At 69.3% G+C, this 57,671-nt stretch carries 35 protein-coding genes (2 of these 35 cut by a window edge); 15 read left to right on the top strand and 20 right to left on the bottom strand.

The window, feature by feature from the left end; translation table 11 throughout:
• Nucleotides 1-335, top strand: partial view of a hypothetical protein gene (locus tag Strain318_RS12845; RefSeq protein WP_367886096.1) — the 3' portion only. Its footprint begins 193 nt before the window's first position; the window shows 335 of its 528 coding nt (coding positions 194-528); the start codon falls outside the window, past its left edge; it ends in the stop codon at nucleotides 333-335.
• Here Strain318_RS12845 and Strain318_RS12840 read toward each other — a convergent pair.
• Nucleotides 250-2,403 carry a DEAD/DEAH box helicase family protein gene (locus Strain318_RS12840; protein WP_367887957.1) on the bottom strand — a complete coding sequence of 718 codons (2,154 nt, stop codon included), beginning with the start codon at nucleotides 2,401-2,403 and terminating at the stop codon, nucleotides 250-252. The two genes, Strain318_RS12845 and Strain318_RS12840, sit on opposite strands and share 86 nt — an antisense overlap.
• 14 nt (nucleotides 2,404-2,417) lie before the next feature.
• Nucleotides 2,418-5,573 carry an Eco57I restriction-modification methylase domain-containing protein gene (locus Strain318_RS12835; protein ID WP_367886094.1) on the bottom strand — a complete coding sequence of 1,052 codons (3,156 nt, stop codon included), beginning with the start codon at nucleotides 5,571-5,573 and terminating at the stop codon, nucleotides 2,418-2,420.
• A 95-nt stretch (nucleotides 5,574-5,668) separates the two neighbouring features.
• Here Strain318_RS12835 and Strain318_RS12830 point away from each other — a divergent pair, with 95 nt between their 5' ends.
• Nucleotides 5,669-6,232 carry a hypothetical protein gene (locus Strain318_RS12830; RefSeq protein WP_367886093.1) on the top strand — a complete coding sequence of 188 codons (564 nt, stop codon included), beginning with the start codon at nucleotides 5,669-5,671 and terminating at the stop codon, nucleotides 6,230-6,232.
• Here Strain318_RS12830 and Strain318_RS12825 read toward each other — a convergent pair.
• From Strain318_RS12825 to Strain318_RS12815, 3 genes are read right to left on the bottom strand one after another with little or no spacing between them, the layout of a single operon-like run.
• Nucleotides 6,222-6,881, bottom strand: coding sequence for an HAD family hydrolase (locus tag Strain318_RS12825; protein ID WP_367886092.1), 660 nt, complete (start codon nucleotides 6,879-6,881; stop codon nucleotides 6,222-6,224). The two genes, Strain318_RS12830 and Strain318_RS12825, sit on opposite strands and share 11 nt — an antisense overlap.
• Nucleotides 6,878-8,050 (bottom strand): glycosyltransferase, encoded by a 1,173-nt coding sequence (locus Strain318_RS12820; protein ID WP_367886091.1) that lies wholly within the window; start codon nucleotides 8,048-8,050, stop codon nucleotides 6,878-6,880. Before Strain318_RS12820 ends, Strain318_RS12825 begins: the two co-directional genes overlap by 4 nt.
• A gap of 7 nt (nucleotides 8,051-8,057) precedes the next feature.
• Entirely contained in the window at nucleotides 8,058-9,317 is a 1,260-nt protein-coding gene (locus Strain318_RS12815) for a dicarboxylate/amino acid:cation symporter (RefSeq protein WP_367886090.1), read from the bottom strand.
• Between the two features lie 51 nt (nucleotides 9,318-9,368).
• Between Strain318_RS12815 and Strain318_RS12810 the strand changes: the two genes are divergently transcribed.
• From Strain318_RS12810 to Strain318_RS12800, 3 genes are read left to right on the top strand one after another with little or no spacing between them, the layout of a single operon-like run.
• A complete protein-coding gene (locus Strain318_RS12810) occupies nucleotides 9,369-9,731 on the top strand; it encodes a rhodanese-like domain-containing protein (protein ID WP_367886089.1) in 363 nt (120 codons plus the stop codon).
• A complete protein-coding gene (locus tag Strain318_RS12805) occupies nucleotides 9,694-10,326 on the top strand; it encodes an NUDIX hydrolase (RefSeq protein WP_367886088.1) in 633 nt (210 codons plus the stop codon). Before Strain318_RS12810 ends, Strain318_RS12805 begins: the two co-directional genes overlap by 38 nt.
• Entirely contained in the window at nucleotides 10,323-10,946 is a 624-nt protein-coding gene (locus Strain318_RS12800; RefSeq protein ID WP_367886087.1) for a phosphatase PAP2 family protein, read from the top strand. Before Strain318_RS12805 ends, Strain318_RS12800 begins: the two co-directional genes overlap by 4 nt.
• Here the strand turns inward: Strain318_RS12800 and Strain318_RS12795 are convergent.
• The 3 genes from Strain318_RS12795 to Strain318_RS12785 are packed head-to-tail and all read right to left on the bottom strand — an operon-like array spanning nucleotide 10,912 to nucleotide 12,878.
• The gene (locus Strain318_RS12795; protein ID WP_367886086.1) at nucleotides 10,912-11,256 is read right to left on the bottom strand and encodes a DUF4377 domain-containing protein; all 345 of its coding nucleotides are present in this window, start codon (nucleotides 11,254-11,256) and stop codon (nucleotides 10,912-10,914) included. The two genes, Strain318_RS12800 and Strain318_RS12795, sit on opposite strands and share 35 nt — an antisense overlap.
• A gap of 48 nt (nucleotides 11,257-11,304) precedes the next feature.
• Nucleotides 11,305-12,009 (bottom strand): site-2 protease family protein, encoded by a 705-nt coding sequence (locus tag Strain318_RS12790; protein WP_367886085.1) that lies wholly within the window; start codon nucleotides 12,007-12,009, stop codon nucleotides 11,305-11,307.
• Nucleotides 12,006-12,878: an acyl-CoA thioesterase gene (locus tag Strain318_RS12785; RefSeq protein ID WP_367886084.1), complete on the bottom strand. Its 873-nt coding sequence runs from the start codon at nucleotides 12,876-12,878 to the stop codon at nucleotides 12,006-12,008. The genes Strain318_RS12790 and Strain318_RS12785 overlap by 4 nt, the downstream gene beginning before the upstream one ends.
• Nucleotides 12,879-12,981: 103 nt before the next feature.
• Here Strain318_RS12785 and Strain318_RS12780 point away from each other — a divergent pair, with 103 nt between their 5' ends.
• Together Strain318_RS12780 and Strain318_RS12775 are read left to right on the top strand one after the other, a co-directional pair.
• Nucleotides 12,982-13,446, top strand: a complete 465-nt coding sequence (locus Strain318_RS12780; protein WP_367886083.1) for a hypothetical protein — start codon at nucleotides 12,982-12,984, stop codon at nucleotides 13,444-13,446.
• Between the two features lie 90 nt (nucleotides 13,447-13,536).
• Entirely contained in the window at nucleotides 13,537-14,418 is an 882-nt protein-coding gene (locus Strain318_RS12775; protein ID WP_367886082.1) for a hypothetical protein, read from the top strand.
• A gap of 24 nt (nucleotides 14,419-14,442) precedes the next feature.
• On the opposite strand, the gene Strain318_RS12770 is transcribed toward Strain318_RS12775, so the two are convergent.
• The 3 genes from Strain318_RS12770 to Strain318_RS12760 all read right to left on the bottom strand — a co-directional run bounded on the left by Strain318_RS12770 (nucleotide 14,443) and on the right by Strain318_RS12760 (nucleotide 17,151).
• The gene (locus tag Strain318_RS12770; RefSeq protein ID WP_367886081.1) at nucleotides 14,443-14,802 is read right to left on the bottom strand and encodes a type II toxin-antitoxin system VapC family toxin; all 360 of its coding nucleotides are present in this window, start codon (nucleotides 14,800-14,802) and stop codon (nucleotides 14,443-14,445) included.
• Nucleotide 14,803: 1 nt separating this feature from the next.
• On the bottom strand, nucleotides 14,804-15,016 hold the full coding sequence (locus tag Strain318_RS12765; protein ID WP_367886080.1) for a type II toxin-antitoxin system VapB family antitoxin: 213 nt from the start codon (nucleotides 15,014-15,016) through the stop codon (nucleotides 14,804-14,806).
• A 77-nt stretch (nucleotides 15,017-15,093) separates the two neighbouring features.
• Nucleotides 15,094-17,151: a TonB-dependent receptor gene (locus tag Strain318_RS12760; protein WP_367886079.1), complete on the bottom strand. Its 2,058-nt coding sequence runs from the start codon at nucleotides 17,149-17,151 to the stop codon at nucleotides 15,094-15,096.
• Between the two features lie 55 nt (nucleotides 17,152-17,206).
• Between Strain318_RS12760 and Strain318_RS12755 the strand changes: the two genes are divergently transcribed.
• The 7 genes from Strain318_RS12755 to Strain318_RS12725 all read left to right on the top strand — a co-directional run bounded on the left by Strain318_RS12755 (nucleotide 17,207) and on the right by Strain318_RS12725 (nucleotide 23,822).
• Nucleotides 17,207-17,650, top strand: coding sequence for a metal-dependent transcriptional regulator (locus tag Strain318_RS12755; protein WP_367886078.1), 444 nt, complete (start codon nucleotides 17,207-17,209; stop codon nucleotides 17,648-17,650).
• Between the two features lie 142 nt (nucleotides 17,651-17,792).
• The gene (locus tag Strain318_RS12750; RefSeq protein WP_367886077.1) at nucleotides 17,793-18,368 is read left to right on the top strand and encodes a YceI family protein; all 576 of its coding nucleotides are present in this window, start codon (nucleotides 17,793-17,795) and stop codon (nucleotides 18,366-18,368) included.
• Between the two features lie 4 nt (nucleotides 18,369-18,372).
• Complete coding sequence (locus Strain318_RS12745) at nucleotides 18,373-19,212, top strand: ABC transporter permease (protein ID WP_367886076.1); 840 nt, start codon at nucleotides 18,373-18,375, stop codon at nucleotides 19,210-19,212.
• A complete protein-coding gene (locus Strain318_RS12740; protein ID WP_367886075.1) occupies nucleotides 19,212-20,399 on the top strand; it encodes an ABC transporter permease in 1,188 nt (395 codons plus the stop codon). Before Strain318_RS12745 ends, Strain318_RS12740 begins: the two co-directional genes overlap by 1 nt.
• Nucleotides 20,399-21,082, top strand: coding sequence for an ABC transporter ATP-binding protein (locus Strain318_RS12735; protein WP_367886074.1), 684 nt, complete (start codon nucleotides 20,399-20,401; stop codon nucleotides 21,080-21,082). Before Strain318_RS12740 ends, Strain318_RS12735 begins: the two co-directional genes overlap by 1 nt.
• Nucleotides 21,079-22,557 (top strand): hypothetical protein, encoded by a 1,479-nt coding sequence (locus tag Strain318_RS12730; RefSeq protein WP_367886073.1) that lies wholly within the window; start codon nucleotides 21,079-21,081, stop codon nucleotides 22,555-22,557. The genes Strain318_RS12735 and Strain318_RS12730 overlap by 4 nt, the downstream gene beginning before the upstream one ends.
• Before the next feature lie 83 nt (nucleotides 22,558-22,640).
• Nucleotides 22,641-23,822 (top strand): cytochrome-c peroxidase, encoded by a 1,182-nt coding sequence (locus Strain318_RS12725; RefSeq protein ID WP_367886072.1) that lies wholly within the window; start codon nucleotides 22,641-22,643, stop codon nucleotides 23,820-23,822.
• A gap of 29 nt (nucleotides 23,823-23,851) precedes the next feature.
• On the opposite strand, the gene Strain318_RS12720 is transcribed toward Strain318_RS12725, so the two are convergent.
• From Strain318_RS12720 to Strain318_RS12705, 4 genes are read right to left on the bottom strand one after another with little or no spacing between them, the layout of a single operon-like run.
• Entirely contained in the window at nucleotides 23,852-24,382 is a 531-nt protein-coding gene (locus Strain318_RS12720; protein ID WP_367886071.1) for a DUF1648 domain-containing protein, read from the bottom strand.
• Nucleotides 24,383-25,831, bottom strand: a complete 1,449-nt coding sequence (locus tag Strain318_RS12715; RefSeq protein WP_367886070.1) for a serine hydrolase domain-containing protein — start codon at nucleotides 25,829-25,831, stop codon at nucleotides 24,383-24,385. It lies immediately after the preceding gene.
• Nucleotides 25,821-26,018 carry a type II toxin-antitoxin system antitoxin gene (locus tag Strain318_RS12710; RefSeq protein WP_367886069.1) on the bottom strand — a complete coding sequence of 66 codons (198 nt, stop codon included), beginning with the start codon at nucleotides 26,016-26,018 and terminating at the stop codon, nucleotides 25,821-25,823. Before Strain318_RS12710 ends, Strain318_RS12715 begins: the two co-directional genes overlap by 11 nt.
• Nucleotides 26,019-26,025: 7 nt before the next feature.
• Nucleotides 26,026-26,895 carry an SPFH domain-containing protein gene (locus Strain318_RS12705; RefSeq protein WP_367886068.1) on the bottom strand — a complete coding sequence of 290 codons (870 nt, stop codon included), beginning with the start codon at nucleotides 26,893-26,895 and terminating at the stop codon, nucleotides 26,026-26,028.
• A gap of 101 nt (nucleotides 26,896-26,996) precedes the next feature.
• On the opposite strand from Strain318_RS12705, the gene Strain318_RS12700 reads away from it, so the two are divergent.
• Nucleotides 26,997-27,800 carry a DUF72 domain-containing protein gene (locus Strain318_RS12700; RefSeq protein ID WP_367886067.1) on the top strand — a complete coding sequence of 268 codons (804 nt, stop codon included), beginning with the start codon at nucleotides 26,997-26,999 and terminating at the stop codon, nucleotides 27,798-27,800.
• Between the two features lie 9 nt (nucleotides 27,801-27,809).
• Here Strain318_RS12700 and Strain318_RS12695 read toward each other — a convergent pair whose 3' ends face one another.
• From Strain318_RS12695 to Strain318_RS12675, 5 genes are all read right to left on the bottom strand, one after another.
• Entirely contained in the window at nucleotides 27,810-47,381 is a 19,572-nt protein-coding gene (locus Strain318_RS12695; RefSeq protein ID WP_367886066.1) for an Ig-like domain-containing protein, read from the bottom strand.
• A gap of 122 nt (nucleotides 47,382-47,503) precedes the next feature.
• A complete protein-coding gene (locus tag Strain318_RS12690; RefSeq protein WP_367886065.1) occupies nucleotides 47,504-48,025 on the bottom strand; it encodes a hypothetical protein in 522 nt (173 codons plus the stop codon).
• Between the two features lie 8 nt (nucleotides 48,026-48,033).
• Nucleotides 48,034-54,594, bottom strand: coding sequence for an Ig-like domain-containing protein (locus Strain318_RS12685; protein ID WP_367886064.1), 6,561 nt, complete (start codon nucleotides 54,592-54,594; stop codon nucleotides 48,034-48,036).
• A gap of 158 nt (nucleotides 54,595-54,752) precedes the next feature.
• Nucleotides 54,753-55,292, bottom strand: a complete 540-nt coding sequence (locus Strain318_RS12680) for a hypothetical protein (protein ID WP_367886063.1) — start codon at nucleotides 55,290-55,292, stop codon at nucleotides 54,753-54,755.
• A gap of 11 nt (nucleotides 55,293-55,303) precedes the next feature.
• Nucleotides 55,304-57,671, bottom strand: partial view of an Ig-like domain-containing protein gene (locus Strain318_RS12675; RefSeq protein ID WP_367886062.1) — the 3' end only. 2,978 nt of this gene lie beyond the right edge of the window; 2,368 of the gene's 5,346 nt are visible here — the last part of the coding sequence; its start codon lies beyond the right edge, outside the window; its stop codon occupies nucleotides 55,304-55,306.

Raw genomic sequence — 57,671 nt, 5'->3', positions numbered from 1 at the left:
CGGCGGGTCAGACCGCGCCGCCGTCCGTCGTCCAGGTGAGCCCCGATATCCCGCCCGAGGTCGTGCCGATCATCGGGATCGTGTTCGGGAGCGTCGCGCTGATGGTCATCGTGACGCCGATCGTGCGGGGCATCATGCGCATGATCGAGCGCCGGCAGGACAAGGCGCTGGTGCACGGGCCGGCGGTGGCGCAGCAGTTGGCACAGCTGCAGCAGAGCATCGACACGCTGGCCATCGAGGTGGAGCGGATCAGCGAGTCGCAGCGCTTTCAATCGAAGGTGCTGGCGGAGCGGGAGCGGCCGGCAATCGGCGGCGGAGAATCAGCAGGGCGCTGATGCGCTCGGTGGCGGGGCGTGCGAGAACCGGGCGCTCCTCGATGAGCTGCTCGAGTCGGTCGAGGCACTCGTCGACGCGCGTTTGCCGCAATGCTGAGCGCACATCGGCCTCGGCTCCCGCTCCCCTGGCCGAGGACAGCCCGGCCTGAAGTCGGCGAGCGCGTGCGACTGCGGCGCTGCGTTGTGCCAGCGGTGCCGCCTGAATCCACCGGTCGAGCCGCTGCGCGACCCGCCGCAGAAGCGGGGTGGGGAGCGTGTCGACGTCACGCACCACCTGCCGGGAGGCGACTTGGCGCCGCCACGCGGACACCACTTGGCGCGCGACGCGCAGATCCTGGCCCCGCAGCTGCAGCGGATGCCCGCAACCGACCACGAGCCGGTGTGCGGTTGCCGCGCGAGGACTCACCTGCCATCGGCCCTCGCGGTGCACGGCAGCGAGGAGACGGCTTGGCTGTGCTGATCCAGCGCTAAGCACGATGAGCATCCCGTCGTGCTGTCCTTCCGCTGCGGCGACCACTGGCCCTGCTGGGGATTCCACGTCCTCGGGGTCGGCATGCCAGCGCTCCACGGCGTCGCGCAGCGCGGTCGTTGCCGTCGTGTGCGCCAATGAGCGCCGTCGGGCCTCCCGTTTGCGGCGCAGGCGTTCGGTGAGGTCGAGCAGCGCCGCGGCTCCCGCCGGCATGGCGAACCGCAGCACGTGGACGGTGTCGCGCTGACCGTCACGCGCGACGCGGCCGACGCGCTGTTCGAACCGCGCTGGCGTCCACGCGGGGTCGCCGTGGATGAGCGTCGCGCAGCCCTGGAGCTCGACACCCTCGGCGAGGATATCGGTCGCGAGCAGGAGCCGGATGCCGCGCGGGTCGTCGGGGCGCCATGGCGGCTGGCGCGGGCCAAGCGCGCGGAGCACTTCGTCGCGCGTCCAGCGGCCGGCGGCAGCATGCACGCGTGTCCCGATGATGGCGACGACACCGGGGAGATTCCGCAGCTGCGCGTAGAGCGCCCGGACTGTTTCGGCATGCCGTGCCAGCAGCACCACGCGACGGGGGGCCTCGCAATCCAGCAGCCGGCGAATCGCGTCCGCGCGCGCGGCAGCGTCCGATTCGAGCATCGGCGCGACGCAGGCACGCATCGCGTGTACCGCGTCGAGGTGCCGCGCGAGCGTCGCCGCGGCCTCGGGCGGCGGGGTGCGGGGGAGCTCCGAAGGGTCCAGGAGCAGCGCGAGTTGCGTCGCGTCGTCGCCGATGATCCAGTCACGCAGTGCGTCGCGCGTGGGCCAACGCCCCTCGCGCAGCGTATCGGCCATTGCCATGCCACGTTGGATCCGGCGCCGAAGCGCTGCATCCAGGGCTGCGAGGCTGGAGCTCCACGCCATCGCCAACGTGATGCGCACGAGCGCGACAGCGCTGCTGCCATCGGCCACCGGCAATGGCGGCGGGAGACAGGCCAGACGCTCAGTGAGGCCCGGGACATCGGCATCGCCGAGCAGTGAAGGAAGCTCGCGCACGGCGACGGACGCCTCGGGCCGTCCGGCGCGACGCAGGATCACGCGCTCGAGGAGCTGCGGCGTGCGCGGTCGCGAGCCGAGGAAGAGCGAGAGCAGCGCATCGCGATCGGCGGGGCGATTGACCACGGGCGTCGCCGAGAGCAGCAGGAGATGGCGGCCGCGAGCCAATCGCGCGAGCGCCGCGTAGCGCACGCTGCGCGGGTTGCGGAAGTGATGCGCTTCGTCGACGATGATCAGCGGCGCCGCTTGCACGCGGCGACTCCGACTCAGGGTCTCGTGGCTTTCAAGTCGAACGGCAACACCCGCATCGCGGGCCGCGCGCCGCCACTGCTCGCGCACGGCGGCCGGCGTAAGCACCAGCACCTCGTCGTAGCCTGCGGCAACGGCGAGGGCGAGGACGGTCTTGCCGCTGCCGGCCGCGTCTGCCACGAGCGCCCCTGCGTGCCCGCGCAACGCATGGCGGATCGCCGTCACGCTCTCTTGCTGCGCAGGGCGCAAGGTGAAGCGGCCGAGCGCGGGTGCCGCGGGGGTGGCGAGCACCGCGGCGGCGATGCGCGCGCGCACCGCGTCAAGCGCCGTCAGAGTTGATGCCACGAGAGCAGCGCCGCGACGGCGCTGTGTTCCACCGCATAGGCCTCGAGTACCCGCTCCGTCATCGTCCACACATCGGGCACCATGCCCTCCGACGCCTCGCGCCCGAGGGGTGCGAGCAGGCGCACGGCGCGCGTCCAGTCGCGGGGGATGGGAAGGCGCGCACAGGTCCAGCCGAGGAACCGTCGGTATCCGCCGCGCGCGGGCTCTGCGAGTGCCGAGAGCCACGCGGTGCCCACGGACGAGTTGAGCAGCACCGCCAGCGTGTGTGCGTCGTCATCGGACGGCGCGCGGACCACGTAGCAGGTGTTGAGCGGCACCGTCATATCACCGCGCGGCAGCACGAGGGCGCGGGGACTGCGCCCGATATCGCCCCACACCACGCGCGCACGGTCCGTGCGTGCCGCGTCGGTCCGGAACAGCGCCCACCACGGGCCGCCGCGCCCATCGCTGCGTTGCTCCAGCTGACGCCGCCAGCGCGAGAGCCGCCGATGCGCCTCGGCCGGCAGATCGCTCAACGGCTTGCCGCGCGCGTCGTGCGTCCACAGGATCGCCGCATCGCGCGCACTCGCCGCGGGACGCCACGGTGCGAGATGCTCGCCACGCAGCAGCGGGCGGACGAGATGCGGTTCGACGTCCTTCACCGAACCGTCACCGCGATCGAGCACGAACGCTTCGTTGCAGCCGCACTTCACGCCGAGCTGCGGGCGCGCGAGTGGCGAGCGCGCCAACGGGATGCCCGCCGCGCCGAGCGCGTCGAAGGCGTCCCGCACGTCCGGAGGCAGCAGCAGCCATGGCGCACCCGGCGTGTCGTCGAGCGCCAAGCGTTCGCGATGCATGGTCCACGGCAGCGGCAAGTCGCGCCGATGCGCGACGACTCGCAGCTGAGGCGGCACATCGCTCGGCGACTGCCGCCGCGCCACGAACGCGGAGGGATACACGACGGCGTCGAAGCCCGCGGAGGAATCCTGCCACTCCTCGAGCAGCAACGGTGGGGCCTGCATCTGTAGCAACGCACGGAGTCCACCACCCGCGAGCGATCCCCAGAGCTTCGCGGGAAGCAGCAGGGCGATCGCCCCCTCCCGCTGCGTCAGGCGAACGGCCCGCTCAGTGAACAGCGCCGCGAGGTCCACTTGTGACGCGAATCCCTTGCCGGCTGCCGCGTCCGCCGCACCCGCGTCCCACGCCGCACTCCGGAACACCGCGAACCGCTCCCGCAGCGAGGCGCGTTGCTCCGCCGCGATGCCGTGCGTGCGTACCCACGGGGGATTCCCCAGCGTCAGCGAGAAGCCGCCAGCGGCCGCGACGTCGGGAAAGTACGTGACGAAGCTGAACGGCAAGGCCGCACCGCCGCGCAGGGACTCGACGTTCCGCCGCGACCGCCGGATGGCCGTGCGGAGTTCGTCGAGCCGCTGCTGCGTGGCGCGCTCGACGCCGCGCCGCGCGCGGAACAGGTCGGGGGCGCGGGCGGCAAGCAGCAGCTCGCGGCGGATGCCCTGCAGCCGTGCGCCGCGCGCCACCTCGGCGGCGATGGCCCGCTCCCGCTCTGCACGCTGCAGCGCCTGGCCCAGGGTGCGCTTGCGGATGCCGACGGCACGGGTGTAACGCAGTCGCTGCGCCGTGAGCCCCGGAGACGCCGGAAGGAACGCGTCATCGAATCCGTTCCCCGCCAGCGCGTCGCCCTCGCGGATGTTCTGGTCGAGGTTCGGAAGCGGTGGCAGGCGCAGCGGGTCGTCCTCCGGTTCCTCGACGACCACCGACAGCCAGAGTCGCAGCTGACAGAGCCAGACGGCGGTCGGATCGATATCGACGCCGAAGATGCTGCGCGTGAGCACGTCGCGTCGGCGGGTACCGAGGGGGAGCGCGTCGGCGCAGCGCTGATGCAGTCCCGCAAGCTCCTCGAGTGCATAGACCAGGAACGCGCCCGACCCGCAGGCGGGATCGAGGACGGTGAATCCCGCGAGGGCTTGCTGCAGGCGCAGCTGTGCCTTGCGCGTGGGGCGCGCGCCGTCCCAGAGGCTCCAGAGCTGCTCGGCCGGAACCCCGCGCGCCTCGAATGCAGCCGCGAGGCCTTCGCGGGTGAGTTGCGTGATCAGCGCCGGTGGTGTGTAGAACGCGCCACGGGTGCGGCGCAGGGCGCCCTGCATGAGCGACTCGAAGGCGCGCCCGAGCATCTCGGGGTCGACGGCGGCCTCGCTCCACGTGTCGCGGGATTCCCGCGGGGTGAGTCGATACCGCGACAGCAAGCCACCGATGACTGCATCGAGCGACTCGTCGGTGAAACGCAGGTCGGCGTGGCGCCGCTCGATCGCGCTGCGCGTGAACAGTCCGCCATTGAGGAACGGGACGCGCCCGAACGCCCGCGCCGCCGCCGCGCGATTGCGCCACGGCGTGTTCAGCGTGCCGAACCAGAGTGGGTCGAGGAAGCGCCGATGCGCGGAGGTGCCGCCGCGCGCGCGTTCGGCGAAATGCCGCCGCAGGAACTCGCGGTCACCGTCGAGCCAACCGCGCGCCTCAAGGAACGCGACGAACAGCAGCCGCGACGCGTGTAGCAGGGCGATGGTCCGCCGCGCGTCGGCATTGGCGTTGCCCTGCGCGTGACGGGCCATCGTCGTGACCTGCTGCTCGAGTTCGAGATAGAACCGTCGGGTGAGCGCGGCGCGGCCGAGCGTCTCGCGCCAGCGCAGGTGGACGAGGAGGTCTGGACCCTCGCGACTGCCCACGAGGGCCGCCAACGTCTCGGCGTCGCTCTCGCGCGGCGCGTGCGGGTCGATGACGCAGAGCGGGACTGCCTCGCGCGGCTCCGGTGGTGCGGCGGCGATGACGATCTCGGACGTCGCTTCGAAGCACGCGAGCACCAGCCAGCAACGTTCGGGTGCCTCGCGCGTGATTGCCCGACAGTAGGCGCTCGTGCGCGCTGCCGCGTCGCCGCCCTGCCGAACCCGAACCAGCAACGCCCGCAGGCCGTCTTCTCGCGGCGCGACCCACGCCCGGGGCGCGTCCTCACCGAGCGAGAGGCGTGCCAAGGTCCGGCGGTCAATCGGAATCGGAGCGCCGAAGCCCAGGAGCTGGCTCAGCTGGGCCAGCGCACGCGGATCGGCAAGCGCGCTGAGCGCGGCGGTAGCATCGCGGGTTGAGAACACGTCCGGAGATTCGCCCGCCTCGCGCGTGTCACCGGAATCAAATCCTTGCCGACCTCACGACTGCATCGCATACTGGTGGCCCGGAGGCCATACCAATGAAGCGATTCGCCCTCGCACTCGTCGTTTCCGTCTCGGCCGCCGCCTGCGGCGGCGGCGCACCGCCAGCCACCACGCCGAGCACCGCCGGCACCGCCGCCGTGCAGTCGTCGGACCAGGACTGGGAGCCCTGTCCCGTTCCCGTCCCGCCGAACACCGGCGACTGGAAGCTCGTCGAGATCACCAACATCACGTTCTGCGTGCCCAGCGGCTGGCAGGTCTCGGCGACGCAGGCCCGCGCCACCGGCAATCGCCTCAGCTGGGGTTCCACGACGCAGCGCGTGCAGGTCGTCGTCTCCGGGATGCCACCCGGCCAGATGTCCGGGTCGTCCATCGCGAATGCGGGTGCGAGCTCAGCCGGCACCACCATGGCCCGTCGCATCACCGAGAACGTGATGGTCGGCGGGCAGATGGGTGCGATGTGGTACGAGGAAGGGACGGGCCGCGTCGCCACCGGCATCTCCTTCACGCGGCCGACCTTTTCGATGGCTGGCGAGGCGTCCGGCAAGGCCAACGTCGAGCTGCAGCTCGCGATCTACCGCACCATCCGCTTCATCGACTAGCCAAGCGCGTGACGAGCGGCATCAGCTCGTCGAAGCTCGCGATGAACGCATCGGGGGTCGTGGGCTCGAGCTGGGCTCGGGTGTACGGCCCCCACAGCGCGGCCACCGTGTAGACGCCGGCGGCACGCCCCGCATGCATGTCGTGCGTACTGTCGCCCACGAACATCGCCCGCTCGCGCGGCATCTGCAGACGCTCCAGCGCATGCCACACGGGCTCGGGTTCCGGCTTGTGCTTGGCCGTGTGATCGATGCCCACCACCGCCGCGAAGCACTCCTCGATCTGCGCGAACTTGAGCGCGCGCCTCGCTCCGACCTCGAGCTTGCTCGTCACCACCGCTAGCGGATGGCCCGCCGCGTGCAGCGCCCGCACCGTCTCCACCATGCCGGGATACAGCTTGAGCATCTCGTCGTGCTTGGCCAGTTGATGCTCGCGGTAGCGCGCCCGCAGCGCTTCCACGTCCGCCGGCCCTTCGGCCCAGCGCGCCAGCATCGCGTCCAGCGGCGTCCCGATCAGCGGCAGCCACTCCGCCACGCTCGGCCGTCGCTCGCGCCCCTCGAACGAGTACTCCATACTCGCCACGAGCAACTCGATCGAATCCACCAACGTGCCGTCCAAGTCGAACAGCACCGCCACCCGCCTTTCGCTCACGTCGCCCTCCGCGACACATAGCCCCGTCCCTTCCACTCCACCTTGCTGCCGCGCCACGCCGCCTCGGCGCAGATCCAACTGAACGTCACGGCGGCCAGTGGATACAACAGCGCCCACAGCGGATTCAACCGCGAGAATCCGTACACCCCCGCATAGAAGAGCAGCGTGGCCGGCGCGGCGATCGCGCCGAAGACCAGCGCGCCCGGGCCCCATACGCCGGCGAGGCCGAGCGTGAGGCACAGCAGCGGCAGCACCGGCATCAGCGCCGGCAACGGGAAGATCCACGGGAAGATCCGTCCGGTCACGGCATTCAGCGGCATGGTATCACGCCCGGCTGCATAGACGTTCTTGCCCCAGCCGCGTCGGATCTCGGCCAGCGAGGTGTACATGCGTGTCTGCAGCTCGTCGCGGGCGAGCAGCATGTGGGCCTGCAGTCCGCGCGCCGTCGCCAACTGCGCCAGCCGCAGGTCCTCGGCCACGTGGTCCTTCACCGCGTCGTGGCCGCCGATGGCGTCGTATGCGCCGCGCGACATCAGGATGAACTGGCCGTTGGCGATCTTGTCCAGCGGCTTGCTGGAGCGGCTCATCGCCTCGAGCCCGCCGTAGCGCGAGAGCAGGATGCTGAACACGAACGGCTGGATGACCTTCTCCCAGAACGTCAGCGCCTGCTGATGGCCCGCCACGGTGAACAGGTCGGCGCCGCGCTGACGCATCGCGCCGACGCTCAAGCTGAGCAGCCGCGGGGCGTGCCGCGTGTCGGCATCGGTGAAGCAGAGCAGCGTGCCCGACGCGGCGCGCGCGCCGGTGTGGCAGGCCCATTGCTTGCCGAACCATCCGGCGGGCAGGTCGGGCGCCGCCACTACGCGCAGGCGCGTATCCTCGGCGGCGAGGCGCCGCGCGATCTCACCCGTGCCGTCGGTGGAGTGGTCGTCGACGACGATGACCTCGAGGCGCGGATAGTCGCTGGTGAGCACGCTGCGCACGCAGGCCTCGATGTTCCGCGATTCGTTCCGCGCCGGGATCACCACCGAGAGCGGTGGCGCATCACCGCGCGAGACCGGGGTGTACGCCGAGAGTCGTTTGCTGTCGAGGAAGCGCAGCACGACGGTCACCAGGAGCGTGACCCAGAGCGCGCCCAGCGTCGCCGCGAGCCAATGGTCGGCGATCACGGTCCCGTCAGGCTGCGGTGGCGCCGACGGCGCGGTCGCCGCCGCCTTCGCCGCGCGCGAGCACCGTCGCCGCCGCCATGTGGCCGGTCACGTTCGTCGTCGTGCGGAACATGTCGGGGATCGTATCCACGCCGAGCAGGATCCCGATGCCTTCGATGGGAATCCCCGCCGACATGAGCACGGGAATCATCACGAGGATGCTGCCACCCGGCACGCCGGGCACGGAGAACGACGTGATGACGCTGGTGACGGCGATCGTCGCGAGCTGCGCCGTCCCGAGATCCACGCCGTACAGCTTGGCGATGAACAGCACGCCGACGGTCTGGCCGATGCCGGCGCCGGCGCGGAACATCGATGCCGCCAGGGGAATGAAGAAGCTGCCGATGGTCGGCGGCAGCTTCAACGTGTCACGCACGCTGTCGAGCATCGCCGGCAGCGCGGCCAGCGACGAGCGCGAGCTGAAGGCGATGCCCTGTGCCGGGAGTGCCGCCTCGGCGAAGCGCCGCAGCGGCACCTTGCCGAGCAGCACGGCCGCCGGGTAAAGCACGAAGGCCATGAAGCCGAGGCAGATGCTGCTCACCACGCTGATGTAGACCACGAGCGCACCGGCGGCCGCGAGCCCGAGCTTGGCGGCCAACGGCACGGCCAACGCGAACACGCCGATCGGCGCCAGCGCGAGGATCGCGCGCACGAGGACCAGCGACGCGTCCTGGATTCCTTCGAACACCCGCAGCACCGCCGCGCGGCGCTCCTCGCGCACACGGGTCAGCGCGGCGGCGAAGCAGACGCTGAACAGGATCAACGGCAGCATTGCGCCGTCGGCTGCGGCCTTGATGGGATTCACCGGCACCAAGCCGACGATCCACTCGCCAAGCGTCGGCACGCTGGCACCGCCCGCGACGTCGCTCGAGGCGGTGGCGCGCATCGCCTCGACCGTCGCGGCGTCGAAGGAGAAGGCCCCGAGCAGCCACGAGCCGAACACCACGCCCACCGCACTCGCGGCGGCGAGCACGACCACGAAGGTCACCAGCGACCGCGCGCCGAGCCGGCCCACCGCCTGCGGGCTCGGGGCCGACCCCACGCCGACGATCAGCGTCGCCGTCACCAGCGGGATGACCGTCATGCGGATCGCGTTGATGAACAGCGTACCGATGGGCCCAAGCGTGGACAGCACCGTCGCGGCGGAGGCCGAGTCGGAGCCGGAGAGTCCCAGGCCGAGTCCGAGGCCGGCGAGCAGGGCGAGCAGCACCTGGAGCGTGAGCGACATGCGGGAAAGATACGCCTGACCGCGTCCCCGGCGATTCGGTAGATTCCCCGCATGGCCTACAAGACCGCTACCGACCTCATCAACGAGGCGAAGTCCCGCATCCGTGAAGTCACGGCTGCCGACGTCGCCAAGACGCTGGGCCAGCCCGGCGCCCCGGTGCTCCTCGACGTGCGCGAGCCCAACGAGACGAACCTCGGCCGGATTCCCGGCGCGATCGTCATCCCGCGCGGCACGATGGAGAGCAAGATCGAGCCGCTGATCCCGCGGGACGCGAACCTCGTGATATACTGCGCGGGCGGCAACCGCTCCGCGCTCGCCGCCGACACCCTGCAGCAGATGGGCTACAGCAACGTCGCCTCGATGGCGGGTGGCTGGGGTGCCTGGGTCGCCGCCGGCGGACCTGTCGAAGGCTGAGATGATGGGCGCGGAGCTCGCGCCGCAGTTCGCGCGGCTGCAGCGTGCCCTCGCGGCGCGCCCGGCCGCGCTCGCCGAGCGCGACGAGCCGTTCAAGGAAGCGGCCGTCGCGCTCGTGTTGCGTCCGGCCGCGGACGAACTCGAGTTGCTCTTGATGCGTCGCGCGGCGCGTGAAGGCGACCCGTGGAGCGGGCAGATCGGACTGCCGGGCGGCCGCTGGGATGCGACGGATCCGTCGCTCGAGCATACGGCGCTGCGCGAGACCTTCGAGGAGGTCGGCATCGACCTGCGCGTGCACGGGCAGGTGCTCGGCCAGCTCGACGAGCTGCGTCCGCGCACGCCGGTGCTGCCGCCGATCATCGTGCGGCCGTTCGTGTGCGCGCTGCATGCCGACGTGCGCATCGTGCCGAATCACGAAGTGGCGGAGCTGCGCTGGGTGCGCTTGGGCGAGCTGTTCCACCCCGAGACGCGCGTGCGCACCAGCGTGCGGGTGCGCGACCTGCAGATGAAGGTCGAGGCGTATCAGCTCGGGGACTTCACGGTGTGGGGGATGACGGAGCGCATCCTTGCGACGTTCGAGGGGATCTGGCGATGAAGGGCGCTGCGTGGCGTGCGCTGGCCGTCACGATTGCCGCGACGGCCGTGGCGATGCTCGTGGACCGCACGGTGTTCGAGTTGTTCAATGCGCCGAAGGTCTACGACAAGGATCTCGGTCGGCTCTTGCGCATCATCGGATTCGCCGGGACTTGGCTGGCCCTCGCGCTCGCCGTGGGATTCCAGCACGACGGCAGTGCCGTGGCGCGCGTCGTCGCCAGGCGCCGCGGCTGGTTGCTGTTCTGGAGTCCGATGCTCGCCGGCGCGTTGGCGGAGCTGCTGAAGATCGTGGTGCGCCGAGAGCGTCCGGCGTTGAACGACGGCGGCTATGGATTCCGGCCCTGGGACGAGCGGACCTGGAGTGGCGCCGGCCTCGCGTTCCCGAGCTCGCATGCGGCGGTCGCGTTCGGCGGCGCGTTCATGCTGGCGCGCCTGTTTCCGCGGGCGAAGTGGGTGGGCATCGTGCTGGCGGTGGGCTGCGGGATCACGCGCATCGTGGCGCGGGCGCATTTCGTCAGCGATGTGGTCTTCGCCGCCGGACTCGGGTGGCTCGTCAGTTGGTTCCTGTGGCGCCGCTGGGCGCCGGTTACGGAACCGGCGACGCCACCATCCGCGCAATAACCTCGATCAGCCGGTAGCGGTAGCTCGAGCCGTCCTGCGGCGGGTTCTGGATGCGGATGCGCTCCACGCGGATCAACTGGCGCACACCGGGCTTGAACTCGAAGCCTTCGATCTCATCGTAGAACAACCGCTCGCTCTCCTCGCCGCGCATGCGCACCAGGAGGCAGGTCTCGGGTTGGTCGAAGATGCCGGTACAGGCGACGCGCGCTTCCATGACCGTGAACTCGACGATGTCCTTGACGCCAAGGAGGTCGGCGCAGGCGGAGAGGGTCAGGGCCGAGACGGCCACGAGCAGTCGGAGGGGGCGCATCGCAGCATAACGTACCTCCGAAACACGCGCGCTGTCACGCGCCCCGCATCAGCCGTACGTGACGCCCGGATAGATCAGGTTGATCGCGATGCGGAACACCGGCCCGAACACCGGCGGAAACAGCTGCCAGGCCGCGAAGATGCCCACGAAGCCGAGGATGGGCGTGCCCCAGACCCACATCTGATAGCGCGTCGTCATGCGGCGCGTCATGAGCAGCGTGATCGCCGCGCTGCCGTCGAGGGGCGGGAAGGGCAGCAGGTTGAACACGAAGAGCAGCAGGTTCAGCGAGAAGCCGATGCTCAGGAAATGGCCGATCGTGCTCCAGGTCTGGCCGGCGTTCGTGGCCGTGAGCTGGCCGAAGTTCACGCTCTCGGGCGGAAAGAACGTGCCCGACGCGGCGAGTCCGCGCATGGCGGCGAAGCAGAGCAACACGATCAGGAGGTTCGCGGCGGGCCCAGCCAGCGCCATCAGCGCGGCGCGCCTCGGGTAACGCAGCGCCCAGCGCGGATCGTAGGGAGCGCTCGCGTAGCCCATCGGCCAGCCCATCGTCACCGAGGTGAGCAGCGGCAGGATCACCATCCCGAAGGGCTCACGGCGCATGTGCGGGATGGGATCCAGCGAGACTTGCCCACCGTGATAGGCGGTCGGATCGCCACCGCGCAGCGCCGCCCACGCGTGGGCGGCTTCGTGCAGCGTCGTCGAGAACAGGAAGACCGCGAAGAACGCGAGCCCCGTGGCGATGTCCGGACTCACTTCGCCTCGCGGAGGCGGATCAACCCTTCCTGCGCCGCACTCGCCACCAATTGGCCGTCGCGCGTGAACACCTGGCCACGCACGAAGCCGCGCGCGCCGAAGGCGGTCGGTGAATCGTTCACGTAGAGCAGCCACTCGTCGGCGCGGAACGGACGGTGCAGCCAGAGCGTGTGGTCCAGCGAGGCGATGATCAACCGCGGGTCGCGCCAGCTCACGCCATGCGGCTGCAGCGAGGTCGGCAGGAAGCCGTAGTCGCTGGCGTAGGCCAGCGTGGCTTGATGTAGGATCGGCGCGTCGGGGATGCGCTCGCGCAGCTTGAACCACACCAGACGCTTCGCGCCCGCCGCATCCGTGGTCTCGCGCTCGAAGAGCTTGCGCGGGTGCACGCGGCGGAACTCCAGCGGTCGGTCCTGCGTGACGATGTCGCGCAGCGCGGCGGGGTACTTGTCCGCATTCGCGCGGATGACGTCGAGCTCGTCTTCGAGGTCCTCCGGCGCCGGCACGTCAGGCATCGGCACCTGGTGGTCCATGCCCGGCTCGTGCAGGTGGAAGGACGCCGAGAGGTGGAAGATCGCCTCGCCGTGCTGGATCGCCGTCACGCGGCGCGACGTGAACGAGCGGCCATCGCGCGGGCGGTCCACGAAATACACGATCGGCGCGCGCGTGTCGCCCTCGCGCAGGAAGTAGCCGTGCACGGAGTGCGCCTCGCGCCCGTCTTCGACCGTCTTCTTGGCCGCCGCCAGCGCCTGCGCGAACACCTGGCCGCCGAACACGCGGCCGGTGCCGATGTCGCGGTTCTCGCCGCGGTAGATGTTGTGCTCGATGGGTTCGAGCTCGAGGAGGCGGATCAGGTCTTGGACGACGGTCATTGCGAGGGCCGGGAGGATTCTCCTAATCTATCCGCGAGGGCCGTGTCGGGTCCCCGGCCGTCGCTGCGTATCTCCTGATACACGTACCACACCAGGAGCCGATATGCGCCGCATCCCCTTGCTCGCCCTTGCCTCCCTCGTCGTTGCCTGCGACGTCTCGACCGAACCCGCCGCCGAGCGTCTGTTGCCGCCCTTGGCCTCGCAGGAATGGTCAGCAGTGACGGCCGACGGCCAGCCGCTGCCCATCACGGTCGCTCACCGCCGCCTCGACGGCGACGTGCACGAGGCGGACGTGCTCCAGGGCTTCACCGTCCACATCGACTCCGCCGGAGCCTGGGAGCAGCGCGCGGTTGTGCGCCGCTACCGGGACGGTGCGTTGCACGAGGAGTTTGTCGTAACCGCGAAGGGCAGCTGGGCGGCCGAGCCGAGTGGGTACATCTTCGTCACGGACCGGGCGGAACTCGCATTCCTCGTCCCGGAGGCGTTCACGGAGTCCTTCACGACCGCCGTGTGGGTCGAGGGCGTGACGCAGGGTGTGACGGTGACGCTTACGAAGGCGACACCGTAGGAGGGGCCGCAGAAACCGCGCTGCACCGGCCGTCGTAGTCACCACTACGACCGCAACGCTTCTGCCACCTCCGGTGTCTCAGCCTTACATATGTTGCCGCTCCGCTTCTCGCCAATCATCGTCGCGCTGTCCATCGCTGCCTGCAGCGAGGCGACCGCCCCCGTCGCCATCCCGACGCCGCTGCCCGCCCTCCAGGACCAGGTGTGGCACGTCCATGTCTCCGATGGGCAGCCGCTACCTGCGCTGCTCGGCCACCGAACGGTGGCCGGCGGCATCCTTGAGCAGGACTTCCTCGATTCCGCACGTGTCGAGATTGCCGCCAATGGCACGTGGGAGCACAAGGGCTGGTATCAGCGCTACCGCAGCGGCCAGCACCATGCGTGGACGAGCACGCTCGATTGGGGGACTTGGACCGCGAGGCCGACCGCGTACGAGTTCCGACGCAACACTGGCGAGCTGCTCTACAGCGTGGCGGGCCCGATCGGCACCGAACTCCAGATGAACCTGCGCTACGGCGGACAAGCCGGCGTCGCGGTGTCGCAGCTGCGCAGGACGCGTCCGGCGCTCGATATCCACGGTCGCTGGCGCGCGAACGCACTGCGCGACCAACCGCTGCCGTCCGCGTATATCGTCGAGAACGGTGATTTCGGCGACGGGCCGGTCAGCCGGCACATCGTGATCGACTCGGCGGTCGTCTGGCTGCACCCGACGGGGCAGTACCTCCAGCGCATCTTCCACAGCGAGTGGGAGGGTGCGGTCGACGGACCCGCCGAACGCAAGCTGCGCGAACTCGTCGAGGCGGACTATGGCGTCTGGAACCGCAATGGTCTGCAGTTGAGCCTGTGGAGCAACTGGCTGCAGAACAAGACGATGCTTGGCGAGGCGTCGGCGACTGCGGGCGGCCCGCTGCGATTGCAGCATGGCATCACGCACGGCGACGAGCCGGCGGCGTTCCGCTACGTGCGCTGGTAATCGATGCGGCGCTGACCGGCTCGGTCAGCGCCGCGTCTGCGAAACCGAGGTCCAGGCCCGCTGCAATGCCGCGTCATGCGTGTACAGCTGGGCGTCGCTGAGTCGCGCGGCCGCGAGCAGATGTGCGTCGATCCAGCCGATGCCCGTGCCGGCGAGGCGGTAGCGCTCGACCAGCAGCATGACTTCGGCGTGCGTCGCGTGCGTTGCCTGCGGCAATCGCGCTAGGTCGTCGAGAAAACCCTCGCGGCGCCGCAAGGTCCCGCATGCGAGTTCGCCAACGACGAACGGGTGCACGATGACGCGTCCCTCGTCCAACGCGCTGGCGAGTATCCGGTCCGAGCGGCGAAGATGCGCAATCCACGCGGACGTGTCGGCCAGCAACACGCTAGCGTCCGCGTTTCGGCGGTGCTGGGCTCCGACGCCGGGGAGCCGCCGCGGCCTCTGGGTCCGAGCCCCCGAGCCGCGCGAGCCGCTGGGCGCTGGCGCGAGCGATCAATGCCTCGAGTCCGGCGTGCACGACCGCCGTCTTCTCCCGGAGTCCCGTCAGTTCCATCGCACGGGCGAGTAGTTCGTCGTTGATGATCATGGTGGTCCGCATATGTACCAATATGCATGAACCATGCATCACCGCAACGTTGCAGGAGGTACCCGGAACGCGCCGCGCGGCAGCCCCGATCAGAACTCCGTCGTCACCCGCAGCACCACCGCCCGCCCCGGCCCGTCCGCGAACTCCTTGTACCGGCTCATGAAGCTCCGGTAGCGCGTGTCGAATACGTTGCGCACCGCGAGATCCACCACGAGCACGCGCGCCCCCGCGAGCAGCGTGCCGCCGGCGCCGAGCTGCCAGAGCGTGTAGCCCGCTGGCGCGACATCGCGCGGATCGAGCCGCGTCTGCCGCCAGTTCCGCTCGCCCTGCACGCTCAGCCACGGGCGCATCACGTAGCCTCCCAACCGCGCCCGCTCGGCGCGCGCCCCCAGTTGTACGCGCGGTGGCGGCACGAACGTGAGTGGCACGTCCACTGACGTGTTCTGGCCGCGCACAACGTCGCCCGCCGCCTGCAGCGTGAGCCAGGGCAGCGTGCGCACGGCCACCCGCGCCTCCGCGCCGCGCAGCAGCGCGTTGCCCTGTACGACTTCCAGGGAGTCAAACGCCGCACCGCCCGTCCCGAACGGCCGCAGGTAGATGAAGTCGTCGATTGCGTTGCGGAACACGCTCAGCTCGCCGGTCACGCGCGCGTGTTCGACGCGCAGGCCGATGTCGGTATTGAGGGAGGTTTCGATGCGCAGGTCCGGATTGCCGCGCTCGAAGGCCCGCGTCCCCTCGTGGAATCCGTTGGCATAGAGATCAGGCGCCGCCGGCGCGCGGAAGCCGCGTCCCGCGCTCGCAACGACTGACGCCCATTCCACGAGCCGGTACGACATGCCGACGCTGCCGGTCACGGCCTGATGCCGCTGCGACTCCGCGCTGAGGCCGAGCACCGCGTCGTCTGCGATGCTCAAGCTGCGCAGGTCCCAGCGGGCGCCGACCGTGCCGCGCCAGCGCCCGCGCTCGGCGTGCTCCAGGGCATAGACCGCGATGTTCTGCGAGCGCGAGTCGGGGATCAACGTCTCCGTGCCGCGGTTCTCGAAGCGACTGTCGAGCGCGAACACACCGACGGTGCCTCCGCTGAACGGGCCGATCGGCCGATGATGCAGGTGCAGGAAGCCACTCGCATTGTTGACGAGCAAGCCAAGCGCGATGTCCGAGGCATTGGCGTCGGCGAACTCGCGACGGAAGTTCTGCTCGACGCCGAGCTGCAGCTGCAGTCGGTCGCGTGCGCCGAGCGCAGTCTCGCCCTCGAGTGTGCCGCGACTGGTCGTGAGACGTTGGAAGCCCGTGTAGCCAGGCGCCGTGATGGGGTCGTCGAAGATCTCGATGCGTTCGCGACGCTCCGAGATGCGCAGCATGAGCTTGCGTGTGCTGCCGGTGTAGCCAGTCGCGAGCTCGACATGCCCGGTTTCGTTCTCCGTGTTCCGCAGCACGCCGCGCGGCACGCGCATGTCACCGGTGAGGCGGCCCGTCGCCGCGAGTCGCGCGCCGAAGCCACCGCGCGCCGCGTCGAGACGTAGCGTGCCGTCGGGCCCCATCACGTTCGTGTTGTACGCCATGGTCGCGCGCCCGCGCAGGAACGGCGACTCGGCCCGCGCCTCCGGCAACGCCGGCGCGACGATGTTGATCACGCCGCCAAGGGCGTCGCTTCCATAGAGCACGCTCGCCGGACCCTTGATGACTTCGATCTGCTCGGCGTTCGACGTCTCCACGTTGGGCGAATGGTCGTGGCCCCACTGCTGCGTTTCGGAGCGCTGGCCGTTGTCGAGCGTCACGATGCGATTGTGCGTGAGGCCGCGGATCACCGGCTTGCCGATGCCGGTGGTCATGGACGGCGAGCGGATGCCCGGAAGCTGTTCGAGCGCGTCGCCGACGGCGGCACCCTGCGCGCGGCGCAGTTCTGCACCGCCGATCACAGCCACCGGCTGCGGCGCATCGAGGACGCGTGTCGGCGTGAAGGTCGCGGTGACCTGCACGGCGCCGATCCGCTGCGCCGAATCGCGTCGCGCCTGCTCGGCGCGCAGGGTGGAGTCGCGGCGCGCCTGCTCTGTCGGCGCTCCCTGCGCCCCAACGGGGGAGGGCAACGCGAGCGTAATGAGTCTGATGAGGATGGCCGCGCGCAGCAACCGGACAAGGATGCGCATTTTTAGTATCTCCTAACTTATTGACCATAAGTTAGGCTTCGCTAACTTTCTGTCAATGGCTGACCACGATCTCGAGCGCCCGGCGCTCACCGGACAGGCCGAGGACTACCTCAAGGCCATCTATGAACTGGAGCGTAACGGCGCGGCGGCCGGCACCAACGACATCGCTGCGCGCTTAGGCATCGCCCCCGCATCGGTCACCGGCATGGTGCAACGCCTGGCACGACTCGGACTCGCCACCACCGAGCGGTATCGGGGCGCTCGGCTCACGGACGCCGGCCGTGCCGCCGCGCTGCAGCTCATCCGACGGCACCGTATCATCGAGAGCTACCTCGTGCAGCGGCTCGGCTTCACGGCCGACGACGTGCATGACGAGGCCGAGCGCCTGGAGCACGCCGCCAGCGATGAGCTGATCGAGCGGATGGCGGCGGCAATCGGCAATCCGACTGAGGACCCGCACGGGACGCCCATCCCGGCCTCGCAGGGTCAGTCGAAATAGCGCCGGCCGGCCCTGTTACAGGGCTGAAACATCTCAGTGGTGAACCTTTTCGAAGGTTCACGGGTTAAGTGTGAGTCGCGCCGCCGGGACCTCCACACCTGCGGCGGGCGTTCCTCACCGTGAACCCCTACCGAGCATTCCCATGAAGCGCATTGCCCTCGCCCTCATCCTGGCCCCGGCGCTCGTCGCCGCGACGCCTGCCTCCGCGCCGGAGCGCTTCGTGCGCGACGTCGCGCACTCGCAGCTCAACTTCGTCGCCGAGTCGCGCCTGCTGTCCGCGCACGGCACGTTCCAGAAGTGGGACGCGGAGATCATGTTCGACGCCGCGAACGTCGAAGCGACCTCGCTCAAGATCACCATCGACGCGACGTCCATCGACACGCGCATCGAGCGCCGTGACGCGCACCTGAAGTCGAACGACTTCTTCGCGACGGACTCGTTCCCGCAGATCACGTTCGTCTCGACCTTCGTGAACAACGCCGGCGAGGGCAACCGCCTTCGCATCACGGGCGACCTCACGGTGCGCGGCAAGACCAAGCGCATCACGATCCCGGCGCGGCTCAACTTCTTCGACCCGCAGAACAACATGGGCCGCGTGACGGGCGAGTTCACGATCGACCGCACGGAGTTCGGCGTGAGCTTCCAGTCGCCGGTGAATCCGATCGAGAACGAAGTGAAGGTCCAGTTCGACGTGGCGTTCAACAAGCCGCGCAACTGATGTCATGATGGCGCGGCGCCGGTGGGCGCTGCTGGTCACGGCGCTTGCACTTGGGTCCGGGGGGGCCCAGGCGCAAGCGCCGTGGCGCAGCATCACCATCGATGAGCGGCTGGCGGCGCGCACGTCGCTCGCCGTCGGCGACACGGCTGTCCTTGCCGCCGCAGCCGGAGCGCCGGGCGACACCGTCCTGATCGCGGGCATCACGCGGCGCACGGCGGATCCCAGCGAGATCGCGCGCAGCGAGTATCGCGTGCGGCTGCATCTCGACCACTTGCAGGCCCTCACGGGTGCGGGCGATCGGGTTGGCCGCTTCGCCGTGCAGACCCGCGACGTCCCCGGCGCGGTGGACAGCGCCGCGGCGCGCATCAATGCGCTGGCCTTCGGTTTCCGTGCCTATCCCGCCGCCGAAGTCGCGGTCGAGACCAGCGCGACGTTCCGCGTGGTGAATCGCTTCCATCGCGCCATCGGCGTGATCACGATCGTCGCCAGCGCGATCTTCCTGCTCTGCATCACGCTGCTGAAAGTGGACGAGCGTCGCCGCGATGTCGGCGCGCTGCGCCTCCTCGGCGTGTCCCGCACGACCATCGTTCGCGCCGTCGTGCTTGAGGCCTCGCTGATTGCCGTCATTGGCTCCGCGATGGGTGCGGCCCTTGGCTACGGCGCCGGATGGATCGTGAACTGGCATTACCAAGGCGTGTACAGCACGCCGCTCAAGTTCGCCATCGTCACGCCCGGCATCGTGCTGTTCGCGACCGCGCTGTCGCTGGGGCTCGGCGTGATTGCCGGGCTGCTCGCCGCGCAGCGCCTCGTGCGCCGCGCACCGCTCGACCTGGTGGGCCGCTGATGCTGATGCGCCTCGCCATCGCCACGCTCTGGCGCCGTCGGGCACGCACCGCGCTCACCACCGCGGGCGTCGCGGTGGCCGCGGCGATGCTGCTCGACATGGTGATGCTCGGCTCCGGCATGCGCGAGAGCTTCCGTGGATTCCTCGAGCAGCAGGACTATCACCTGCGCATGACGCCGCGCGGCACGATGCCTTTCGATTCCGAGGCGACGATCGGTGGCGCCACGGCGCTGCTCGCGCGCGTCGCGTCCGATCCCGATGTCGCAGGTGTCGCGCCGGTGCTCGGCGGCAAGCTCTTCGTGCCGCGCGGCGATTCCGTCGTTTCGGGATTCGCGCTCGGCATCGCGCCGGGCATCCAAGCGGACTATGTGATCGCCGAGGGCCGCGAGATCGCCGCGCCGAATGAGACGGTCTGGAACGGCGCGCTGCTCGAGGCCGCGGGACGCCGCGTCGGAGACACGGTGCGCGTGAGCGCCGGCTACGACCCGCAGCTACGCCGCTTCACCGGCGCGCGCGAGTTGGTGATCGTCGGGCGCGGACGCTTCGTGATGCTCTCCGGCGGCGAACTGGCGGGCGCGTTAATGCTGGAGACGCTGCAGGCAATGGGCGGCGCGGACCGCGGCGATCGGATCTCAGTGGCGCTGGTGCGCGTGCGCGATGGCGCAAGCGCAGACAGTGTCGCCGCCCGTCTTGAGCGCAGCGAGCCACAGATGAGCGCCATCAGCACCGAGGCCGCGCTGCGCTTCGTGGACGAGCGGCTCGGCTACTTCCGGCAGCTCGCGTTCATCCTCGCGAGTGTGTCCCTGGCGGTGGGTTTCCTGTTGGTGACCACGCTGGTGACGGTGAGCGTCAATGAGCGCATCGGCGAGATCGCCGTGCTGCGGGCGATCGGCGTGGCGCGCTGGCGGATCGTCGCCCAGGTGATGGTGGAGGGTGTCGCGCTCTCGACCGTCGGTGCGGTGATGGGCCTCGGGCTTGGCCTCGTCACGGCCAAGTGGCTGAACGGCATCCTGGCGTCGTTCCCGGGCCTGCCGGCGGCGTTCGACTTCTTCCTGTTCGAGCCCGCCGCCGCATACAAGGCGCTGGGCCTGCTGGTGCTGTGTGGCATCCTCGCCGGTGTGTGGCCGGCGTGGCGGGCATCGACCTTACCGATTGCCAAGACACTTCGAGAAGAGGCGGTGGCGTGATGGTTCTCTCCGCACGCGATCTGCGGCGCGAGTACGCGGTGGCGGGACGTCCCGTGGCGGCGGTGCGGGGCATTTCGCTCGATGTCACCGCCGGCGAGTACGTGGCCATCGTCGGCCCGTCGGGCTGCGGCAAGTCCACGCTGCTCAACCTGCTCGGCGCCATCGACCGGCCGACGTCGGGCAGCCTCACCATCGCGGGGCGCGATGTGTCGCGACTCTCCGACGCCGAGGCGACGCGGTTCCGCCTCACGCAGATCGGCTTCGTGTTTCAGCGCTTCTACTTAATGCCGACGCTCACGGCGGCGGAGAACGTGGAGCTCCCGATGGCCGAGGCGAAGCTGCCACGCGTGGCGCGCGAGGCGCGGGCGCGTGAGTTGCTCGGCTATGTGGGGCTGGACGGTCGCGCCGACCATCGGCCGTTCCAGTTGAGCGGCGGCGAACAGCAGCGCGTGGCGATTGCGCGGGCGCTGGCCAACCGGCCGGCGTTGCTGCTGGCCGACGAACCCACGGGCGAGCTCGACGCGCGCACCGGCGCCGAGATGATCGAGATGTTCGCGCGCTTGAATGCCGACGGCACCACGCTGGTGGTGGTGACGCATGATGAGGACCTCGCGGAGGCGGCGAAGCGCGTCGTGCACCTGCGCGATGGCGTGATCGTGGACGACACGGGCCCGCGCGCGTGATCCTGCGTCTCGCCTTCGGCGGCCTGCGCGACAAGCCCTGGCGCACGCTCTTCCTGCTCCTCGGCTTCGGCCTCGGCGTGGGCGTGATGATCGTGCTGCTCGCGATCGGCGAGGCCATGGTGCTGCAGAGCAAGGACGAGAAGCTCGTCGGCGGCGGGACGATCTCCGTGCTGCCCGAGGGGCTGTCGCTCGAGGTGATGAAGACCGGCGGCGTGGGCGGCATGTTCGTAAACATCCCGAACGCGCGCTTCGTGCATCGGCAGGTGTTGGCGTCCCCGCGGCTCGCGGATGTGGTGGTCGCGGTGGCACCGCAGACCGACGGGCAGTTGCTCTATATCCGAGCGCGCGGCGAGGAGCTGCCGGTGCGCGCGCTGGGCGAGATCCCGTCGGCCACGCGCGCGGTGGGTGCGGCGCCGGAACTGCTCGCGGGTGCGTGGGAGGATGACGCCGCCGATCGCCGGTTCCTTGCGCCACGCCCTGACGAGCTGCGCCATGAGATGGACCGCTTCCACCACACGCCGGCGCGCCTGACTGCCGACGAGCGGGAGACCTGGGGCGAGTGGCACTACTTCAACGTGCTCAGCGCAGATGCAAAGCGCTGGGCGTTCATCACCTTGGCGGTGGGCGGCGACGTGCCGAATGGCGAGCACGGCGGCCAAGTGCTCATCACGCTGCATGAGGAAGGTCGCGGCGAGCGGCGCTTCGAGACGCTGTGGCCGTCACCGCGCATCGCCGTGGACACCGCGCGGGCAGATCTGCGCGTCGGCGACAGCGAGGTCACGCTCGACGCCGACGGGCGCTACCGGGTGCGGGCGCGTGCGCGAGAGCAGGGGACAGGCGCGGTGGCTGAGGTGGACCTGCTGGTGACACCAGAACCGGCTGCGTACTTCCCGGGCGCGAACATCGGCGGTGAGTCGTTGGTGAGTGGATACGCGGTGCCGGGGCTGCGCGCCACGGCGGTGGGAACACTCTGCGTGGCCGGCCGCTGCGAGCGCTTCGAGGGCGCGCAGTCGTACCACGACCACAACTGGGGTGTGTGGCGCGACGTGACCTGGGAATGGGGCTCGGCGCGCGTGGGCGCGTATTCGTTGCTCTACGGCCGCGTGCAGCGCGAGGGCACGGATCTCGTCAACGAGCCGCTCTTCGTGTACCTGGTGGACTCGCTGGGATTCGCGGGCATCTTCCGGCCGCAGGAGATCCGCTACGAGGAGGGGCGCCGCGTGATGGTGGACGGTCGGAGCGTTCGGATGCCGGCGCGCGGACTGCTCTTCGACGCGCGCGGGGCGGATACGCTGCGCATCGAGCTGGAGGTCGAGGACGCCGTGGCGACGCCGATGCGTGGCGTGCGACGCGGCGCGGCCCAAGGGGCGACGCGGGCGTTCATCCAGATGAAGGGGCGAGCCACGCTGAGTGGCCGACTTCGCGGCGCTCCGGTCAGCGGCAACGGCTACGGGTTCTTCGAGACCTGGCGCTAGGGTAGCGCAGGCGCCTTAACCCCGGCGGGGTGCTGGCCGTCCAATGGGGCAACCCGTAGGATTCCCCATCGAGCCCCACGCCGATGCGCATCCGTCTCGCTCCCGCCCTCTTCGTACTCGTCCTCGGTTGTGCCGCGGACGAGGCAACCGCGCCTGAGAACGACTTCGTCGCCGTCCGCGAGGCGCTGACGATCGATCCGGCGGCGCTGCCGAACTACGCCGGAATCGCATATCCGGCGTACGTCAACGCAGGCGTGATTGCGCGAGAAGTGGTCCAGCCGGCGAACAATCCGATCACGAATGCCGGGGCGACGCTCGGGCGTGTGTTGTTCTTCGACAAGAACCTGAGTCGCACCAATACGCTGTCCTGCGCGAGCTGCCATTTCGCGTCGGCGGCCTTCGGCGACACGGCGCAGTTCTCGCTGGGCTTCGATGGCGTGCGACGCACGGGCCGCCATTCGATGCGCTTGGTCAACGCGCGCTTCAATCCAGGCGGTCGTTACTTCTGGGACCGTCGCGCGGCGACGCTCGAAGCGCAGACCACGCAGCCCATCCGCGACGAGCTCGAGCTCGGCTTCGATGACGCACACGGCGGGTTCGTCGCGGTGCTGGGCAAGCTCAGCGCGCTGCCGTACTATCCGCCCCTCTTCAAGCTGGCCTTCGGCGATGCCGCGATCACCGAGGACCGCATGCAGCGCGCGATGGCGCAGTACGTGCGGAGCATCGTTTCGTACGGCAGCCGTTACGACCAAGGGGTGGCGACGCTGCCGCTGGCGCCGCCGCCGCCGGGGGCCCCGACAGGGCCGGGCGGCGGGCTCAACCTCCAGACACGGGTGCCGGGGTTCACGGACGAAGAGTTCCGCGGGCAGCAGATCTTCATCCTGCCGAAGAACGCCGGTGGGGCGGGGTGCCAAGGCTGTCACTCGGCGCCGACCTTCGCGTTCACCGCGGTGTCGGGCACCAACGGCCTCGATCCCGACCAGACGGCGCTGTTTCGCTCGCCCTCGCTCAAGAACGTCGCGCAGAGCCGGCGCTTCATGCACGACGGCCGCTTCACGTCGCTCGAAGAGGTCGTGGAGTTCTACAACAGCGGCATCCAGTTCGGGGCGCAGCTCGACCCGCGTCTGCGCAACGTAGTGGGCGACGGGCCACAGCGTCTGAACCTCACGGCGGCGGACAAGGCGGCGCTGGTGGCGTTCATGCGCACGCTGACCGATGCGGCTATCGGAACGGATCCACGCTTTGCGGATCCGTTCCGACCGTGAAGCCGAGACGCCGCGCGTCGGCGGTCTGTTCAGGAGTGCCGTTGGCTGGCGTTCCAGCGTTGTTCGGCTTCGTCGACCGCCGTGTTCACGCGACCCGTGAGCAGGAAGATGCCCGGCGTGAACAAGACGGACACGACGATCAGCCCGATGACCAATCCGTCGGCGGAATGGCCGAACGCCGCCCGCCAGATCATGAACTGTACGATGCCGAATACGAGAACGGTGAACGCCGAGGTCACGTCGAGCAGCTCACGCATGCGCTCGACCACTGGCCCGCGGTACTCCGCGGGGAGCCGGAGGAACCGCTCCTTCGCGGAGAAGTTGAAGAGCTCCGGCTGTCGCGGTAGCAGCGCCCCGAGCCCGGCGAGCAGTGCTTGGGTGGCAAACGCGACGATCGGCACCATCGCCCAGCTCCACGGCGAACGTGGTGTGGACGACGTGATGTTTCCCGCCGCGTCGAAGTGCTGAGGAATCGACTCCGGCAGGCTGCCGTACGTGGCGAAGCTGAACAGCGCCAGCGCTGCGCACAGCGCCCATGGCAAGACGCGCAACATCGGCATCTACGGCTCCACTCGCGGGATAGCCCGCAGTCCTTGATGGAGGAAGGCTACGCGGCCGTCAGCACCCCGCACGAGCAGCACGTTCGCCTGCTGCGCCATCGGCGGGACCATGACCTTCATGCGGTCGTTGCCCAGCATCCGGACGCCGAACGACGCTCCCGCCTGGCGGAAGACGAGGGAGTCACCCTGCTCGGCGATCTCGATGCGCATCGGCCCGAACTTGTACTGACCCACAACGGCGCGGCGCTCGTCGGCGGTCGGCAGGCGCTCGGCGCTGGGCGGAGCCGGCGATGCCGGCAGCGCGCGGCCCGTCACGCCGCGGAACACGATCGGCAGTGCGCCACTCACGGATGGTCCGCTGCGGTTGTCGAGTACGACGACGGCCAGCTTCTCGTCCGGAAACATGTTCACGATGGCGTCAAAGCCGTTGATAGAGCCGCCATGCTGCCAGATGCGGAGTCCCTGCTGCTCGGCGATCACCAGGCCATAGGCGTATCGCGCCGTGGAGTCGCCGGGAATGCGCGGATCGGGGGTCGTCATGCGACGCACGGCGCCCTCGCTGATCACGCGCTGCCCGTCGATGACGCCGCCATCCATGAGCATCGCTGCGAAGCGCGCCATGTCCGTCGCGCTGGCCATCAGGAATCCGGCGGCCCACTGCGCCGTGTTCTCCGTGAACGGCCGCACCATCGTCGCGGCGCGGCCGGGCATGCCCATGTGGCCCTGCGAGAAATCGCGCACCATCGCCTCGAGGGGACGGAACGTCGCATGCGGCATGCCGACCGGGCGGAGGATCATGCGGTCGGTGATGCTCGCATAGCGCTCACCCGCCGCCCGCTCGATGACGTAGCCCGCCATCGAGAATCCCGGATTCGAGTACGAGATGATCGCGCCCGGGGCGTGGCTGAACATCGTGTCGGTGACTTCACGCATGACTTCGCCAAGTGCGCCTTCGCCCATGCGACCGTAGGCGACGGCGTTGTCGAGCCAGCCGGCGGTGTGCGTCAGCAGTTGATGCGTCGTGACCGTGCCGACGCGCTTGCCCTCGAGCGACGGGACGTAGCGGCTGATCGGCGCGCGCAGGTCGAGCTTGCCCTGCTCGGCGAGTTCGGCCGCGACGGCGCCCGTGACCATCTTCGTCACGGAGCCGATGCGCAGCAGCGAGGCGTTCGTGAGCGGACGGGAGGTCTCGACGTCGGCCGCGCCGTAGGCCTTGGCATAGATCACGCGGCCTTGGTGCACCACGGCGACCTGGACGCCCGGCGTCATCGTGCGCGCCATCTCCGCCGTGACGGCGGAGTCGAGCTGGCGCTGCCAGTCCGTGGTCGGCGCGGTCTGTGCGGCGGCATCGCGCGTGAGCAGGGCGAGTCCGCCGAACATCAGCGCGGCGAGAATGACGAGGGTGGTAAGCAGGGCACCGACGCCGCGCTCCGCGATCTTATGCATCATCAGAGGGATCTCCAGAATCCGGTACTGAGGGTTGCTCCTCGATCTTCCGGCCCGCGCGGCGCAGGGCGTCGCGCAGCACGAACTCCAGTTGCCCGTTCAGCGACCGCAGCTCGTCGGCCGCCCATCGCTGGTAGGCATCCAGCAATGAGCGGTCGACGCGCAGCAGGAAGGGCTTCTTCTCGGCCACGATCGGCTCAGGTGTACAGCGAGCCTGTGTTCACCACCGGCTGCGTCGCGTGATCCGAGCAGAGCACGACGAGCAGGTTGCTGACCATCGCCGCCTTGCGCTCGTTGTCGAGCGTGACGATCTGCTTCTCGCTGAGCATGCTCAGCGCCATCTCGACCATGCCCACCGCACCCTCGACGATCTTCTGGCGCGCCGAGATGATCGCGCTGGCCTGCTGGCGCTGCAGCATCGCCGCGGCGATCTCCGGCGAGTAGGCCAGGTGGCTGATGCGGGCTTCGACGACTTCGACGCCTGCCTTGAGCAGCCGGTCCTTCAGGGCCTTCTCCAACGTGAGCGAGACCTCGTCCGTGTTCTGCGACAGCGACTGCTCACCCGGCGTGTGCGAGTCGTAGGCGTACTGCACGGCGACGCCGCGCAGGGCCGACTCCGACTGCACCTCGACATACCGGGCGTAGTCATCCACTTCGAAGAGGGCTTCCGCCGAGTCCACGACCTTCCAGACGACGATGGCCGCGATCTCGATCGGGTTCGAGTGGTTGTCGTTCACCTTGAGCTTGGCCGTCTCGAAGTTCCGCACGCGCAGCGAGATCGCCTGCTTCGTGAGGAAGGGGTTGGCCCACCAGAAGCCATCCTGGCGCACCGTGCCCTTGTACGTGCCGAAGAGCACGAGGGCCTTGGCTTCGTTCGGGTGCACGATGAAGAGACCCGTCATCGCGATGAGTGCCACGAAGGCGATGAAGATCCAGACCAGCCCGACCAGGTGCTGCTGCGTCTGGAACGCCCGAACGGCGAAGTAGCCGGTGGCGAGCATCGTGGCGAGCGAGCCGAGGAGCATGAGGAAGCCGTTGCCGGCGCTGTACTTCTTCTCGACGTACATCGGTGGGACTCTCCGTTCGGGGTGATGTTGAAATGATATCACTTCAGTATCGGATACGCAAGTGGGTGGGGTCGGGTTTCAGGCGAGGGTACCTTCTATAGATGCGCATCCGACTGGGCTGCCAAGGCTGGAACTACCCGGCGTGGGTGGGGGGCTTCTACCCGCCGAAGACTCGGGCGGCGGATTTCCTGAGCATGTACGCCCGAGCGTTCGACACGGTGGAGGTGGACTCCACGTTCTACGCGGTGCCGGCGGTGAAAACCGTGCGGGGCTGGGCGGAGCGGACGCCGGAGGGGTTCACGTTCGCGCTCAAGTTGCCGCAGGAGATCACGCATGAGCGGCGGTTCGTCGGTGCGACTGAGGTCGCGGAGCGCTTCTATGATGCGGCGCGGGAGCTCGGGCCCAAGCTCGGGCCGATCCTGATCCAGTGCGGGCCCGATCTGTCGGTCCTCGAGTTCGATGCGGTCGAGGAGTTCCTGCACACCCTGCCTTCGGATTTGCAGTTCGCGATCGAGTTTCGGCAGAAGGCGTGGATCAATGAGCGCACGCATGAGCTGCTGACGCAGCGGAATGTGGCGCTGGCCTTGGTGGATGCGCGGTGGATTCCGCGGGCGTGGATGCTCAAGCTCGCGGCGCGGCCGACGAGCACGACGCATGCGTATGTGCGGTGGATGGGGCCGGATCGCGCGATCACGGACTATTCGCGCGTGTTGATTGATCGCTCGGCGGAGCTGGAGTCTTGGGCGGAGGTGTTGCCGGCGCTTTCCGTTCGCGTGCCGGTGTACGGGTACGTGAACAATCACTTCAGCGGACATTCGCCGGCGAATGTGCGGTGGTTGCAAAGCAAACTGGGCCAGGTCCCGAAGGACCCGGCCCAGTTGGTGGAGCAGTTGGGGTTGTTCTAGCCATCGTGATTACGGCGGCCCAGCGCCGATCGAGACGTAGTAGATCGAGCCATCGGCCGCCACGGCAATGGCGACTTGCAAGCCGGTCACGACATCGAAGTACGAGGTGACGCCCCGCAGGTCGGCGACGTTGGGCACTGCTGTGACCACGGTCCACGACTGGCCCTGCTGGTGCAACACGCGGAAGTTGTCGCCGACGGCGAGCCCGCCGAAGCCGGTGGCGACGACGCCACGGATCGCTTGGGGTACCGGCCGCGGTGCCGCGCCGATGTTCTGGACCGTGGAGCCGTCGTCCAAGCCCAACGTACCAGCCGCGCCGCCGACGTATCGCTCGGCGCCCGAGACCGCGCTGATGGCGAAGAGATCGGTCGCGAGGCCAGTCGACCCGCTCGCCCACGTGAGTCCATCCGCGGACACCAGGAGCGTGCCCGCGGCACCGGCAACCACGAAGTCGCCCCCGGCTCGGGTGATGCCATAGAGGTTCTGCAACGTGCCCGAGGTCGCCGGCGTCCACGAGCTGTCGCTGCCCACGATGATCGCACCGCCGTCGCCCACGATCACGACGGTGCTCGGCGAGAGCACATGGACACCGCGCCACGTCGTGGTACTCGGATGGCTGTACACGCTCCACGCGTCGCCCAGGGAGTGCTTCCACACGATTCGGCCGTTCGCACCGACGGCGTAGATCGCGGTATCAGCGGCGGAAGTGAGACCGTGGACGGCCAATAGGTGGTCGGTCTGCGCGGCGGAGTCCGCTGCCCACGTCACGTTTCCTGGAGCCCCGCCACTCGACGCCTGGTCGCTGAACCGAATCGTTCCGTTGTCGCCAACCGCGAACAGCACCGAGCCGTTGCCGGTGCCCCACACCGCATTCAGCGGGGTCAAGGTCTGGGCGTCTTGGAAGAACCACGCCAGCGCCTCGGTGTGGCAGGTGCTCGGGATGAATTGACCCTTGTAGCCCGTGACGTTCAGCGTGGACGTGGCGCATGGCGCGGGCAGCGTTCCGCGCAAGTCGACGATCCCTTGCGCGCTATCCATGGCGAACTGGTGGCCCGTGATCTCACCCAGCGATCCCGTCACGACCAGCGACCCGCCGGTGAACCGCAGGATGCCGCTGAGTATCGGGATGGAGCCGATCACGACGGTATCGGATGCGAAATCCGTCGCGTCACCGCCGCTGCGAAGGAAGTACACGCTGTTGAACCGTGACGTCGAGTCGGTCATCGAGTTTGCGACGATGCGTGTCGAGAACGGGCCGTTGAACGAGACGCGGTGACTGCCGCTGGACACGAATGAATTGCTGCTGTTGCCACCGTCCTGGATGAAGTCACCGCTCAAGACTCTGATCTCGCCGGCGGTGAGCAGGCCATCCGTGCTGCCGCCGCCGAACTCGATGTCGTGGAATACGATGAGCTCGCCGAGGCTGTTGTCCATGCGCAGCCGACCGGTGCCGGTGGTCCGGAACGAGCCGCTGTCCGCAAAGTCATAGCTACCGAGGCTTAGGATGCCGGCCGAGACCGTCGTGCCGTTCTCGGCGAAGTTCTCGGTGAGATTGACGTTCCCCGCCAGGCTTACGACATCCTCGTAGCCACCGAGCCCGGCTGCGATCTCCAGCTTCGTCTCCATGGAGCCCTGGACGCTCAGCGTGCTGCCCCCAGGCACGTGCCGCATCCGGACGGTTCCTGTGAAGCCGGTGACCTCGCCTTGGACGTCGAGATTGCCCCACAGGTTCAAGGACAGTGTGCCGCCGAAGCCCAGCGTGCCGCCGCTCTCGACCGTCACCGATTTCGCCGAGGCGTCGCTGAACAGCGCCGCGAACTTTCCGGCGGGGATGATGACGTTCGTGTTCGCGTCCGGCACCGCGCCGGTGCTCCAGTGCGCCGGATTGTCCCAGACTGTGCTGAACTCCTCGATGTACGTCGCCGTCGGCGAGATCCCACTGGGGGCGACATCGCCAGGCTCACAGGTGCCCGTCAAGCAATCGAGGCTCGGCGAGGCGTTCACGAACGTGACTGTCGGCAGTCCGGTGACGTCGGTATTGTCGAAGAAGAAGTATGCGCCGTCGCCCACCGGCGAGTCGAAGGTGATGTCGTTGAAGGTCGGCGTCTGCGTGTCCTTGAAGTTGGCGTACAGGAACGTCGCCTCCGGGTGCATCTGTTGGAACGTGACGTTGTCGAGGGCGAAGCCGTTGCCGGGCTGCACCTCGCTGGACTCGAGGAGGAAGCCGACGTTCCGCATCACCACGGCGCCCTCGGCGCCCACGAAGTCGGTGCCGAACGTCAGGATGCGCGGCGTGCTATCGACGCCGGGATTCGCGCTGCGGAACGTGATCGTCCCGGCTGTGGCACCCTCGCGGCCGATACTCACCTGAACGAAGAGATCGGTGAGCAGCGTCGTGGTGGTTCCGCCTCGGACCTCCACGATGCCGAGCTGTGACGCGCCGGTTCCCTCGCCCATCCGGATGGTCCCGTTGCCGGTGAACCGGGTGACATGGCCAGTGCCGTTCGCATTGAGGATGGTGCTATTCCCGTTCAGACCTTCGAGAATAAGGTCCGAACCAATCGTCAGGCTCGTGTTCGTGCCTTGGAGGATGCTTTGCGCATCGGACCGGATGAACACGGAGTCCGTGATGATATGCGTGTCTTGGCCGTCGAGGATCAGCGAGGCGCCGTAGCCATCGACGATCAGGTCGCCACCGGTGGGCATGTCGACGGTCACCGGGTAGTCGCCGGTGCCGGCCACCAGCAGGCCGCCACCGTCGACGACGCGGATGCCCGTTAGGACGGTGTAGGACGGCTCCGGCGTGTTGTCCGCGCCCTGCATGACTGCGCTTCCAGCAACGCGGATGAGGTTGTAGTTGTAGTTCGCCGCGCCGAGTCCCGATCCGTCGTCGGCGGGAATCTGCTGCGTGCCCATCGTCTGCCCGAGGAACGTCACCGTGTCGACGTTGAAGCTGCCGACGCTGCCGAGCGAGCCGTAGACCTCAAGGTGATTCACGGTCAGCTCATCGCTTTCCGTGAGCGCCAGGGTGCCATCGGAGCGCAAGCTAGGCTGCGCGTCGTCGCCCGTGCCGATGCGCAGGCGGTCGCCGGTGATGGTGGTCCCCGAACCCAGCACCCCAATGAACTCGTTCACCGTCGCTGAGTCGACGATGTTGAGCGTGCCTTCGCGGACGAACAGGCTATCGATGCTGCGGCCAGGCTCCGCACCGATGCTCATGGAGAATGACGACGGTGCCGCGGGATCACCGAGCACCACTCGTGTGGAGCCCAACGTGAAGAATGCCTCACTGCGCAGCGAGTCCCAGACATTAAGCGTTCCCTTGTCGAGCAGACCGAAGCTGCCGACGGCGAAGCGTGCCTGACCTTCGACCGTCATCTCCGAGGTTTCATATCGGAGGTGCAGCTCACCGCCAGACAGCACCGCCAGGCTGTCCGCGAGCGTCATCTGCGCCAGCGAATCCGCCGTGTTGCCGATCCACAGTTGCGCGCTGGCGCCGACGATGATTGCCCGAAGCGCGATCGTATCGGTGACGAAGGACGTGCCGCCGATCAGCGTCACGGCGCAGCTCGGGGCGGAGCCCACGAGGTTGTCGCTGGATTGCGCGGCAGGCGTCAGGATGATGTTGCCGGCTCCCGTGCAGCTGGGGGCAGACTCGAACTGGACCTTCTGGGCATTGACCACGCCGTCGATGGTGACCTGTGCGCCGGAGGCAAAGGACACGTTGCGGTACGAGACGCCGTTGAGACTGACCGGTCCGAATCCCGACGCGTTGTCGAAGCGGACGTTCGACGTGGGCGCCGGAAGCACGCCCGTATCCCAGTTGTCCGGGTTGCCGGCATTGGTGTCCTCCGTGCCAAGGAACGTGTACTGGGCGAACTCATCCCAGCCCGAGATCGTGGCGTCGCTCTGCACCTCGATATAGCCACTGTGTCCTTGCGGGTTCACGACGGATAACGCCACGACAAGCGCAGACGCATCCGACACCGTATCACGGGCCACGAGGTAGCGGCCGGTGGTCGGGGTGGGGCCGAACGAGAGATTCGGGAACGAGGTGGTGCCGCCTGCGCGGTCCACGGTGAGATACGTGACGGTGGGATCCATCGAGGAGAAGGAGACCAGATTGACGATGTCGTCCGTCCCACCATCCACCAACCGCACGCGCACGTTACTCAAGTACGTGCCCGCGCCGCCGTTCCGGATGCCGCCGGTCTGCATCAGTCGGTTCACTCCCCCGCCGCCGATGAAGTCCGCATTGACGCTCTCGGTCGTCAGGTTGACCGCGACGTACACGTCGGAGTTCAGGGTGACGCTGGTGCCGGTCTCCATGGCCTGCAGCGAGCCGAAATGCGAGGCGGCTGCGCCAGGCGTCGCGAACGTGATCGTCGCTGTCGTCGACGTGAGCCGCGTCCGATGACTGTTCGACGCCGCGAAGGCCTCGGACGAGCCCGTCTGTGTGAAGTTTCCGGCCACGTCGAGCGACCCGGCGGTCAGGGCACCCGCGCTGCCGCGACCTCCAAACGTCACGTCGGCGGCCGCCTGCACGGACCCGGCGGCGTCGGTCATCTGGAGCAGGCCGGAGTCCGCCACGACGAGATCCACGCCTTCGCCCAGCGTCAGGGTCCGTTCTCCCACCGCCAAGGTGCCCGTGCTGTCGATGAGCAGCTGGTCGCGGGCGACGAGGGTATTTGCCGCGAGTGAGAACGTCCCGCTGCGCACGCGCAGCTCGCAATCGAGGTAGCCGCCGACCGAGCCCGGGGTGGCGTTCCCGACCAGCGCAATCCGGCCGCCAACGCCGCAGGTCAGGCCGTCGTTGGCCGGCATGCTCAACAACTCGGTGATGGTCAGCGTGGCGCCGGAGACGAGAATGGCGCCGTCGTCCTTCTCGGACACCAAGGCCCGCACCGTGGCCGGAAGCGCAATCTCCGGCATGGTGATGACGGTGGCCGGGACGAACACCGAGTCCGTCGCCGTCGGCACCGCGAAGGAGCTCCAGTTGGCGGGGTTGGTCCAGACTTCGTTCACCGCGCCCGTCCAGATGAAGTCAACCTCCTCGAGCCAGTTCTCCAGGATGGCGCCGTTCTCGAAGAGCACGCGACCTGCGTGCGCAGCCGGGGTAGTCGTACCGGTCACCTCGATGGTGAACGTGTCATCATCCATGGTGTCGGTATCCCGGGCAACGAGGAAGTCACCCGTGAAGCCGGCGCCAGTGTCGAAACTGGTGTTTGCCAGCTGGACCGTGCCGCCGGCGCGGTTGAACTCGAGGTTGGGCATCGCCGAGCCGTCGAGGTTCAGGAAACGCAGCCCGGCCACGACGCCTGCGACATCGCCATCGTCCACGCGGACGCTGATGCCATCGAGCGTCAGCGAGTCGATGACGCTGAGGCCGCGCAGGCGCAGCCAGCGATCGTCGGTCGCGTTCGAGACGATGCGGTTCGGTGCGTTCGGACTGCCGGTGCGCAGCTGACCGGTGGCCCACACGTCGGTGGCCAAGGTGACGTGCGAGATGGCCTCGGCACCCGCAACCTCGATGTCGCCAAGGTGCGAGGCGCCTGGGTCGTACCCGGGCAGCGCAAACGAGACGCGTTGCGCCCCAGTGCCGGTGAACCGTGTCGTGAAGCCCGGGCCACCGCGGAGCGCGCCTGGCTTACCGCTGACGACCAGATCGCCCTCGAGGCTCAGCGTGCCGGCGGTCAGCAGGCCGTCGGTATCGCCGCCATCGAATCGTGCGGTGTCCTCCACGGTCAGGGATCCGCTCGCCGACTGCATGGTGACTGTGGCGCTGTCCTCGACGGCGAACACGCCCTCGACGAAGACCGCCGCCACCAAGCCCGGCGGTGCGATCGTCATCGACCCGCTGTTCCGCACGACCAGCGACGAACCGAGGTTGTACGGTGCGCTGACCTCGACGTTCGTGCCGAGGCTGACGTTGCCCTCGATCACGATCGGCATCGTGTACGTGCGCTGCGGGATGAGCGACTGTGCCGTACCGACAAGCTGCAGCGTGCCGCCGATCCAGCTGCCGGAGAAGTCCCAGTCGCCGCCGAGTCGGAGCGCGGCGGCGTTGAGCTGGATCGACGTCGAGGCATCGCCGCTGATGCTGCCGTCCACGCGCAGCTCGCTGTTGTTGTCGAACGAAACAGACGTGCCAAGCGTGACATCGCCGCGCACGGTCAGCGCGACGCCGTTGCCCGAGACATCGCCGGCGTCGAGCTGCAGGTTCTGGAAGCCCGACTGCGCCGGATAGTTCAGCCCGACGACCACCGGACCGCAGGACAGGCAGGACTGGTTATCGACGATGACGGTATGGGTGCCGCTCGCGTCGAAGGAGGTGGGCACGCCGTTCTGTTCTTGGACCAGCCCGGTGCCGGTGCGGATGATGCCCGCGGTGAGCAGGCCCGTCGTACTGCCGCCGTCGAAGGTGGCCCGCGAGCCCACGACGAGGCGGGCATCGGCCTCCGTCATGGTCAGCGTGCCGCCTGTCTGCGTGGTGAAGGTGCTGTCGATGGTGAGTGTCGAGACGCCGAGGTCAAGCCCACCGTTGTCCGACACGAGCATGAAGCGCGTCCGCGTGTCGCCGTTGACACCGACGGCTCCGTTGATGACCTGCACGGCGCAGTACATGTTGCCGCTGATGGACGATTCGTCATTGACGCCGTCCACGATGATGCGATTGGCGGGGTTGCTGCCGCAGAACAGTCCGGCCTCGCCACCGGTCGGGGCATTCACGCTGCCCCGGAAGGTGACGATTCCGTCGATGTTGATGCCCGCCCCCAGGTCATAGACGTCCAGCGATCCGTAGGTACCGGCCGGGATGGCGGCCGGCAGCCGGCTGGTGACCGGGATCTCGATGCGAACACCGGTGAAGGGCACCACGCCGTCATCCCAGTTGCCTGGATTCGACCACTCGTCGCTGACGTTGCCGTTCCACACGAACTGCGGGAAGTCCGGCCAGTCGTAGATTGCCGCACCCGGGTTGTCGATGCGGAAGAAGTTGAAGGCCGGGTCGGGATTCACCATGGTGATCTCGAGCTGGCCGTTCTCCGTGCTGTCCGCGTCGCGGGCCACCAACAGCAGCGCGCCGACCGCAGCCGTGTCGAACTCGAAGTTGTGGAAGGTGTGCATGCCGTTGCTGCGGACGACCTCCATCTGCGTCACCGCGTCCGGCATGTCGTAGAAGCCGATGCTGTAGAGATCGGGGTCGAGGTTCGCACCCTCGGCGATGCGCAGCGCCACGTTGTAGAAGCCGAGGTTGCTGCCACTGGGCACTTCCGTACCGCGGGCGACGACTGTCCGCGAGGTTGCCAGTGCCGCAATCTCGCGCGAGTTCGCGCTGAGCGGCGCCCGCAGGACGCCGTTCACGTAGATGTCCGAGCCGAGCTGCACCTGCGTGCCGCCCTCGTCGAGCGCCACCTCAACGCTGCCGAAGTGCGAGCCCGCCGCGCTCGAGTCGGGGTTGGCGAACGTGACCGGCATGTCTTGGCTGCGCAGGAGCGCCGTGATGTGGTTCGCTCCGCCTTGGAACGCGGTCGCCGAGCCCGACTGCGTGAAGCTGTCGTGCAGTTCGAGGCGTCCGAGCGTGAGAGTGCCGCCGGTGGGCGTGGAGCCGAAGACGGCAGGACCGAACACCCGGACGATGTCCACCTCGTTGCCCATGACCAGCGTACCGTTGTCGGCAGTCACGAGCCGCTGCCTCACGGTGAGCTCGTTGCCATCGGGCGTCACGCTGGCTGTGCCGCCGATCACCAGCGAGTCCATCGCCGATGTACCGGTGAGGGTGACCGCACCCGCCGTGGCCACGAGACCGCACTGCAGGTCGCCCGCGATGCTGAGCGCAGCAGGCGCCGACTTCAGGACCACGCCGGAATCCGCGCAGGCGGCACCGTTGGTCGCCGGCAGGATCAGACGCTCACTGACCGTCAGCGGCGCCTGCACATCGATTGGGAACAAGGCCGTGCTCACGAGCGCGCGGACGCTGGCCGGGAACTGGATGATCGGTGGCTGCTCGCCCGACACGTACACGGAGTCACCGGGCTGTGGTACATACGGCGCAGACCAGTTGGCGGGGTTGTTCCACTGCCGGTTTCCGCCGCCGTTCGTCCATTCGAGGAACGCGTACGGGCTCCACCCGCTGAGCGTCGCACGGCTCCCGATGACGATCCGCCCGACGTGGAACTCGGGCGCAGGGTTCACCACCGTGACCGTGAGCGACTCCGGTCCCACCGTGGCATCCACCAGCTCGAGATAGGTCGGGTTGGTCGCCACAGTATCGAACACCGGCGTGTTGATCGGCACCTCGAGCGAGTCGCGCTCGATGCGCAGCTGCGTCACGCCGTCCTGGTTGTCCGCGAACTCCAGGTTGTCGAGCTGCGTGACCGCCGCGCCGTCCAGGATCACCAGCGGCAGATCCGAGAGCAGGAGCCCGCCGATCTGTGCGCCGCGGATCGTCAGCGGCGTGCCGACGCCGATGATGCGCTGCTCCGTGCCGACGGTCTCGAGCTGGCCGTCCACGAAGACCGCGCCGCCGCCGAGCGCGAGGCCGTTCTGCTTGTTGAGCAGCAGGCGGCCGAACCGCGAGTCGGTCGCGCCGGAGCCGCCGAAGAAGTCGAGCGACGACTCCACCGCGCCGTAGAGTTCGACCGTGTGCGACGGCGTCGCGATGAACGCGCTTGCGCTGGCGGTGAAGTTCTCCGCCACGCGCAGCGTGCCGGCCGTCAGGTCGGTGTCGCTGGCCGCGCCGTTGAACACGGCGTTGCCACCGACGGTCAGCACGTCGCCGGCGTCCGCCATGCGCAGCGAGCCGTTGGTGCTCGTAGACAACGTGCCCGTCACGGCGGCTGCCGATCCCACCACGTCAAGCACGCCGCCGTCGTAGACGTCGAGGTCGCCGTTGTGCGTGCCGTTGATGGAGAAGTAGCCCTGCACCGAGATCAGTGCCGTGAGGCCGGTTGGCAGCGTACCCGCGCCGGCGGCTACGATGGCCGAGTCGATGACGGCCACGGCGCCCAGCGTCGGCATCTGATCGATGAACGCGAGCGTCTTCACGCCCAGCGAGTCGGAGACCAGTGCGGAGCCCGCCCCGGCGATGACCCTGTGGTTCGGCGCGCGGAAGCGGAAGTTCTGGACGTCGAAGCGCCGCGCCTTCACGTGGCTGTTGATGTCGAGGACATCGTTCAAGCCGGCGTAAGTGGCCACGATGACACCGAAGCACTGCAGCGCGCAGCTCGTGTCCAGTGCGACGTCGGGCGCCGCCAGCGTGATGCTGTTGTTGCTGCCCGTGAAGTGCGTCTCGTGCTCGGCGGCAGGCCGGAACGTGCCCGGATCTGCATTGGTAGTGCTGAATGCGCCGCGCACGTACAGGCGGCCGCCCGTCAGCACGCCGGCGCCGGTGACGCCGGCCAGCACGACATCGCCTTGTGCCGAGATCGAGGAGCCGGCCGCTTGCTCGAGCCCGGCCGTGTCAAAGGTCTGGATGCCACCGTTCACCACGACGGAGTCGCCGCCGTCCATCACCAGGCGACCGCCGCTCTGCAGCGCCAGCTCGCCGTTGATGAACAGCGCGTGGCCGGGTTGCGGCGTCACGGCGTAGCGGCCGTTCTCGATGGTCAGCGTCGGCAACTCGCCGCTGATCGTCTGCGCGCCGCTGCCGTTGGCGATCACCGTGCCTTCGGTGAACGCGAACGCCGACGTGGCCGGCGCACGGATGCTGCCGCTGACCGTCACGTTGAAGCTGCCGATGTCGAAGCCCGTCACGCCGTCATCGATCACCAGCTTGGTCATGGCGACGTCGCCAATCAGCACGGGATACGTCGGGCGACCGGACGGGATGTACACGGAGTCGAACGCAGTCGGCACGATGCCGCCGATCCAATTCGCGCTGTTCGTCCAGCTGGTATCGGCGTTGCCCGTCCACACGGCGTTGCCGATCAGCTCGCTTACGGACACGTCGAACTCCACGCTGTCGGCGTTCGCGAGTACTGCGCGCGCGGTCTGCAAACCGATCGTGGTGCCAGCCGTGAAGTTCACGGACGCGTAGCCGCTGGCGTCGGTCGTGGTGCCCGTGGACGCGGATCCGTTGACGAGGCCCCCACCGCTGCCCGCGAGTACCGTCCAGTCGACCGACGCGCCGCTGACCGGATTGCCGAAGGCATCGAGCGCACGTACCGTGAACGCTGTATCGAGCGGCAGCGTCGCGAAGCCGCTCTGGCCCATGCCGGAGACCTGCTGCAGCTGCGCCGCCGCGCCGGCGGAGACCGCAACCGAGAACCCTACGTCTGCGAGCCCAAGCGAACCGACGAGCACATTGAACGTCGTTGCGTCCCCAAAGACGAGATCCGTGAACTCAACCACACCACCCGCCGCGGTGAGCGGCGCGGTAACGGTGTACTGGGCGACCTGGTCGTCTAGCCCGAAGCTCACGTTCCCGGTAAACGAGGTCGCGAGGTTGCCGTAGGCATCCCGGGCCTCGACCCGGACGACGACCGTGTCACCCGCGGTTGCCGTCGTCGGCGCGCTGGTCACGACCAGTGCAGCAGCCGCGCCCGCCTCGGCCGTCATCGTGAAGGTGACGCTTGAGTCCGGCAAGTCGGAGATGGCAGCCACCACCGAGTAGCTGCCCGCCGTCGTTCCCAACGTCACGCCCTGCGACATCTCGCCGTTGAGCCCCGTACCGATGGCCGACTCCCCGAGGGTCACGCCGGGCGAGGCGGTCCACGTCAGGCTCACGCCGCTGACGGGGTTGCCGAAGGCGTCGGTCACGCGCGCGACGAGCGGCGCACCGAGCGCCGTGTTCACCGTCCCGGTCTGCGCATTGCCGTCAGCAATCGCGATGTTGACCGCCGCCGCTGCGCTCACGGTGAACGTGTTCGACACAGCACTGTCGAGCCCGGTCGCCGTGAAGCGCAGGCGGTACGCGCCCGCGACGCTCAGCGAGAGGTCGCTGAACGATGCACGTCCGGCGACCGCGTTGACGGTCGTCGTGCCGCCGATCGTCGCACCGCTGGGGCCGCTGTCCACGACCACCGAGACCTCGCCTACGAAGTCCAGGGCTTGGTTGCCCAATGAGTCACGTGCGTCGACCTCCGCCAACCCGAGTGTCGCTCCGGCGAGGGTCAGCCCCGGCTCGAATGCCGTCGTCAGTGTCGCGGCGGGCGCGTTCACGGCGCTCAGCGAGAAGTTGACCGATCCTGCGTCGCCCGCCGAGCCCGTGACGGTGAAGGACCGCACGGTCGAACCGAAGGTCAGGGTCGTGCGCGCCACGCCGAGCGAATCCGTGAACACCGCTGCCGAGTCGAGGACGGCCTCGCCGCCCACGCTGACGGACCAGAAGACCCCAGTATTCGGGACAGGATTGCCGAAGGCATCGCGAACCGTCATCGCGAGCGGATTCGCGATTGCCGTGCCGACCGCACCGGACTGTCCGTCGCCGGAGGTAATCTCCACCGAGGCGCCCTCACCCGGCGCCACCGTGAACGCGTCGGTGGTGTCTGCCGCCAGTGCGCCGGACCGCACGACGAACGCGTACTCCCCGGCAAGCGTCAAGCTGATGCCGGTGAACTGCGCGAGCCCCGAGCCGACCTCGGACACCAGGTTCACCGTGCCGCCGATCGGTCCGACCGTCGCCGTCGAATCGAGGTCGAGCGTCACCGTCGTACCGCCGGCGACGACGGCGTTGCCGAAGGCATCGCGCACCGCCACGACGACGGCGGGTGACAGCGCCTCACCAGCCGTCGCGGTCGTGGGCGCCTGGACGAAGGCCAACTGCGCGGCCGCCGCCGGTGCGATCGTGAACGACGCGCTGAGCGAGTCGGGCAGGCCCGCGGCCGAGGCGCGGAGCTGGTAGGTGCCGGCGGCCTCGATGCGAAGGTCCGAGAAGGTTGCAAGGCCCGCCGTCGGCGCGAAGGACGTCGTGCCGAAGATCGCCGGTGCCGGATCGGAGTAGATCTCGATGGTGATGGGGTCCGTGAAGCCGGTGACGCGATTACCGAAGGCGTCAACCACCTCGACCGCGAGGCTGCTGAGCGTCTCGCCGGCCACTGCGTTGGTCGGATTTACGCTGAAGTTCAGCGCTGCGGCCGCTCCGGCGCCCGTGTTGTACGTGAACGTGACCGGCGAGCCCGTGAGCCCGGCGTTGACCGCCGTCACCTCACCGCTCTCGGCGAACTGCGACGCCGTGAGCGCAATCTTCGAGAAGCCCAACGAGTCGCTGAGCACGCTCGACGACGAGACCAGCGCCGTGCCGACGCTCACGCCCCACGACACCGGCACCTCGGCGACCGGGTTGCCGAATCGGTCGGCGACGCGGACGACGAGACTGTCCGCCGCCTGTCCGTTCGGTGCCAACATCTGCCCGGTGCCGCTGACGTACACCAAGCTGTCCGCCGCGGCGGCGGTAATCTTGAAGGTGTCGCTGACGATCGGCGTGGTTCCATCCGCCGTGAACCGCAGCCGGTACGCACCAATCTTGTCGAGCGTGAGGTCGCTGAACGTGACGACACCCGCCGTCGCGTTCGCCGAGAGCGTGCCGCCGAGGGTCGCGCCGGCCGGGCCTCCGGCTTCGATGCTGACCGTCACCGTTCCGGTGAAGCCCGTCGCCACGTTCCCGAGGCTGTCCTCCGCCTGCACGACGATGCCCGCGAGCGTCGCGCCGGCCACCGCATCCAGCGGCGCCGTCGTGATTGCGAGGACCTCGGCCGCACCGGCGGTCGCTTCGGCCGTGAACGTAGCCGATCCGGCGAGGCTGGCGTTCGCCTCGATCTGGATGCTGCCCACGGTGGATCCCGCGCGGAACGTCGTCCGGGCGACGCCGTCCGCGTCGGTTGTCGTGATCAGCGAGTCAGGCGTGGCCGCCCCGCTCGTCACGCTCCAGTCCACGCTCCAGCCGACGATCGGATTGCCGTACGCGTCCGTCACGCGCAGTGCGAGCGCAGAGTCCGCGGCCGTACCGACCGTCACGGTCTGCATGTTGCCACCGACGACGGCGACCGCCGATGCAGGCGCCGGCGAGACGACGAAGCTCGCCGAGGTGTCAGGCACGAGCCCCGGCGCCGAGAACACGAGGCGGTACGAACCCGTCGCCGTGAGCTCCAGGTCGAGGAAGTCCGCGCTGCCTTCGGCGATCTGTTTGGTGGTGGTGCCGCCGAGGCTGCCTGCCGTGAGCGACGCGTCCACCGCGACGCTGATGTTCGCGGACGATCCGCCGACCACGTTGCCGGCCGCGTCCGTCACGCGGACCAGGAACATGTCGAGTGCCGTGCCCGCCGTGCCGCTGCTCGGCTGCGACATCAGCGCCACACGGGCTTCCGCGCCCGCCTGGACGTTGATGCTGCTGTTGAACCCGGTGAGCCCGTCGGCCGAGATGGCCAGTCCGTAGCTCCCGGCTTCACTGAAGAGCAGGTCGTCGAAGGTGGCCACACCGGCCACGGCAGCGACGGTCAACGTTCCGCCGATGCTGCCGTTGGGGCTGACTTCGACGTTCTTCGCGATCGTGACGTTGCCCGTGAAGGTCGTCACGCGATTGTCGAACTCGTCGACCGCCTCGATCACGAAGGCGTCAGCCGCGACGCCCGACGTCGCCGTGGTGGGCGCGGAGACGCTGCGCAGCGCGACGGCCGTGCCGGCGCTGGCGGTGATGGCGAAGCTGCGCGTGATGAGCCCCTCGCCGGCCACCGACGCGGAGAGGTTGCCGGCCGTCGTGCCCACGCCGAGGTAGTTGAGGGCGCGGCCGTCGGCGTCGGTCGATGTGCTGGCGAAGGTCAGCGCGGTGCCGACGGTGCTCGACCAGTTGAGCACGACGTCGGGCACCGGGTTGCCGAAGGCATCCAGCACCTGTACGACCATGCTGTCTGACGTACCGCCGACGGCCACCGTCTGCGGGTCACCATAAAGCACAAGGATCGTATCGGGCGCCGCGGCCGTGATGAAGAACGCATCCGTGTCGACGTCGGCGAGGCCGGACGTCGAGAAGCGCAGCACGTACTGGCCCGTCTTCGTGAGCACCAGGTCGCTGAAGGTCGCGACGCCGAGCGTGAGCGACGCGCTCGTCGTGCCGGAGAGCGTGGACGACGCGGGAGATGTCGCCAAGGCCACGGACACCGACCCCGTGGCCGCCGTCGCCACGTTGCCATAGGTGTCGCGCAGCGTCACCGTGATCGGCGAGAGCGTGGTGCCCGCCGCGCGGTCGCCCGGCATGCCGGTGATCTCCATCGTCGCAGCCGCCGCGGCGATGCCGGTGTGCGTGAAGGTCACGCGCAAGTCGCCATACGCAGCCTCGACGCTCGGGTCCTCGCGCGTCGTCGCCATCGTCAGGCCCATCTCGGCGTAGCCGTCGGCATCCGTGTACGAGACCGTCGAGTCAACCTGCGACACGCCCACCGACGTGCCCCAGACGATGCCGATCGCGGCGATCGGGTTGCCGAAGGCGTCGCGCACGCGGATGCGCATGGGCTGCGCGAGCGCTGCGCCGACGGCCGTCGGCTGGTTGTTGCCGCTCACGATGGTCATCTCGGTCGCGGCCGCCGTCGAGACTTCGAACGTCGCCGTCGTGTCCGGCGTGAGACCGGCCGCCGTGACGACGAAGCGGTACTCGCCGGACTTCGTGAGGCGCAGGCCAGGGAAGGACGCGACGCCGGCCACCGCCGTCGCCGTCGTCGTGCCTTCGATCGTCCCGGCGGTGAGCGCCGCATCCACCGCGAGCGTGACCTCGGTGCCAGCCGTCGTGACCAGGTTGCCGAAGGCATCGAGGACCTGCACGGACGTCGTCGTGAACGTCGCGCCGGCCGTGTCGCTCGCCGGCTCCGTGATGATGTTCAGCGACTTCGCGATGCCGGCGACGACCTCGACGGTCGTCGTCAGGCTCGAGGCGCCGACGGCCTGCGCGTACACGGTCTTCAGGCCGATCGACGGACCCGCGATGACCTTGGTCGATGCGTCGCCGTTGGCGTCGGTGATCACCGACGTCTCGGTGAAGCCGACGTCGTCGAAGGTCACGAAGCTCACCGTCACGTTGGGCACGGCGTTGCCGTAGCCGTCCTTGGCCCGCACGGTCCAGGCGTTCGCGGTCGTGTCACCCGCCGCGACGGTCTGCTCGCCGCCGCTTACCAACTGGAAGCCGTTCACCGCATCGGGCGTCGCGGCGAGCGTGAAGAGCACGGAGTCAGGCGTGAGGCCGGCCGCGAAGGCGCCGACCACCACGCTCCCCGCGATCGTGCCCAGCGTGGGCGTCGTCTCGGCCACACCCGCCGCGTCCGTCTCGATGGAGAGCGGGAAGCCCGCGAGCGTTCCGGACAGATCGTTGAAGTTCACCGTCACGCCGCCGATGCCGTTGCCGTACGCGTCCGTAACGCGCACGCGAAGCGGCGAGGCCAGGGTCGTCGCAACCGTCGCCGTCTGGCCGTCGCCGCCGGCCTTCAGCAGCAGGCTCGGCGCACCCGCCGTCACCGTGAACGCGTCCGACGTGAAGATCGGGCCATTCTTGGCGGTGATCGTGAAGTCCCACACGCCCGCGGAGTCGATGCGCACGGCGCTGAAGGTCGCGACGCCGTTGACTGCCACGACCGCCGCGCCGGCCTTGATCAGGCCCGGCACGCGCAGGGAGGCCGGCGCGCCGGCCTCGAGCGAGACCGTGTCGTTGAAGGCGCGGACGACGTTGCCGAAGCCATCGCGCACCTGGAAGACGAAGGCCGACATCGTCTGGCCCGCGTCCACGTTGGTCGGCTGCGTGATCGGATACAGGTTCGCCGGCGCGCCAGCCTGCGGCAGGGCCGTGAAGATCGCCGGCGTAGTGACGCCGGTCGCCGTCGCCGACACCCGCACCGTATCCGTCGTGGTCCCGATGACGACGTTGCTCTCCGCGCGGCCGGCCGCATCGGTCAGCACCGGTGTGACGGTGACGCTCGCGGCCCCCGAGGTCGCCATGAAGTCCACGCTCACGTTCGGCACGGGGTTCCCGAACTGGTCACGCACCTCCACGACGAGCGGGTTCGCGAGCGACGTCTGCAACGTGGCAAGCTGGAAGTCGCCAGACACCACGACCACGGTGTCCGGAGCGCCAGCCTCGGCCGTGAAGGTGACGCTCGTATCCGCGATGAGGCCCGCCGAGGACACCTGCAGGCGATAGGTCCCGGCACGGTCGACGCTGAGCCCTGTGAACGTGACCGCGCCCGCGACCATCGCGCGCGTGAGCGTACCACCGAGCGTCGCACCGGCTGGGCCCGTGCGGATGCTGATGGTGGCGGAGTCGCCGTACGCGTTCGCGAGATTGCCGAGCGCGTCACGCGCCTCTGCGCCGACGCTGAACGCCGCCCCAGGCACGATCGTCGACGCGGGGGCGGCGGTCACGGCCACTCGCGTCGCGAGCGGAAGCGTGGTGTAGAAGAAGTCCCGCGAGTCCGCCCCGCCGATCACGAACGCCGTGACGGCGCTGGCCGCCACCGGCACCGCCGGATGCGTCGCCGTGTTCTCGGCGTAGCCACTGGCATCGGTCAGCACCGTGTCCCCGGCGAGGACGGCACCGCCACCTTGATCGATCCACGTCGTCTTCGCGCCGGACACCGGATTGCCGTGCGAATCAAGCACGCGCACGCGCAGCGGAGCCCCGAACGGCTGGTTCACCGTCGCGGTGTCGTTCCCCCCGCTGATGAGCAGGAGCTGCCGGAACCCATCCGGCCGCACGACGAGCGGCGCCGACACGCCCGTCAGGCCGCCCTTCGTCGTGCCGCGCAGCACATACGTGCCCGCGACATTGATCTCGAGCCCCGCGAACTGGCCGGCGGGACCGCCGCCGCTCGGAATGAACTGCGTGAGGACGGACGGCGGCAGCAACGCGCCGGTCGGCGGCCCACTCTCGATGCTCATCGTCACCGAGTCCGAGAGCGTCGTCACACGATTGCCGAGCGCGTCGCGGAACTCCACGAACAGCGTCGGCGGGAACGGCTCGCCGGCCGTGACCGTATCGGGCTGCGAGGTGAACACGAGCTGTGTCGCGGTGCCGGCGGTGACGACGTGCTCGAAGATGAGCGTGCCGCTGACGTCCGTCGCCGTGACCGAGGGTCCGAGTGACTGCGGTCCGGCCACGGTCGCCGCCGTCGCCGTGTTCTCGGCGATGCCCGCGGCATCCGTGAGCACCGTTCCCGAGGCTGCGAGCGTGACGACGTCGACGCTACTCCACTGCGTGGGATGTCCGGCCTTCGGGTTGCCGAACGCGTCCAGCACGCGCACGCGCAGCGGCTGCGGGAACGCGCTGCCGGCGACGACGCTCTGGTTGTTGCCGCTTTCGATCGCGAACTGCGCGGCGGCGGCCGCGGCGATGGCGAACGCGGCCGTGGTGTCGCTGCTGATGGCCGGCGCAGCGATGCTGGCCCGCAGCGTGTAGCCCGCGCCGGCCTTCTTGATGACGAGATCGTCGAAGCTGACCACGCCGGCCACGGCCGCGCGCGTCACCGTGCCTTCGAGCGTGCCCGCCGCGGGGTTCGTTGCCAGCGAGACGCTGACGTCGCCGGTGAACGTGGTGACGACATTGCCCAGCGCATCGCGCAGGGTCGCCGTGAGCACCGCGAGTGGCGAGCCGGCCGTGTCGCTGGCGGGGATCGCCGAGAGCACGAGCTGCGCGGGCGCGCCGGCCGTAGCCGTCGCGGAGAACACCACGTCCGTGAGCGTGGCGACGCTGGCCGTTGCGGACTGCGCACCGGCGCCGTTGCCCAACGTCCACGTGGTGCTGGCGCGGCCGTCACTGTCCGTCACGCTCGTCGTGGCGCCGAGCGAGCCGCCGCCGGTGGTGATGGCCCAGGTGACCGACGCGCCGCTCACCGGGTTGCCGAAGCCGTCACGCACGACCACCGTCAGCGGCGAAGCGAGCGCGGCGCCGGCGACGCCGGTCTGCTCGTTGCCGCTCACGATCGCAAACTGCGAAGCGCTGGCAGCCGTGATCGAGAACGCGACGCTGGTGTCCGGCTGCAGCGTGCCGCTCGTGGCCTCGAGGCGATATCCCGTGCCGGCCTTCTGCACGCTGAGATCCGCGAACGTCGCGACGCCCGCCACCGCGTTCTGCGTGGCCGTGCCCGCGAGCGTGGCCGTTCCCGCCTCGCGCAGCGTGAGCGCGATCGGGCCCGTGAACGTCGGCGTGAGGTTCCCGAAGGCGTCCGTGCTCCGCACGGTGAGCGCCGGCGTGAGCGCCGCGCCCGCCACTGCGTTCACGGGTTCCTGCACGAAGCTGAGGCGCGCGGCCGCAGCCGGCGCGATGCTGATCGCCGTCGTCGTGTCCGGCGCGAGCGCGCCACTGCGCGCGATCAGCGTGTACTCGCCCGCGAGCGTGAGCGCGAGATCCTCGAATGCGGCAGTGCCGCTGACGGGCACGCGCGTGGTGCTGCCGCCCAGCGTCGGCGGCTGCGCGCCGGCGACGACGATGACGACGGAGTCCGCGAACGTCGGCACCGCATTCCCGAACGCATCACGGGCAATCACCGTGAGCGCAGGCGCGAGCGCCGCACCGGCGACCCCCGCCGTCGGCTGTGCCTGGATCTCGAGCCGCACCGGCGCGGCGGCCGTGGCCGTCGCCCCGACGACGAGCGGAGAGCCCGTCAGGCCGGCCGACGTGGCCGTGATGGACTGCGCGCCGAGCGTGGCGCCCAGCGTCCAGACCGTCTTCACGTTGCCATCGGCATCCGAGGTGTCCGTCGTGACGCTCAGCGAACCCGCGCCCGTGGTCACCGCAAACGAAACGACGACGCCTTGAACCGGGACGTCGTCGCTGGCCAGCGTGCGAAGGATGATGGTGTCGCCGAGTGCGGCGTTGACGGCGCCCGTCTGGGCGCCGCCGCTGCCGAGGACGAGCTTCGAGGCCGGCAGCGCGACGGTGAACGTCGCGGTGTCGGCGCGCAGGCCGTTCGGCAGCTCGGCGACGATGCGCGCAGTGCCGCGCACGGGGCGCCAGGTCGCGACGCCCGTCGAGGGGTTCACGACGCCGCGCGTGGTATCGAGCGAGGAGAAGACGAACGGCGTGTTGTTGATCGGACGATCGGCGTCGTCGAAGGCGGTGGCCGCGAACGCCGTGCTGCCACCGGAGACCACGCTGCCGGTCTTCGGCGTGATCGCCACGCGTGCCGCGCCCTTGCCCGGGCCGTCGTAGACGACCGGCACGTTCACCGGATCGGTGGCCCCCGGCGTGCCGAGCGGCTTGGCCACGAGCGGATTCGGCCCGCCGCGGAAGACCGTATCGCCCGCCGCGTTCACGTACGCCATCGCGACCGTCAACGGCAATCCCGCGCTCGGCGCGTCCTGCGGAATCGGGATCGTCAGGGCGAGTTCGACGAACTCGGCATCCGACGGAAAGTCGACCAACGTGTCCTTGAGGATGCTGCCGTCCTCGCGGCGGAGCACCACGCGCACCTTCTCGAAGGGCACGGCATCGCCGGCGCCATCGATCGCGGCCATCGGTCCGGTGAACTCCGGCGCAAACGCCAACATGGCGATGCGGCTTCGGTCGGGGCCGGTGACTTCACGGCCGCAGGAGAGCAAGGAGAAGGCAAACAGCGCGGCAAGAGCCGCGACACGACGGGGCGCCGAAGGGCCCGGAGACGGACGCATTTTAAATAGGAAGAGAGGCGCACAAACGTACATGTGCGACACAACTCGCAACAGGACGCAACGCCACGGGGGTCCTGTGACCTAAGTCACAGGACCCCCGTGGCTACCATTGGGCTGGCCGCTTACGGTCGGCCGGCGAAGCGAAGTTGGACACCACCCCGTCCGGCGCAGCGGGCGGACGTCGTGTCGCGCACGATCCAGGTGCCGTCCCCGCAGCGCATCGTCGCCCCTTCGGGGAGCCGCAACTTCTCGTTCTCGGCTTCCACCCGCGCCGCGCGCTCGCGCCAAGGAACGAAGCTGTCGGGCGGTGCGGGTCGCGTCTCAGGCCTGCCCGCCGCACGCATGGCCGGCGGAGGCGCCGGCGGCGCGACCTGCTGTGGCGTCGCCTGCAGCGGGAAGCGGACGCCAACGCCACCCTTGCCCTCGCAGGCGGTGTCAGGCGCCATCGGCGCGGGATACGAACCGTCGCGGCAGCGAATCGTCGCGCCGTTCGGGCCTGACCCGCGCATGACGGGCGGCGGCGGCTGCCGTCGCGTCGGCGAACCGGCCACCGGCACCGCGGCCTCCTGCTGCTGCGCCTGCAGCACCGTCGGAGTGCCGAAGAGCACGGCGATGCACGCCACGCCGTACCGAAGCGTCCTCATCGAATCCCTCATGGCCGCACCACCGAGTTGAGCCGGACTTGATACGACCGGAAGTTGGGGTGACTGAGCGTCAAGATTGAGTTGCCGAGCGAGGTCGCCTGCACCCAGAACTGGAATGAACTCGCCCCGGCGGGAATCGTGACCTCGTAGACCTCCACGCCATCCTTGATCACGGCGAAACTCGTGTCGCTGACCGAGGCCGACAGCGTCATGTCGGACACGGCTTCGGCGACTTCGCCCATCGCGTCCAGCACGCTGACCTGCAGCAGGATGGAGTCGCCGACCGCAATCGACTGGCCATCCACGCCAGCCGAGCGCAGGATGCCGAGCCCGATGTCCACCACGATGGAGTCCGTCTCGCCGGCGAACGTGGTGACGAGGGTGTCGCGACCCTGCACCACACCGGCGAGCGCCGCGCCCACCGTGGACACGGAGTAGTAGAAGTCCCCGACCGCCATCGCGCTGTCCGGTGCAGTGAAGCGCCCGTTCAGCGAGGCGAGGTGCACGACGGCCGTGTCCTTGCCCGTGGCGACGGTGAACGACGCGCGTGAGGCGTCGCTGCGCAATCCGGCGCTGAGCCTGATGGGATCGGACTGCGGCGTCAGCCGTGCGCGGTAGACGTCGACTTGCTCCCAGCCCGTCGCGACGGAATCGAAGCGCGCCGTGCGGGCATCCATGACGCCCAGGCGCCCGCTGCCGGCCATCACGCCGCGCGGCCCGATCACCTCCGCATACGAGTCGCCGGCCGGCAAGATGAACGTCGGCTCACTCTGGGCGTCGATCAGCGCAGGCGTCGTCGTCGTGAAGCGTGCCTCGACATCCGACCTGAAGTCGTGCGAATACTGCTGCAAGGCGTCGACGGCATAGACCTCGACCCTCCGCCCGCGGTCCGTGAACGTCTCGTAGCCATACAGCTCGAAGACCGCCCGCGTCACGAGCACCTCGAAGCGCCACGGGTTGTAGCCGGGTGCCGACGCGGTGATGACCGCCGAGCCCGTGGTATCGCCGGATACCAGCGGGAAGTACGCGTAGTAGTTCTCCGCCTCGATGAGCACTGAGTCCGGCACGGAGACGAGTCCCGGGTTCGACGACTCGAGGTGGACCCACAGCGGCTCCGCGGAGATGATGCCGCGTTGGACGTAGAGCTCGTACGGATCCGACTCCTGATGCATGCCGATGGAGAAGCCCGAGCTGCCGTAGTAGCCCGACAGCGAACCGTAGAGATCCGCCGGCTCGATGTAGATCTCGACGCTGTCACCGTCGATGACCCCGTCGATGTCCACGATATCGATGATCGTGCTGCCCACGCGCTTGTAGCGCAGCGTGGCGAACCGCGCCGGGGTGTAGCTGCCGCCGATCGCCCACTCGATGGTGTCCTGCACGGCTTCGACCATGCTCGTGTCACGTGGGACGACGCGGAGCCGCAGCGGCTTGCCGATCACCGTGCCGCCCGGGACCCCGGTCACGCTGAAGGTGTTCCCGACGTACGGGTACACGGTGCCGACGGACGGCGAGGAATACTCCCCGATGTAGTACGCGGCGGACGTGTTCTCGACGTACACCACCTGCGTCATCGGTGCGTAGCCCTCAACGACGATGTCGAGCGTGTCGGTGCCGAACGACTCGCCGACGAAGCGGCCATTGATCGTGTATTCGCCGACGCCGAACGTCGCCGGCAGGTCGTGGATGCTGACGCGGCCTTGGCGCGACGTGACGGACACGGATTGCACGAGCGTGTCCGGACCCTGGCGGGAAAGCGAGAAATAGGCCTGGAGCTGTTCGCCCACCACCACCGAGGGGAAGTACGGGACGAGGGCGTACGTCGTCACGTTGAAGGGGAGGCTGACGCTGTCGACGCCGGGGCGGACGAGCCAGAGCGTCGCGGTGCCCGGCGCGAGGGGCCGCACGCGACCCTGGTAGTTGTACGCGGCGATGCGGGGCAGCCAGACGATCTGCGAGTCGGCGACGGCGAGCACTGTGGGGTTGCTCGAGCGCAGCACGGCTCGGGCCGTGTCGGCCAAGGCACGCACGCCGCCCGCCGAGGTGATGACCGAACTGACGCTTCGGGCGAGCCCGTCGGGCGGGAACGTCCCGCCGCTGAAGAGCTGCAACGAGGTCGGTCCGACGGTGAAGCCCAGGTTCGTCGAGTTGAGTTGCGGGCCGGAGAACGTCAGCGTCGAGCTGCCGGCGGCGACGCCGCGGACGCGCACGAGCGCACCGTTCGGTCCGAGCGCAACCGTGGGCGTCACGACTTCGACGATGCCCGGGTTCGACGACGTGACCGTCACCGTGCGTGCGCCGGCGCCGGACGCGCCCGTCGAATTCACATACACGGGATGATCGAGCAGTTGCCCCACGCCGAGCGACGGGTAGGAGTTGTCGAAGGAGAGTCCGGCCGTGAACGTCGTGAACGAGACGGTATCGGGTTCGTGCCCCGGTGCCGTGAACACCAGCGACGCGGACCCGCTGCCGACGAGCCGCACGCCCATCTCTGCCGTCAGGTCGTCGGGCGACAGCTCGACCGTGCTGCGCTCCGGCATGAGCACGCCCGGATCGGTCGACGTGACCGTCACGGTCAGCGGGGCCGCCCGGCGGAAGCGCTGGGTCGGCTGCTTCGCACTGCCGACGCCGATCTGCACGTAGGACGCGCCGCCCACTGCGTTGTACAGGTTGCCTTCGACGACGAGCTTGGGTGCCGTGCCGAACACCGGGAGGGAGTCGCGCGCGCCGCCATCGACCCAGAAGCGGAGCCACGCCGAGTCCGCCGCAGCGGCGATGACGCGCGGCTGCACCGAGAGGTACGTCGTCGAGCCACGCGGCACGAGGACCAAGCTGTCCACCTCGAGGACCGCCGGATTGCTGCTCTCGAAGTGCACGCGCGTGTCGCGCCGTGCCTCGACCCCGAGGTAGAACGTGAGCGACGCCACCTGCCCCTCGCCGACGCCGTTCGCCGGCGACGCGTACGGATAGTCGATGTAGTAGTAGAGATACTGCGACTGCACCACGAAGTTCGTGGACCCGCTCGCGAATCCGGCGGCCCCCGCCGTGATGTCCACGGTGGAGCAACCGCTCGTCGATGCGAGCAGCACGATGGCGAACTCCCCGACGATCCCTCCCTCGGGAATGAAGACCAGTGCCGAGTCGGCCGGCGGCGCGCTCAGCCGATCGATACCGCCGACGGTCGGCGCGGCGACTGCCGCCTGGATGTCGCCCCCATAGCAGTACTCGGCGAAGCAGCCTTCGGCCGGAACGCCGCTGCCAGAGCTCGGCGCGACCAACGCCACGGTCGTATCGGAGCTGCGCACGGTGATGAAGATCCCGCCGGCCGGCGCGGGGTCGCTGATGCGCACGAAGGTCCGGATCGTGTCGCCGGCGGCGCTCCAGTAGTCGTACAGCTGCGCAATCGAGACGTACGACGAGTCCACGGTCACGACGATCGAATCCTCGCCGACGCTCGAGCTCACGTAGGCGACGATCTCGCCGAGGGCCAAGCCGTTGAGCGTGGCATCCACCCGCGTCGCGCCGGGCGCGAACTGCACGGTGGACGTCGCCCAGCTCGCGGGTGGCTGGCCCTCGGTCGGCACGGTCAGGGTGACCTCAACCGGCGTGGCCGAGGGATTCGTGAGGTACAGCGGCACGCTGCGGCTGCCGCCGACGCGCACAATCGTGTAGTCCACGCCCGCAAACAGCGTCGTCGGCCCGCTCGCGATCGCCGTGGCGCTCACGAGCTGTTCCAGCGCGCCGACGTGCACGCGCAACTGCTGCGGCCCCACGCTGCCGGTCGTCCAGCGCACGCTGGCGCGGCCGTCGGCGTCACTCACCACGGAGGCCGCCGATGCGCTGCCGCCGCCGAGCGTCACGGTGAACTGCACCGCCTGCCCCGGCACGGGGAATCCAAACGCATCGGTCAGGCGCACACGGATGGAGTCGCCGAGGACCGTGGCGACCGGCGCCGATTGCCCGCCGCCGCCGAGTACGGTCAGCGTCGCGGCCGGAGCCGCCGCGACGTCGAACGCATCTGACTGCAGGGTGGGGAGCGGGGCGTGCGACGCGACCAGCCGGTACGCGGCACCACCCTTGTTCACCGTGAGGTTCGCGAAGGTCGCCACGCCCGCGACCGCTTCGGTGGTCGCAACGCCCACGAGAGCAGCACCCGCGGTGCCACCGGTAAGCGCAAGCGAGACCGAGCCGTTGAAGTCGGGAATCGTCTGGCCAGCGGCGTTGCGCACCGCGACCTTGATCGACGGCAGCGTGTCGCCCGCGACGATGTTCGCCGGTTGCGTGACGAACGCCATCGTCGCTGGCGTTGCCGCGGTTGCCGTCGCGCTGAAGTCCACGGGCGCGAGGCCGTCCGCTGTCGCGCGCACAGTCTGCGGTCCGGCGCCAAGTCCCAACGTCCAGACGGCGGCGCTCTGGCCCGGGCCCGGCGCGGGCACCGCCGTCAGGTCCAGCGATCCCCCGCCTGACGTCACGGCCCAGGTGATGGTCGCGCCGGCGATGGGGTTGCCCAAGGCATCGCTTACCTTCGCCACGAGTGGCTGCGCGAGCGTCGTGCCGCCCTCACCCGTCTGCGCGTTGCCGCTCACGATGCTCAGTGCATGCGCGACGCCCGCCGTGACCTGGATATCCGCCGACACCACGCCGAGCGCCTCGCTCGAGAAGCGCAGGCGATACACGCCGATCTTGTCGAACGCGATCGCGCTGAACTCGGCCGTGCCGTCCGTCGGGACGACGGGCGAGTTCCCCGAGAGGAAGCTGGCCCCGGTCGGCGCCGCATCGAAGGCCACCGCAATGGGCTGCGAGTAGCTCGGGACCGTGTTGCCCTGGGCGTCGCGCACGCGCAGCTGCACGTCGAACGCCGTACCGGCCACCACGGCCTCGGGCGGCGGCAGGATGAGCGCCAGCTGCGCCGGCGCGCCCGGCGCGATGTTGAACACCGCGCTGGTGTCAGGCGCGAGGCCGCCGCTCGTCGCGTGGAGGCGATACGCGCTGCCGCTCGTGGCGACGGACAGGTCGGCGAAGGCGGCCACCCCGTCAACGGCGTTGACCGCGGTCGTCCCGCCCAGCGTCGCGCCGGGCGCGGTGAGCAGTGCCAGCCCGATGCTGCCGGTGAATCCCTTCGCGACGTTGTTGAAGGCGTCGTAGGCGCGCACCGCCACCGGCGGCGCAATGGTCGCGCCGGCGACGGCGTTCGTGGGCTGCTGCACGAACTTGAGCTTGACGGCGGCGCCCGCGGCGACCTGCAGCACCGTCGTGGTGTCCGGCGTCAGGGGGCCGCTGCTCACGACGAGCTTGAACTCGCCCGCGCGCTGCAGCACGAGGTCATTGAAGGTCGCGGTGCCGCCGACAGCGGCCCGTGAAGTGGTACCGCCCAAGGTCGGCGGATTCGCGCCCGCCACCGCGACGCTCACGTTCTCCGTGAACGCCGGCACGGCGTTTCCGAACGCATCGCGCGCGATCACCAGGAGCGCCGGCGCCAGCGCCGTGCCCGCCACACCCGTAGCGGCCTGCTGGGTGATCTCGAGGCGCGCCGGTGCGCCGGCGACAGCCGTCGCCGCTATTGCCAACGGCGACCCGGTCAGTCCCGTCGCCGTCGCCGTGATGCCCTGGGCGCCGATCGCGCCACCCAAGGTCCACGCGGTCTGCACCTCGCCGTTGGCGTCAGAGGTATCGGTCGTCACGCTCAGCGCGCCGCCGCCCGCGGCGACGGCGAAGGTCACGACCACGCCCTCGACCGGGACGTCGTCGCTGGCCAGCGTGCGCAGCACGATGGGGTTCGCCAGCGCCGTGTTCACCGCGCCCGTCTGCGCGTTCCCGCTCGCGAGGACGAGCTTCGACGCCGGCAGCGCGACGGTCATCGTCGCCGTGTCGGCGCGGAGACCGTTGGGCAGCGACGCGACGATGCGCGCCGTGCCGCGTACGGGCAGCCAGGTCGCGACGCCGCTCACCGGATTCACCGTCGCGCGCGTCGGATCCAGCGACTCGAACACGAACGGCGTGCCGGCGATCGGCGCGCCTTGCCCGTCGAATGCCGTCGCCGAGAAGGCGCGCGTCGTGCCGCTCACGACCACGCCGGACCTTGGCGCAATCGTAACGGTCGCCGCGTCCTTGCCCGCGCCCTCGTACGTGACCGGCACCGTGACGGGGTTCGAAGCTCCGGGTGAGCCCACCGGCCGAGCGACGACGGGGTTCGGCCCACCGCGGAATACCGTATCACCCGCTGCGTTGACATAGGCCATCGCCACGGTCAGCGGCAGCCCGTCGCTCGGCGCATCCTGCGGGATCGGCACCAGCAGCGCCAACGACACCTCGTCGGCCGTCGATGGGAACGCCACCGTGGTGTCCTTCATGATGCTGCCGTCGCTGCGGCGGAGGACGACGCGCACCCGTTCGAACGGCACGGCATCGCCCGCGCCCTCGACGACCGCGACCGGGCCGGAGAACTCGGGGGCGAATGCGAGGAGGGCGAGGCGGCGGCCGTCGGGCCCCGTCACCTCGCGGCCGCAGGACAGCAGCGAGAGCGCGAAGAGCGCGATGCCGGCGGCGGCGCGGCGGCCGGTTGGCTTCATGGGATGCAGTCTCATCGGCGGGACGGCGGAAAACGCTCTCTAACGTACGCCCTACGCGAGTCATGCAACAGGACGCAACGCACAGCGGGCGGAGTGACCGAAGTCACCCCGCCCGCTGCGTGCGCGCCCTCCCCGCGCGACCGGCGCGCGGCGATGTCCTAGGGCGAGGTCGGGAGGACGAGCCGGAGCCCCCCGTGCGACGCGCAGCGCGCCCGCGTGGTATCCCGCACGATCCAGGTCCCATCCGTGCACAGGAGGGTCGCGCCGGCCGGCGGCGTCGCGGCGGCGCGGTTCAGCGAGTCGGCGCGCGCGCGGCGTACGGCAATCGGCTCGAAGCCCGCCGGCCGCGCACTATCGGCACGAGCGGCAGCCATGGCCGCGTTGGATCCCGACGCTGCACGCGCGTTGCGGCGCGCCTCCGCTTCAGCGCGTGCCGTCGCCTGCGCCTCGGTCGCGCGCGATGGCGTCCGTCGCAGCGGGAATCGCGCGAGCACGCCACCGCGCTCCCGGCAGGCGGCGTCCGGAGCACCGGCCGGCGGGAAGAATCCGTCGCGGCAGCGCAGGGTCGCGCCGTTCGGGCCCATCCCGACAGGCGCCGGGCCCACCGGCACGGCGGTCTCCGTGCCCTGCGCCGCGGCGTCGGGGGCGAGCAGCATCGCGGCCAACGCCGCGCAAAAAAGCAGTCTCAGGGTTCGCATGGTCACGGTTCTCAAGGTCTGGCGCGCGCTTCGACGGTGATGCGCAAGGTGCGGAAGCTCTCGCTGTTGATCTCGAACGTGCCGACGCCGGCGCTCGTGGCCTTGAGCCAGAAGCTCGCCGCTGTGGCACCGGGCGGTACCACCAGCGCGTTGTCGACGGCATGCACCACGCTCGGCGCGAGACGGAGCGTCGCATCGAGGAAGCCGAAGTTCAGCGTGACGTTCGACGAAGTCGTCGCCCCGATGACGCCGTCCGCCCCGGCGAAGTTTACCGTCACCAGCAATGAATCCCCGACGGTGATGACGCTCGGCGTGTTCGGCGCGAGGCGCAGCACGCCCGGCTGCACCGTCACCGGCACGCGCTGCGTGGGGAGGCCGGTGGCGTTGAGGATCAGCGTGTCCTCACCGGCACTCACGCCGCGGAGCTTGAACGGCGTGTCGCTGCTCTCGGTGTACGACATGATGCGGTTGTCGAGCACGAGGTCCGACGACGCCACCAGCACGCTGTCCATGGCGGGGAGCATGCGGCCGTTGGCGGAGGTCAGGCGCACCCAGATGCTGTCGCGGATGATCGAGGCATCCACGATGTGGTCGCTGCCCGTCGTCTCGAGGCCTGGCGTCGCGAAGTAGCGCGTATTGCGCGCCGCCAGGATCGGCTGCTGGATCTCGATCGTGGAATACGCGGGTTCGAGGCGGCTGAAGACGTCGCCACGTGCATCGGTGACGCTCACCGTCGTGCGCCCCGGCGCGACGCCGCGGAACACGCGTGCCGCGACGTAGTCGGAATCCGCCGGGAAGGTCCACTCGGCCTGCAGGACGTTGGCGATCGCCGAGTTCTCGCTGCGGAAGCGCAGCGGCGTGGCGACGGCGAGGGGGCGGCCGTATTGCTCCAGCGCGTCCACCACGTAGACCTCGCTGACGTTGTCGGCACCCACGTAGGCGGAACAGTTGCAGATCTGGAGGATCGATCGCGTGACCGCGACGTCGAACTCCCAGGGCGTGAAGCCCGGCAGGCTGGCGGTCACGCGCACGCCACCGACGGTGTCACCGGCCGCCAAGTTGAAATAGGCCCACGCCTCGCCCGCCGGGATCTTCACGGAGTCGGGTATCGAGATGAGGCCCGGGCGCGAGGTGGTGAAGCGCACCCACGTGTCCCGCTCGACGTAGTAGCCGAGCTCGACGTACATGTTGTCCTCGTACGACCGCTGCCGCACACCGATCGGCAGGTAGTTCTCGTCCCAGTCCGTCCAGCCGTAGATCCGGCGCGGCCCGACGGTCACCTCGAGCGTATCGGGGGCGTACACCCCGTCGAGGTCGGTCATGATGAGTTGCACCGCCCCCGGGTTTCCGTAGCGCACCTTGGCATCGCGGGAGGAGCCGCCAAGGCCCGCGACGATGATCGTGTCCTGGAGCACCTTCGCCCGCGTCGTGTCCGACGAGGTCACGCGGAAGCGCTTGGTGGCGGCAGGGTCGTAGCCCGCCGCCGATTCGAAGAACCGCAGGCTCGCGTACACGAACTCATCGGTGAATCCGCCCGCGACCGATGCGTCGGCCACGAGCTCGGCGCGGCTGGCATACACCGTGTAGATCGTCGTGTCGGGCACGTGGCCAGGGGCCGAGACGATCACCGTGTCCACGCCGACGGTCGTGCCCGTGATGTACTCGAACAGCAGGTCCTGCGACGCCGGGAACTCCGTCAGCGGCTCCACGAAGTCCACCCGGCCCGGCCCTTGGTGCGTGATCGTGAGGGGGAGGGCGAGGCTCGGCACCGAGTTGCGCACGAGCGTCATGTAGTTCAGGAGCCCCTGGCCCACGCCGCTCGGTCCACCGAGCGCGATCGCGCGCGGGCGGACGGTCACGGTGTCCACGAAGTTCGGGTAGCCCGGCGCGCTCAGCGTCAGGATGGCCGTGCCGGGGTTCACGCCGACGATCTCGAGGTCGTTCGTGGAGGTGGCGAGGTTCGGTCGGATCGTCAGCAGCGAGTCCGTGACGAGCACCACGCTGGGATCGCTCGAGCGCAACGTGCCGCGCACGGTGTCGGCCGCGAGCCGCGCGAAGTTCAACGAGTCGGCGAGATACGCCGGCAGCGTCCAGGTGAACAGGCTGTCCGGGTCGATGGTCTGCACACTGCCCGTGTTCAGCAGCAGCTTGGGCGTCGACACGACGAACGGCAGGCTCTGCACGTACACGTTGTCGAGGAAGAAGTCCGCCGTGTCGGCACCGGCGCTGAGGCCGGCGAGCTCGAACGTCGCGATGCCCGACGTGCTGCGCGTGATGTTGAACTCCCGGACGACGACGCGTGTGCGGGCGGGGTTCCGGGTCTGCATCTGGATGCGCCGCGGACTGCCGACGTCCCCGTTTCGCGAGAGGATGCTCACC

The organism is Pseudogemmatithrix spongiicola, assembly GCF_030623445.1.
GTDB classification, from domain to species: domain Bacteria; phylum Gemmatimonadota; class Gemmatimonadetes; order Gemmatimonadales; family Gemmatimonadaceae; genus Pseudogemmatithrix; species Pseudogemmatithrix spongiicola.
The sequence above is the reverse complement of the archived record's forward strand: the minus strand, read 5'-3'. Positions and strand labels throughout refer to the sequence as shown.

Bases quoted from the DNA above. Each gene is read 5' to 3' on its own strand.
- Strain318_RS12695 (WP_367886066.1), bottom strand. From the start codon at position 47,381: ATGCGTCCGTCTCCGGGCCCTTCGGCGCCCCGTCGTGTCGCGGCTCTT.
- Strain318_RS12705 (WP_367886068.1), bottom strand. From the start codon at position 26,895: ATGTACGTCGAGAAGAAGTACAGCGCCGGCAACGGCTTCCTCATGCTC.
- Strain318_RS12745 (WP_367886076.1), top strand. From the start codon at position 18,373: ATGATGGCGCGGCGCCGGTGGGCGCTGCTGGTCACGGCGCTTGCACTT.
- Strain318_RS12685 (WP_367886064.1), bottom strand. From the start codon at position 54,594: ATGAAGCCAACCGGCCGCCGCGCCGCCGCCGGCATCGCGCTCTTCGCG.
- Strain318_RS12760 (WP_367886079.1), bottom strand. From the start codon at position 17,151: ATGCGCATCCTTGTCCGGTTGCTGCGCGCGGCCATCCTCATCAGACTC.
- Strain318_RS12735 (WP_367886074.1), top strand. From the start codon at position 20,399: ATGGTTCTCTCCGCACGCGATCTGCGGCGCGAGTACGCGGTGGCGGGA.
- Strain318_RS12765 (WP_367886080.1), bottom strand. From the start codon at position 15,016: ATGCGGACCACCATGATCATCAACGACGAACTACTCGCCCGTGCGATG.
- Strain318_RS12810 (WP_367886089.1), top strand. From the start codon at position 9,369: ATGGCCTACAAGACCGCTACCGACCTCATCAACGAGGCGAAGTCCCGC.
- Strain318_RS12715 (WP_367886070.1), bottom strand. From the start codon at position 25,831: ATGATGCATAAGATCGCGGAGCGCGGCGTCGGTGCCCTGCTTACCACC.
- Strain318_RS12830 (WP_367886093.1), top strand. From the start codon at position 5,669: ATGAAGCGATTCGCCCTCGCACTCGTCGTTTCCGTCTCGGCCGCCGCC.
- Strain318_RS12750 (WP_367886077.1), top strand. From the start codon at position 17,793: ATGAAGCGCATTGCCCTCGCCCTCATCCTGGCCCCGGCGCTCGTCGCC.
- Strain318_RS12800 (WP_367886087.1), top strand. From the start codon at position 10,323: ATGAAGGGCGCTGCGTGGCGTGCGCTGGCCGTCACGATTGCCGCGACG.
- Strain318_RS12775 (WP_367886082.1), top strand. From the start codon at position 13,537: ATGTTGCCGCTCCGCTTCTCGCCAATCATCGTCGCGCTGTCCATCGCT.
- Strain318_RS12680 (WP_367886063.1), bottom strand. From the start codon at position 55,292: ATGCGAACCCTGAGACTGCTTTTTTGCGCGGCGTTGGCCGCGATGCTG.
- Strain318_RS12720 (WP_367886071.1), bottom strand. From the start codon at position 24,382: ATGCCGATGTTGCGCGTCTTGCCATGGGCGCTGTGCGCAGCGCTGGCG.
- Strain318_RS12700 (WP_367886067.1), top strand. From the start codon at position 26,997: ATGCGCATCCGACTGGGCTGCCAAGGCTGGAACTACCCGGCGTGGGTG.
- Strain318_RS12795 (WP_367886086.1), bottom strand. From the start codon at position 11,256: ATGCGCCCCCTCCGACTGCTCGTGGCCGTCTCGGCCCTGACCCTCTCC.
- Strain318_RS12780 (WP_367886083.1), top strand. From the start codon at position 12,982: ATGCGCCGCATCCCCTTGCTCGCCCTTGCCTCCCTCGTCGTTGCCTGC.
- Strain318_RS12690 (WP_367886065.1), bottom strand. From the start codon at position 48,025: ATGAGGACGCTTCGGTACGGCGTGGCGTGCATCGCCGTGCTCTTCGGC.
- Strain318_RS12755 (WP_367886078.1), top strand. From the start codon at position 17,207: ATGGCTGACCACGATCTCGAGCGCCCGGCGCTCACCGGACAGGCCGAG.
- Strain318_RS12785 (WP_367886084.1), bottom strand. From the start codon at position 12,878: ATGACCGTCGTCCAAGACCTGATCCGCCTCCTCGAGCTCGAACCCATC.
- Strain318_RS12815 (WP_367886090.1), bottom strand. From the start codon at position 9,317: ATGTCGCTCACGCTCCAGGTGCTGCTCGCCCTGCTCGCCGGCCTCGGA.
- Strain318_RS12740 (WP_367886075.1), top strand. From the start codon at position 19,212: ATGCTGATGCGCCTCGCCATCGCCACGCTCTGGCGCCGTCGGGCACGC.
- Strain318_RS12725 (WP_367886072.1), top strand. From the start codon at position 22,641: ATGCGCATCCGTCTCGCTCCCGCCCTCTTCGTACTCGTCCTCGGTTGT.